This is a genomic window from Acinetobacter sp. AOR12_HL (genome assembly GCF_027855275.1).
GTDB lineage: Bacteria > Pseudomonadota > Gammaproteobacteria > Pseudomonadales > Moraxellaceae > Acinetobacter > Acinetobacter baumannii.
In genome coordinates, this window is sequence record NZ_JAKTIJ010000016.1 from 1 (window position 1) to 57,671 (window position 57,671).

Sequence of the window (57,671 nt, forward strand, 5' to 3'; positions counted from 1 at the left end):
AGAGGTGGATCAGGAAATTTGAACAACACTTATAAGTGATATTTTGCTCCCCAAATGATGTTATAAACATCAATATATGGAGTATTTTATGGCACGTAGACCAAGAAGAAATCATTCAAATGATTTTAAAGCTAAGGTAGCACTTGCTGCGATTAAAGCAGAAAAAACACTTGCTGAATTGAGTGCTGAATTTGATGTTCATCAAAACCAAATTATCGACTGGAAAAATCAACTGATTTCAGCTTCCTCGCAAGCTTTCGATCAATCAAAAGCTCCAACAGAACCACCCATCGATCTAAAAAAACTACATGCAAAAATCGGTGAGCAGGCATTAGAAATTGATTTTTTAGAAGGTGTGTTGAAGAAACTGGGCCGCTTCAACCACAAAAGTTAATCGATGACTCACTTCAGATTTCAGTATCTAAGCAAGCTCAGCTGCTGAAAGTCTCCCGTGGTTGTTATTACTATCGCCCAAAACCTGTGAGTGCATCAGATCTGAAGCTGATGCGGTGTATGGATGAGTTACATATGCAATACCCTTTTGCAGGTAGCCGTATGATGCGTGATTTGTTGAATCGTCAAGGACATCATATAGGACGACGTCATACACGTACTTTAATGAAGAAAATGGGCATTAATGCGTTATATTGCAAACCAAATTTAAGCCAGGCTAATCAAGCTCACCGCAAATATCCATATCTGCTCAAAGGATTGGCTATTCAGCGCAGTAATCAAGTGTGGTCTACGGATATAACGTATATCCCTATGGCAAAAGGCTTTGTTTATTTATGTGCTGTGATTGATTGGCATAGCCGCAAGGTACTTGCGCATAGAGTATCGATTAGTATGGAGGTTACATTTTGCATAGAAACATTAAATGAAGCTATTGAAAAATATGGTCGACCTGAAATATTTAATACAGACCAAGGCAGTCAGTTTACCAGTGATGCATTTATTGATGTATTGAAATCAAATGACATCCAAATCAGCATGGATGGTAAAGGTCGATGGGTTGATAATGTGATGGTTGAACGATTATGGCGGAGCGTTAAATATGAAGAGGTGTATCTCAAAGCCTACAGCAATGTTTTGGATGCGAAGAAGCAATTAAACGCATATTTTGAATTTTATAATTTGAAACGACCTCATTCGAGTCTGGACAAAATGACTCCAGATGAGTTTTACTATGACCAGCTACCACAACAAAATAAGGTAGCTTAACTAGAGCAGAGTATCACTTATAAATAAGCTTTTAGTTGTTCAAACATGTGGGACCACCTCTTATAAACATAATAATTTTCTATATTCCGAACTACGATCATCTGGGAAAGTATCAATATGTTTTTTTAAATCATCTAAAGAAATAGTATCATTTAATACAAAGTAGAATATAGCTTCTAATTTATAAGTCTTTCTAATCTCATCGGTTTGTAGAACACTATCAATAGTAGTTGCATTGAAATTTTCATAACGTTCTTTTTTAGATTTTTCACAATAGTCTTTAATTTTATCTGCTTGCGATTTCTTTAATTCCTCAGCGCATTTTAATTCAGGACATATAGAACTAAAACCATATGCAGGAAACCATTGATTACTTGGAACGCCCATCTCATCAATTAATATAATGACATCATCCTTTTTGTTTGCAATAAGATCAAAATACTCACTAACAAGCTGAGCAGTATTATTATACTTATAAAGGTATTCAACTTTTTCTTTCGAATCAATTGCAAGAACTTTATCTGAGTTCTTTAACGTATCTAACCCATCTGCCACACTAACTTTAACAGTACCACCTGCAACAATTTCTCTAACAACTTCTAATACTTTCCTAACTTCAAGTGCAGATACTGGTAATGAAAGCTCTTCTATCGCTTTAAAAAGGCTTATATAGTCATCCGTTTTAACTTTATTGATTCTAATCATTGAACCATTAATAGAAATATCATGGTCTTGAATTTCTAGTGAGTCAGAACCAGGCTCGTATTCAACAAGTAAAAAGTTCTTTCTAATTTCTTCAGCTTGTGGTGAGTTAATTTCAACATATTTATAAATTGTGCTTAATATTTCTTTAATATTATCATCGCCAACACTATAACCTAAAAAAATAATTGGATTGTGAACAAATAAAGAAATTAGCTGGGCTCTAATTAACTCATATCTTTCAGCAAAGTTCTTATAATCATTCTCCGTTAAAATGATTTTTTCAGGGTAATTTACGCATCCATGAATTTTATAAATAGAACCATACGGATTACTTAATAAAATTTCATTACCAATCAAAGGCTGAAATTGAATTAAATCCTCAATCATACGGTCATAATTTGTCGTTACAACAGAAGAAATATTCTTTGAAATTCTCTTAAAACATTCAATCTCAGGAAGCATACTATCTTTGTAATCTAAAGTAGATAGTAGGTTTTTTACATAAATTTTAAAACGACTCAACGACTTATTTTCACGACTAGCTTCATAAAATAGATCATTAATATCTTTAAACTTACCATCTCTATCTTTAGCAACCAGTTCGTTAAATTCTAGCTCAAGTAACTGAGCTAATTGCATAAGATCATATGATCCATCCTGGGTCTTATGCACCTTGTTCTTCATATCATAAAATTTTTCATCGGTGCCATAGAGATCAATAGCTACATACTTCAAAAGCCCTTCCCAATTAAAAGAGTTATTTAAATATCGAAGACTTAGACCAGTACCCACAAATAAAACTGGGTGATTCTTGTAACTACTAACAAACTCAAAAATGTCCATAACTTAACTTCTAAATTGTTGTTCTGAAGATAAGCACATCTTATATATTAGAAACAATTCAAGCAATTTGATAATTAGTATTTCAAAATTAAATATTTTTTGCTTACTACAGGCTTACGTTGCATAAACCCCAAAAACAACAAAGCCCCGATTATCGGGGCTAAGTCATTGATATTTGGCGGAAGCGGTGAGATTCGAACTCACGGAGGACTCACACCCTCGTCGGTTTTCAAGACCGGTGCATTAAACCGCTCTGCCACGCTTCCATGTGCGTAAGAATACAAAGCTTATTCATTTTATTCAAGAAAAAAATCATTGCTTTGTGTTCAAGTGCATATTGTTTCATCAATTTTACAGTTGGGCAGCCAATTCTGCTCCTTCTTTAATCGCACGCTTCGCATCTAGCTCTGCTGCGAGCTTTGCACCACCAATAATATGGTAGTTCGCTATAGTCGACTCCCCTTCTTTTGGCATCAAGTCTTTTACCGACTCTTGCCCCGCACACACCACAACGGTATCTACACGTAAAAGCTGGTCCTGACCATTATGCTCAATCCAAAGCCCTTCATCGGTAACTGCTTTATATTGCACGCCACGAAGCATGCGTACACCGTGCTTTTTAAGCTGGGCACGATGTACCCACCCCGAAGTCTTGCCAAGACCAATACCAAGAGGGGTTGTTTTACGTTGCAGCAAATAAATTTCTCGTATCGCTGGCTCAACTACTGGTGGTTGCATACCACCTTCAGAAACATAATTTGGATCTGGGTCTACACCCCACTCACGTTGCCACTCGGCTAAAGGTTGAGGCTGTGGTTGATGTGGAGGTTTAAGTAAAAATTCTGAGACATCGAAACCAATACCACCTGCCCCAATCACTGCAACTTTTCGTCCAACTTCAGCGCCCTGTAAAACTTGAGCATAAGAAAGAACTTGAGGTGAATTACTTCCTTCAATCTTTAATGCACGCGGCACGACTCCAGTTGCCACAATCACCTCATCAAAACCTTCGCGTTCAAGTTGTTCACGATTAACACGAGTATTTAAACGAACATCTACGCCAGTTTTTTGAAGTTGTACTTTAAAGTAGCGAATCGTTTCGTGGAATTCCTCTTTACCCGGCACAACCTTTGCAAAGTTAAACTGACCACCTACATCTGCATTGGCTTCAAACAAAGTCACTGCATGACCGCGACTTGCAGCAACAGTTGCAGCAGACATACCGGCTACACCACCACCTACAACGGCGATACGCTTTGGTTGTTTGGTTTTTAAATAAACCAATTCAGTTTCATGACCTGCACGTGGGTTTACTAAACAAGACACACGCGTATTTTTAAATGCATGATCTAAACATGCTTGGTTACAGGCAATACACGTATTGATTTCATCTACACGATTGGTCGCAGTTTTATTTACCCAAAAAGCATCGGCCAATAAAGGGCGTGCCATTTGGATCATATCTGCTTTGCCGGTTGCCAAAATCTCTTCAGCAGTTTCAGGCATATTAATACGGTTAGACGCAATGACTGGAATTGAAATATGTTGTTTTACATGAGCCGTATAATCGACAAACGCTGCACGAGGGACCGAGGTGACAATAGTCGGCACACGTGCTTCATGCCAGCCAATACCCGTATTTAATAAAGTGACACCCGCTTTTTCTAAAGCTTTCGCAACCGTAACCACTTCTTGCATGGTGTTACCGTCATGCACAAGGTCGAGCAACGATAAACGGAAACAGATAATAAATTTTTCGCCAACTTTTGCGCGGATCGCTTTGACAATTTCAACTGGGAAACGCATACGGTTTTCAATTTCACCACCCCAACGGTCTGTACGCTGGTTTACATGGCGACTTAAAAACTGGTTAATCAGATATCCTTCCGACCCCATAATTTCAACGCCGTCGTAGCCTGCCTTTTTGGCAATGTCGGCACACTGTGCATAATCTTCAATGGTACTGAGAATATTTTTTTCAGAAAGTTGACGTGGCTTAAATGGTGAAATCGGTGATTTTATTGGACTCGAAGACACTACAAATGGTTGGTAACCATAGCGTCCTGCATGCAAAATTTGCATCAAAATTTTTGAACCATGTTTATGGACGGCATGAGTCACCAAACGGTGCTGCGGAATATCAAATAAGCTATTCATGGTTCCGCCAGCCGGAGCCAACCATCCTTGACGGTTCGGAGAAATACCGCCAGTCACAATCAAACCAACTCCACCTTTGGCACGCTCTTCAAAATAAGCTGCCAGTTTTGGGTAGTTAAAAAAGCGGTCTTCTAATCCCGTATGCATAGATCCCATGACCACACGGTTTTTAATGGTAGTGAAGCCCAAATGTAATGGTTTTAATAAATTGGCGTAACTTGTCATGCTGCGTCCCAATATTTTTTTGCAACTTGTTGCATAGTACTTTAATACTTTTTTGATAATTTTGGATGACCAAGAATTATTTTTTATTTGAGATTATGGTCAATCTATAAATGAAGCAGATAATCCCATATTTTTCTTTAAATAATAAATAGCCATCAGAACAAGTGAATTAATGCTTTTTTTGCCAAAAAAAGCACCATGAATAGTGCTACAATAGCCGCCATTCAGAATTCTCGAGACCGCCTCAACGGGGTCTTTTTCATAAATGTTAGGATTAGCAATGACTGATAATGCAACTATCTTGCAGCATGTACCAGTAGGCAAAAAAGTTGGGATTGCCTTCTCCGGTGGTCTAGACACTTCAGCTGCTTTATTGTGGATGAAACAAAAAGGCGCTGAGCCTTATGCATATACTGCAAACTTAGGCCAGCCAGATGAAGATGACTACGATGCAATTCCAAAGAAAGCAGAACAATACGGCGCTGTAAAAGCTCGCTTGATTGACTGCCGCTTACAATTGGCGCTTGAAGGTATTGCTGCAATTCAGTGTGGTGCATTCCATATCAGTACAGGTGGTGTTCCTTATTTCAATACGACTCCACTCGGTCGTGCAGTAACAGGTACTATGCTCGTTACTGCCATGAAAGAAGATGACGTAAACATCTGGGGTGATGGTTCAACTTATAAAGGTAACGATATTGAACGTTTCTATCGTTATGGTTTGTTGACCAACCCAAATCTTAAAATTTACAAGCCGTGGTTAGATCAAAACTTTATTGATGAGCTTGGTGGCCGTGCAGAAATGTCACAGTTCCTCATCGACAACGGTTTTGACTACAAAATGTCAAAAGAAAAAGCGTACTCAACTGACTCAAACATGTTGGGCGCAACTCACGAAGCAAAAGATCTTGAATACCTAAATGCAGGTATCAAAATCGTTGACCCAATCATGGGCGTTGCTTTCTGGAAAGAAGAAGTTGAAATCAAACCAGAAGAAGTGACTGTACGTTTTGAAGAAGGTGTACCTGTTGCATTAAATGGTCAGCGTTTTGACAATCCGGTTGAGCTTATTCTTGAAGCAAACCGTATCGGTGGCCGTCATGGTTTAGGTATGTCTGACCAAATCGAAAACCGTATTATCGAAGCGAAATCTCGTGGTATTTATGAAGCACCGGGTATGGCCCTTCTTCATATTGCTTACGAGCGTTTGGTTACTGGTATTCACAACGAAGATACGATCGAACAATACCGCATTAACGGTTTACGTCTAGGCCGTTTACTTTACCAAGGCCGTTGGTTCGACTCACAAGCGCTTATGTTGCGTGAAACTGCACAGCGTTGGGTAGCTAAAGCGATTACTGGTGAAGTAACACTTGAACTTCGTCGTGGTAATGACTACACCATCATGAACACTGAATCTCCAAACTTAACGTACGAAGCTGAACGTTTAACAATGGAAAAAGGTGATTCAATGTTTACGCCAATGGACCGTATTGGTCAGTTGACTATGCGTAACCTCGACATTACCGATACACGTGCAAAACTAGGTATCTATACAGATGCTGGCTTGCTTTCAATCGGTCAAGGTTCTGCTGTACCTCAATTAGACAATAAGAAAAAATAATTTCTTATAAGGTCAAAAGAGCCACCTCAATAGGTGGCTTTTTTATACTTAAAGTTAAGTTAGGCAATTTCGGCGACTTGTAATGGTTGATAATAAATTTGATTACGACCAAGCTGTTTTGCCCGATATAAAGCCTGATCTGCCGCATGAATAAGCCTATCTTGTCCCATCTTTAGCCCACCCGTATATACGGTAAACCCTAAACTGATAGTGACATACTTCGACACTAAAGAAGCTGCGTGAGGAATCGCTTGCCGCTCAATGGCTTTATAGATATTTGCAGCCACTGAATAAGCACCCTGTGCAGGTGTTTCAGGTAAAAGTACAACGAACTCCTCGCCCCCATAACGCGCAACAAAGTCGACATGACGAATCGAGTTTTTAATTGCAGAAGCAATAGATGAGATGACTTTATCTCCCATCTGGTGCCCGTAAAAATCGTTATAGTTTTTAAAAAAATCAATATCAATAAATAAAACAGCTAAAGGACGCTTCTCTTGATTTGCTCGGTAGTAGAAAAAATCAAACATCTCATCAAATGTACGTCGATTCGAAATTTGAGTCAGGGCATCCTGCTGGCTTAAATGCAATAACTCCGACGCTTCAATCCGTAAGATCTGCTCATTAATTTCAGCAAGCTGGTTATTTAAAAAAAGGCTTCTTTCTCTTGAGATGAGCATACTACTAATCGAGAAACCTAAAATACAACTACCGAACAAAGCACGACCCAGTGCAATATAGTCACAATTTACGTCTAACAAAATAAGAAAAGCAAAAACTAAAAATGCTGCCAATAAACCAACACAAAGCATATGCAAAGGTTTAATACCGCTTAATATGAACCCGAGCATATATAAAAATGAAAGAAGCAACATAGACTGGTTCTTCAGCGCCATATTTCCGACACTAAGCAATAACATCGCATTAATAATAATGGTTAAAAATACAATGCCACATGCAGCTAAATAAAAGTGCTCGGAGAGTTTTGTAAATTTGGCAAAAAACCAGAACAATAACAGGGCAAGTGCAATATTCATTGCGCTAAGTAAGCAATGAATAAAGTCCAAAGTAATATAAGGTACCCCAATCACTAAATAGTCGGTCGGCAGGGCCAATAAAATAAAAATTAAATAAGTGAGTACACCACTTGCTAGAAACTTTGAGATGTTCTGTCTAGTTCGATCAAGATTTAAACACCAGAATTTTTTTTCCAGTTGTTTGGGCAAAGGCATATTGGCATAACGATGGGTATGTAGAGTGACCAAATACTCGATTTCTTCTTTAGATTTGAGTAATTGATGTACATTTCCCCTATTCGCCACTAGTCGATTCCTACATATTCTGCATTAACAAAATATAACATTATTTTTTAAAGCTCCCTGCGCTTTATTTTGCAATTTGTCCGTAATTCTCGTTACCATTTTCACACTTTATCGATTATCATTTGTTTTATTTCGAAGTTTGAACTGCCTTGAACTCTATTACCCTGCTCCAGCCAGATGATTGGCATGCACATTTACGTGATGGTTTAGCATTAAAACGTACTGTTCCAGATTTGGCTAAACAATTCGCCCGCGCGATTTGTATGCCTAACCTTGTACCGCCTGTAAAAACAGTAGAAGAAGCTTTAGCTTATCGCGAACGCATTCTTGCTCATGTTCCGGAAGGCAATAATTTTGACCCTCGTATGGTGCTTTATTTTACTGACCACACTTCACCTGATGAAGTTCGTAAAATTAAAGAATCAGAACATGTAAATGCGATTAAGCTTTATCCTGCTGGTGCGACCACAAACTCCGATAATGGTGTGAGTGATATTCGTAAAGTTTATGCAGTCATTGAGCAATTAGAGGAACATCAAGTTCCGTTATTGCTTCATGGTGAAGTAACTCACAATCATGTAGATATTTTTGATCGTGAAAAACGCTTCCTAGATGAGGTATTATCACCTCTATTGAAACAGTTCCCGAAACTTAAAATTGTGCTTGAGCACATCACTACTAGTGATGCAGCACACTTTGTTTTAGAACAAGACCGTAATGTGGCGGCAACAATCACTCCACAACATTTATTATTTAACCGTAATGATATGTTGGTTGGTGGTATTAAACCGCACTTCTACTGTTTACCAATTTTAAAACGTCAAACGCATCAAACGACTTTACTTGAAGTGGCGACAAGCGGTAATCCTAAGTTTTTCTTAGGTACAGATAGCGCTCCTCATGCACAAAATGCAAAAGAGAATGCTTGTGGATGTGCAGGCTGCTATAGTGCACCAAATGCAATTGAGCTTTATGCACAAGCATTTGACCAAGTCGGTAAATTAGAGCGTCTAGAAGGTTTTGCTAGCCATTTTGGTGCAGACTTCTACGGTCTACCACGTAATACTTCTACCATTACTTTGGTTAAAGAAGATAACCTCGTTCCAGAATCTTTTGATTATTTAGATAATCAAAAAATCATCCCGCTGCATGCCGGGAAAACGCTGCAATGGAGAAAAGTGTGACACAAGAAAACTCTGTCCCGGTCATTGGCCAACGTTTTCGTGGCTTCTTACCTGTTGTTGTCGATGTTGAAACGGCAGGTTTTAATGCCCAGACAGATGCATTGCTAGAAATCGCATGCATTCCGATTGTGTATAATGCTCAGGGACAATTTGTCCCTGGTCCTGCATTTCATGCACATATTAACCCTTTTGAAGGGTCTAACCTCGACCGCCGTTCGCTAGACTTCATTGGTATTGATCCATTCAACCCAATGCGTATTGCAATGGCTGAAGATGAAAGAACTGCTTTACGTCGCATTTTTAAATCGGTCAATGAAGTTCGTAAACAGCAACATTGTACTCATGCAGTACTCGTAGGCCACAACGCACATTTTGACCTTGGTTTTTTACAAGCGGCCATTGCTCGCTCAGGTACAAAAAACCAAAACCCGTTCCATAGTTTTTCAGTGATGGATACGGTCACTTTAAGTGCAGTAATGTTTGGACAAACTGTACTTGCAAAAGCATGTATTCAAGCTGGAATTGAGTTTGATGGTAAAGAAGCACACTCTGCTTTATACGATACTCAAAAGACTGCTGAACTGTTTTGCTATATTTTGAACAAACTGTCTCCTTACCTCCTTGACAGTTTGGTGGCGGCTTCTTAAGATACCGCCATCCTCAACGTCCCTATCGTCTAGAGGCCTAGGACATCGCCCTTTCACGGCGGTAACCGGGGTTCGAATCCCCGTAGGGACGCCATATTCTCTTCATATAAAATTTTTCTCTCTAAGTTCTGTCTTCTTATTCTTTTTATATTTTTCTTTATTTCTAAATAAAATACACTTGTGCAAATATATCACTGATCCAGTATTTCCTTTACATAGATTTACAATATAATAATTCTTATTTTTATACTGATATTTATTATCAAAAAGGTTTTAAATGGATCTTAAGCTTCGCCTTCTCTCCCTGAGTATTGCACAACTATGCTGTATTCCGGCTGCTTTTGCAGACACGAACAACTCTTCAACTACTCTTGCAACTATCAAAATTAAAGCCCAACAGGCATCTGACCAGACTTATAAAGTGGATAGTTCCAGTAGTGCTACGCGTAGTGAAATTGCATTACAAGATACCCCGCAATCTGTGAGCGTAGTAACCCAAAAAGTAATTGAAGATATTGGTGCAACTCGCTTAGTTGAAGCACTTGATTTAGCTGGTGGCGTGACTCGTGCTAATAACTTTGGTGGTCAAGGTTTAACTGGTTTTAACGTGCGTGGGTTTACCAGTGGTGAGTTTTATCGAAATGGGTTTCCAATTAACCGTGGCTATCCAAATGCGCCGGATAGCAACACAATTGAACGTGTAGACGTTTTACGTGGCCCCTCTTCTAGCTTATATGGACGTGGTGACCCAGGTGGTACGTTTAACTTAATTTCTAAAACACCAAAGTCTGAGCAACAAACCACTTTAGGTGCACAGCTCAACAGTGAAGGTTTATATCGCACTACTGTCGATACAACAGGTACTATCCCAAATGCAGAAAATATTGGTTATCGCCTAAATGTAATTGCAGAAGGTGGGGATAGTTACCGTGACCATGTCGAATCTAAACGTTATGGAATTGCTCCCGTCATTCAATGGCAAGCTACTGATGCCACCAAGGTTACTTTTGAAGCCGATATTTTAAGAAACCAACATCCACTCGACCGTGGTCATACACGTTATCCAACACAGAAATCTTTTAATAGCTCACCAGAAACCTATTTATGGGAAACGGGTAAATACTACAATCGACTCTACAATGATAACAATATGACTCAATTACGAGTTGAACATGACCTTGGGAATGACTGGAAGCTAAATGCTGGCGTGCAATATTTAAATGGCAAATTGCATGGCTATGCAGTAGAAGCAAATGGCATTCAGGCTGATGGAGAAACATTAGGGCGAAATTACAATTATCGCGAATTAAAATGGCAAGATACCGATGCCCAAATTAATCTCACAGGTAATTTTCAGCTTTTAGGTTTAGCCCATACTTTAGTGACTGGGCTTGAATATGAAAATTATGATTATAAGTCATACATTATTCGCTCAAGCGGAGATATCGGTAGCTACCCTATTAATATTTATAATCCGGTTTTAGGGCAACCTTTACCTGAGCTCAATCGTGTAACCACACATGACCGTGAAAACTTAAAAACAACGGCCCTTTTTGTACAAGACCAAATCGACTTAAATGAGCGTTTAAGTGCACTCTTAGGCTTACGATTTGAACATTACGAGCACGATTACAAAAACCTATTACCAAATACTACCAACTGGAATACCAGTCATGATGCATTTATTCCACGTTTAGGCTTAGTTTATAAAGCAAGTGATGACCTTTCACTCTATGGCAATGCTGCAAAATCTTTTAAACCAAATACTGGCGCCAGCCGTAACGGAGAAGGTTTTGATCCTGAAGAAGGTACGGCTTACGAGTTAGGTTTTAAATGGCAAGCACTTGATAATATGTTATCGATTGATTCCGCTATTTTTTATGCTAATAAAGAAAATGTCTTAACATTAGACCCTGTTGATTCAGCTTATAAAGTCGCTGCTGGCGAAGTTCGTAGCCGTGGCATTGAGTTAAATATTGCTGGTCAAATTACACCTGCCTGGAAAATTATTGGTGGATATGCTTATACAGATGCGGAAGTAACTAAAGACAATACTTTGCAAAAAGGAACAGCTCTAGCCAATATTCCAAAGAATAGTTTTAATCTTTTAAATATCTATGAATTTCAGGATGGTCCTTTACAAGGCTTAGGTCTGGGCATCAATCAAAAATATATTGATAAACGTGCAGGTCAGACAGCTAATAGTACCTATACCATGAAAGGTTATGCAGTTACAGATTTGGTTTCTTATTATCAGGCGACACCAAAACTTCGTCTTAACTTAGATGTGAAGAACATTTTTGATAAAGTTTATGATGAAAGTGCTTTCAATTTATATGCTTATCCGGGTGAATCACGTACCGTTCAATTAGGTATGAGCTATACGTTCTAAATTGAGCATAAAGGTACTATTTCATCCTTAGAAATAGTACCTTTACTTTAAGAAATTTTTACGCTGACTTACGTGAATTCACGCGTCCTTGAACAACAGCCTTAATATTACCCTTGGCATAATTTAAAAACACGATTAAAGGTGACAGTTTAGGATTTGGCTTTTTACCCTGCCCAATGGCTTTAAATTGTGCCGCGTACCAAATAATTTCCATAATTGCCATTTTATCGACAAAAGGTAAACCTGTTTTAATTGGTTTTACGGCGTAGCGAACGTCTTGGCCTGCGATTAAACGGTCAGTTAAATCTGTTTCAACAGCAAGTGGACGAGCAATACCAATAAAGTCGCATGCCCCACTTGCTAGAGCAGCATTCATGCCTTCTACTGTACGGAAGCCACCTGTCACCATAAGTTTACATTTTACATGCTGACGGATTTTTTCAGCGAAGTCTAAGAAATACGCTTCACGTGCAATAGTACTTGCCTTACGTTTATCCGCTTTGGCACCAGCCATTGCAGGTGCTTCGTAAGTTCCACCTGAAATTTCAATTAAATCAATCCCAGCTTCATCAACTGCTTTAAATACCGAAATCACATCTTGTTCGCTAATACCACCGCGCTGGAAGTCGGCAGAGTTGAGCTTAACGGAAATAATAAAATTATCAGAAGTTGCTTCACGTACTGCTTTATAAACTTCTAGTAAAAAGCGAGTACGGTTTTCGATTGAACCACCCCACTGGTCTGTACGTTTATTGGTTAATGGTGATAAAAACTGGCTAATTAAATAGCCATGTGCACCATGTAACTGTACCCCTTCAAAACCCGCCTTTTCACAAATACGAGCAGCGTTCGCAAAACGTTTAATAATATCCAAAATTTCTTCATGCGTAAGAGCACGTGGAGTACCAAACATAGTCGCTAAAGCTGGGCTAAAAGGAACTGCCGAAGGTGCAACTGTTTCTTTATTTAGGCCCTTTGGACACTGACGACCAGGGTGAGACAATTGGATAAGTTGTACCATCCCATATTGTTTACCGACTGCTGCCCATTCTTTTAAACGCTCTAGGTCACGCTCGGTTTCAATCACCACTACCCCAGGTTCGTTTTTGGCCTCTACATTGACCATAACATTTCCAGTAATCGCACAGCCCAAACCACCTTTGGCCCATGCACTATACAAACCTAAATGTAATTCATTCGGCTGGCCTTCATAGTTTGCAAGTGCCTCACTCATTGCACCTTTAATAATCCGGTTTTTAAATGTGGTATTTCGAATTGTGATTGGTTGTGCAATCTGGCTCATGGTTAACCTCTTTTAATATTTTAGAGCAATTACTCTAATTTAGATGAGTTATAGGTCATGTCAAGGGGAAATCGATAACTGACAATAGCACATGTCAAATTTAAAAAATATAAAAAAATGCAACTTTTTGCATTAAAAATTTAAATAAAATTTATTATTATAAAACAGAATCTTATTAAATATATTTAACAACTTGCTGCAATTAATTGCTTGGTATATTCAGTTTTTGGGGTATTAAATAACTGCTCAGTTGGCTGATATTCCACAACTTTTGCATGTCGTAATACCATCACTTTATGACACAGTGCTTTGACCACATTTAAATCATGACTAATAAAAATATAGCTCAAGTGCTCTGTTTGTTGTAAACGTCGTAATAATTGAATCATCGCTTTTTGCGTGGTTCGGTCTAAGGCAGACGTTGGTTCATCTAAAATTAAAAGTTTAGGTTGAACTACTAAAGCTCTCGCTAAAGCAACACGTTGTCGTTGCCCACCAGAAAGTTCATGTGGATAGCGATGTTGAAAGCCCTCAGCCAACTCAACTTTTATTAAAGCTGATTCAACTTGCTGTTTAATTTCTTTATCAGCTATCGCTTTGACTTTTAACCCTTCAGCAATAATCTGCCCTACCGTCATACGTGGGTTTAGACTACCAAATGGATCTTGGAAAACAATCTGTAAGTCTGACCTGATCTTGCGTAAAGCTTTTTGTTCTAAGTGGTTTATATCTTGCCCTAGAAAGTTAATCTGTCCCTCACTTTTAATTAATCGAACCAGAGCCAAAGCCAATGAAGATTTTCCGGATCCACTTTCACCCACAATGCCTAATGCTTCGCCTTGAGCAAGCTCAAAATTTACATTTTCAACCGCATTGGTATAACCCTGAATTCGGTTAAAGAAACCACGTCGTATTGGATATTTAACATTGAGTTGTTGAACAGATAAAATCTTATGACTGGTTGAACGTTGCTCAGCGAAACCAAGATCATGATCTAACAATTGCTGGGTATAAATTGACGCAGGATTTTTAAAGATCTGCTGAAGCTGACCTTGCTCTACAACTTGTCCTTTGTGTAATACAATCAGCTTATCAGCATAACGGCGTACCAAATTTAAATCATGGCTAATCAAAATCAGTGCCATACCATATTTGCTTTGCAAAGATTTTAATAATACTAAAATTTGCGTCTGTAAAATCACATCAAGCGCGGTAGTTGGTTCATCTGCAATTAAAATTTTAGGTTGAAGAGCTAGCGCAGCCGCAATCATCACCCGCTGTTTTTGACCACCTGAAAGCTCATGCGGATAACGTTTTAAAATGTACTCTGGATTAGCAATTCCTACATCTTTTAATAATTGAATTACCTGCTGCTGAGCTTTCGATTTTGATCTACCTTGTAAAATAAAATTTTCACCGACAATTTTTTCAACCCGATGTAATGGGTTTAAAGCTGTAGAAGGCTCCTGAAAAATCATGGCAATATGATGGCCACGTAAATAAGTTCTAGTCTTTTCGTCTATTTCTAAAATATTTTTTGAATCAATAATAATACGACCAGATGTTTTTAATTTTTCTGGTAATAATCCCATCATCGCCAAGCAGCTTATTGTTTTACCTGAACCACTCTCACCTACAATTGCAAGCGTATCACCAGTTTGTAAGTGTAAATTGAGACCTTCTAATAAAGTCTGATCTTGCGTAGAGATTGAAAGGTTTTCTATGTTTAGCAAGCTAGCATCTTCACTTAAGTTATTTTCTTGGGTCAAATGCATCACGTGCCGCCTCCCCAATATAAATTAATAATGACAATACAAAAGCTAAGCTAAAAAACCCAGATAAAGCCAACCACGGTGCGTCTAAGTTATTTTTACCTTGCAACAACAACTCACCTAAAGAGGCTGCATCTGGCGGCAAGCCATAGCCCAAGAAATCAAGTGCGGTTAAAGCAATAATATTAGTCGTCAAAATAAAAGGTAACTGCGATAGACTAGAACTTATGGCATTTGGCAAAATGTGCTTAAAGATAATTGTTCTATCATTTACACCTAAAACCTGAGCCGCACGCACATAGTCAAGTTGACGCGCTTTTAAAAATTCGGCACGGACAATTCCCACAAGTACAGTCCAGCTAAAGAACAGCATAATAAAAAATAGCCAATATACATTTGGGGTAAACATGCTGACCAAAATCATGACCATAAAGAGCATGGGTAAACCATTCCAAACTTCTACCAACCGTTGCCCTAACAAATCGACCCAGCCACCATAGTAGCCTTGTATAGCACCCACAAAAATACCAAGTAGTGCTGCACAACCTGTTAAAGCCAAGCCGAAAAGTAATGAGACTCTAAGCCCATAGAGAATACGTGCAAGCACGTCTCGCCCTTGGTCATCTGTCCCTAACCAGTTCTGCTTAGAAGGTGGTGATGGCACAGGTACAGCTAAATCTAAATTAGGAGTCTGGTAAGAAAATCTTATAAGCGGCCAAATAGCCCATCCTTTATGGTTGATAAGCTTTTGTACAGCGGGATCTTTATAATCTGCTTCTGTTTCAAACACGCCACCAAAAGTGGTTTCGGGATATGTTTTAAAGACAGGCAAATAATAAGCGTCCTCATATTTCACCAACAATGGTTTGTCGTTAGCAATGAGCTCAGCAGCTAAGGACATCATCAAAATGAGACTAAATAAAACAAAGCTTGCCCACCCTAATTTATGTTGCCTAAACTTTTGCAGTCGTGATCGCACAATAAAAGACATTATTTGCCTCCTTGTGCGTCAAAGTGAATACGCGGATCAATCCATTGATACAGTACATCGCAAATAAGTCGTAAAAGCAGACTAAACAGCGTGAAGAAAAATAATACGCCAAAAATAACCGGATAGTCTCGCTGAACAATTGCTTCAAAGCCCAACAACCCCACACCATCTAGGTGAAAAATAATTTCAATAAAAAGATTTCCCACAAAGAAAATGCCTGCTAAAGCTTCCGGCAATCCAGCAATAACCACTAAAATGGCATTACGGAATACATGTTTATATAAGACTTGTTGACTATTTAAACCTTTTGCATAAGCTGCCAAGACATAAGGTTTATTAAGCTCTTCTAAAAATGAATATTTGGTTAGATAAGTTAGGCTGGCAAAACCACCCAACACCATGGTAATAAGCGGCAACGTCATGTGCCATAAATAGTCCGTAATTTTTCCGAACCAACTCAATTGATAAAAATTATCTGACACTAGGTTTTGTAATGGAAACCACTGAAAATATGAACCGCCAGCAAAAAAGACAATAAGCAGTATACCAAAGACAAAGCTGGGTACTGCATAACCCACCACTAGCAATAAAGAAGTGGAACGATCAAACCATGTCCCTTGTTGCTTCGCTTTTTTAATTCCAAGTGGAATTGAAATAAGATAAATCAGCAAAGTGCTCCATAGCCCAAGTGAAATTGACACAGGCATTTTTTCCCAGAGCAGCTCAACCACTGATTTATCTTTAAAAAAGCTTTGTCCAAAGTCTAAAGTCAAATAGCCTTTTAACATCAGTAAAAAACGTTCTACTGGAGGATGGTCAAACCCGTATTGGGCTTTAATTTGCTCAACCATTTCGGGGCTTAAACCTTTAGCACCTTGATAGTACATTTCAGTGCCTAATATACGCCCTGCTCCTAAGCCACTTTCTACTTCATGAATTGCCTGTTCAACTGGTCCACCCGGTGCAATTTGCACGACCACAAAGTTGATCAATAAAATAATGAACAACGTTGGAATCATTAAAAGAAGTCGCTTTAGAATATATGAACCCATATAACAGGATTTCCTTTAGGTACGTGCTTTTATTGTTGATGTAAATATTGAGCAACTTTCTTAGCTTGGTTTGCATTACTCCACCAATACTCTATACCGGCAGAGAGCACAGGTTTCACTTTAGGCTGCTGATACATATTCCAGTACGCATACCAATAATCCCCTTTTCCATAAGTCGGGATCTGGTAATATCCTGCACGAAGCAATCGGTCAAGAACATGAGTATAAGTGATTTGCTGTTCACGGTCTTTGGCAGTGACCAGTTTTGAAATCACCTCATCAATTACCGGATTACGAATACCAGCGTAGTTATAGTTGCCATTTTGAACTGCTGCTGCACTTCCCCAGAACTGAGCCTGCTCATTGCCCGGGTTTAAAGATTGCGGCAAATTCATCGTAGTCATGTCAAAGTCATAACGGCGTGTACGCTCTAAATATTGCGGCGCATCAACCTGCCGTAAATTAATATTAATTCCTAATTTTTTTAAATTTCTTACAAATGGCATCAGTGTTCTTTGTTTGCCATCTTGCTGAATGAGAAACTCAATTTTTACAGGTTTGCCTTCGGGTGTATATAATTGCCCTTCTTTAATTTTATAACCCGCTTGAATCAACAACTGTCTAGCAATTAATAAATTTTGCCGGTTAAAACCACTGGCATCTGAGGCTGGATATTTCCAATCAGCCAAAACAGCTTTTTGCATGACTGGAGAGAGCTTTGGTAACAGAGGCTTTAATATGGCCATTTCATTGTTTGAAGGACGACCTGTCGCTGCCAAATCACTATTTTCAAAATAACTTTGTAGTCTTTGATATTGTCCGTAAAACAAAGCTTTATTTTGCCATTCAAAATCATAGGCATAAGTCAAGGCTTGTCTAAAGCGGATGTCATTGAAAGGTTTGCGCCGTGTGTTAAAAACATAACTCTCGGTTGCAATGGGGTTATGATGTCTAAATTTATATTGCGTTACCAAACCTGCTTTTACAGCCGGAAAATGATAGTCAGTGACCCATTTTTTTGGATTAGTTTCTTCATGCAAAGTATATTGCCCAGATTTAAAACCTTCGAATGCAATGTCCCAATTTCGGTAATAAACATACTTTAAATGATCGAAGTTATAGCGTCCTTTATTAATAGGTAAGTCTTTTGCCCAATAATTTGGATTACGTTTATAACTAATACTCCGACCTGCATCAATTTTCTCAACAACGTAAGGCCCTGAACCTATAATCGGTTGCAAGCTAATACGGGTAAAATCACGTTTCTGCCAATCTGCTTTTGAGTAAATCGGTAAACTCGCCACAACAAATGGCATTTTAGGATTATGGCTGGACTTAAAAGTGAATTTAACTTGATGTGGGTTTATCACTTCTGTTTTCGATAAGTCTGCAAGATACATTTGTAGACCAAAATTAGATTTGGTTTGATAGGTATCAAAGCTAAATTTCACATCTTCAGCTGTTACGGGCAGTCCATTACTAAATCGAGCTTTTGGGTTTAAATAAAAAGTAACTGACTGGGTTTTTATAGGATCATACGAAACTTTTTCTGCCAAGAGTGGATATAACACGCCCACTTCATCAAGTGACTGGGTCATTAAAGTATCAAAAAGATAATTTACCCCTTCTGTCGCATTTCCCTTACCGTTCATACTGTTTAAGTTATCAAATGTCCCTTGCGCAGCCTGACTCAATACTCCGCCTTTAGGTGCATTCGGGTTGGCATAAGGCATAGAAGCCATTGCCAGATATTTAGGCTTAGAATGAATTGCGATATACGGCGTGGTTTGCTGAGCAGAGAATATAACTTGCGAAAAAACACTGAGCCCGACTAGCAGGCTCAGTTGAGAATATAACTTTTGCATAAAGTACTAATTATTCTATAAATTAGGCACTTTAATGATATCGCCAATACGCAATTGAGTCGACGGTGTTAGGTTGTTGAGTTCCGCCAATAAAGTGGTTTCTAAACCATATTTACTCGCAAGACCAATTAAGGTATCACCACGTTTGACTTTGTATTCCACTACAGTTTTTGGAATCACAATATTTTGTCCACGCTGTAAATTGGCATTTGCTTTTAATGCATTCATTTCAGCAAGTTCACGAACTGAAATACCCGCACGACTCGCAATAGCATTTAACGACTCACCAGCTTTAACCGTGTACTTTTCAGTATTTTTTCCTGCAACTACAGCTTTTGGAGACGATTTCGCCGTATCCGTTTTAGCTGTTTCTACTGTTGGTAAATCACCTGTTAATTTTAAGCGTTGACCAACACGAACATTACTGTTGCGAGACAAACCGTTCAATGCAGCGAGGTAATCTAACTGTAAATGATAGCGGTTAGCGATATTTCCTAGGCTATCACCAGATTTAACTGTGTAGGTTTCTGGTGTTTCTTCTTTGGTATTTTTAGCCGAAACTTTGCTAGTTGTTTCAACTTCACCAGTTAATTTTAAACGCTGACCAGCACGAAGGCCTGCAGTACGTGACAAACCATTCAAATCAGCCAAATAACTGGTTTGTAAGTTATATTTAGCTGCAATTGCATTTAAGCTATCGCCTGACTGCACAACATATTGGTCAGGAACTGATGCACCAGCCGGAACTTTTAGAGTTTGTCCCAGTTGGACATGACTGTTCGCTTTTAAGTTGTTCAGTTCAGCAAGCTCAGCTAGGCTAATTTTAGACTTGGTCGCAATGCTTGATAATGTATCACCACGCTGCACTTTATAACTTTCAGTTTTATATGATGGACCTGCTGCAAGCTTTTCATATTTACCAGAAGCCTTGCTGTCGTCAACTTCATCAACAGTGATTTCTTTTGCAGGTACATTAATTTTTTGGCCTACAATTAAATTACTACCAGCTGATAATCCTGGTGTTAGGTCTGCCAACTCTTGATTAGATAATGCATAACGGTCTGCAATTAATTTCAAATATTCGCCACGTTTAACCGTATAACTCTTCGTTGCAATGCGACGTGTACTTGCTTGAATTACCTTTGGTTCTACTTTAGCAGCACGATTACCTTTAGGCTCTTTTAACTGTAATTTTTGCCCTACAAACAAGCCATCTGTTACAGACAAATCGTTATATTCAGCTAGCTGTTTCACTGACAAATTAAATTGATTTGCCACTCCTGTTAAACTGTCATTTGCTTGAACAACATAGACATCAGGTTTAGCTGCCGATTTTGCCGTAGTTTCCACCTCTTGAGGCTTAGCATCATAGAGATATAGACTGGTTCCTACAAATAAAGTCTTTTCAGGGTCAATCTGGTTCCATTTAGCTACATCACGCCAGTTCACACCATTCTTCATGGCAATAACTGCTAAAGTATCGCCAGGCTGTACTGTATAAGTACTACGCTTACCTTTAGGTTGTACAACCACAACATCTGTATCAGTCTTAATATAAGGCTTATCTTTATTGCGCTGAGCATCTTCAGAGTTTGCAAGAGTTGCATCTTCAGCTAAAGTTTTTGGATAAGCAAAACCTTTACTTACTTCTTTACCTTGCTGCTCAGCAACAGATTGGCTGGTCTGAATTGCGGTTAACTTAATTTTGCCATCATACGGATCGACAATTTCTGTACCCTGAGGTGCAAGTGCTTTTAACTCGGCAACAACTTGGTCTTTTTCAGCTTGAGTAGCTTGAGGCTCTAAAGCTTGATCAACTGTTTCCTTTTCTCCTTCAGCACGCACTGCCGCTAAAATTTTCTCGCGTTCAGTTGCTGAAATTGGTGGTTCCGTTCTCACAGGTTTGATATTTGCAGCCGGAGTGACCGCAACAGGAATACGCGGTGCACTTGGTACATCAGCTGACGCTGCAAAAGCAGCTAGCGCATCAGAACCACGAGGTGTTGCAGTTTTTACCGTTACCGAGCTGCTACTTGTTTTAGCAGGCGTCGATGGTCTTACTGGCTGAGCTGGAGTTGATGGAGTAGTTCTAACTGTGACTGAAGTTGAAGTCGTTGTGGTCGGTTTAGACGGCGAAGTAACACTTGCCCACCAGCCTGAACTTCCACCTGCTTTCATCCCTTTTAACTTGTTATCCACTGAAGGACTTATATCAGCTGGAATCAAAATACGCATTGGACTTGCAGGGTCTACTGTTTCACCACGATAGCCTGGGTTTAATGCATATAACTCAGCACGGCTAAGGCCCGTTACCGATGCGATTTCATTTAAAGATAATGGTGCAGATAAGGTAACTTCACGGAAATGGGGCCTGTTTGCAATCGGAGGTAACGAAACCCCATAAGCGCGTGGGTTTTTAATAATTTGTGCAACAGCCAAGAAACGCGGAACATAGTTCATGGTTTCTTGCGGTAATTTTAGTGACCAATAGTCTGTTGGCAAACCAGCAGCCTGATTTCGGTTAATCGCCTGTTGAATACGACCCGGACCAGCATTATAAGCAGCCAAAGCTAATTCCCATGAACCGAACTGGTTATATAAGCTTCCTAAAAACTCATAGGCAGCACGAGTAGATTCCACAACATCACGGCGTCCGTCGTACATACCCGTTTGTTGTAAACCATAAATACGACCAGTACTTGGAATAAATTGCCATAAACCCGCCGCCGCCGCACTACTTGTTGCAGCTGGGTCATATGAACTTTCAATCACTGGTAATAACGCAAGTTCGGTTGGAAGACCACGGCGTTCTGCTTCTTTAACAGTATGATATAAATAACGACTTGCGCGAGCACTTAAGCGGTCAAGGTAGGGCTGACGTGAGATAAACCAACTACGCTGTGCTTCAATACGTGGATCCCAATGATTGAGGTCCATTTTGAAGCCTACGGCCATACGCTTCCAGACATCACCGTGTTTTAAAATAAGTAAACGGTCGCCCTCTACAGCACGCATATCTGTTGCTGAAAGTAAGTCTTCTAAAGAGTCCAGACTGCTTGCATCAAGATAGCCTGCTCCACTCACCTGTTTTGTTTTCGAGGTTTTTGCAGATTGCGGAGTCGAAGAACAGCCTGTTGTAATACCCAACGCAGCTAAAGCAGAGCTAAGGACTGTAATTTTGAATAATGATGCTGCAGATGGCTGCCACACAAATGTGGTTGGTTTATACATAAAAACTTCCAAACAACTCGCGTAATATTTCTTGGGGTCTGCCCACAAACCCTAGGTCTTCGATGCCATTGTAGTAAAGCATGCAAGATAGACAAGGCAATAATTTAATGTCATTTGCATGGAAATGTTACAAGAAATTAAAAAAAGCTTGCTTTGTAACGATGGAACCGAACTTTTTGCGTATACAATACACCAAATTCAGCTCTTTTTCTTTCAGTTTAGGTTTCGATTTATGTCTCAAACAATCACACTGTATGTTGATGGTGCATGTCGTGGCAATCCGGGTTTAGGCGGTTGGGGTGCATATGTCATTACCGAGCAGGGTGAACATAAATTATTTGGCGGTGAACCCGACACAACAAATAACCGTATGGAACTTACTGCGGCTATTGAAGGAATTTCTTTTTGCCCTCCTGATGCTCAATTAATTGTCTGGACAGACTCAAATTATGTGAAGCAAGGTATTACAGAATGGATTCATGGTTGGAAAAAGAAAAACTGGAAAGATGTTAAAAATCCTGACCTATGGCAAAAACTCGATGCCGTTTGTGCGGGTAGAAATATTGAATGGAACTGGATTAAAGGCCATGCAGGACATGCAGGTAATGAAATGGCTGACCAACTTGCGAATTTAGGTGCAGACAAAACTGCTCAAGAACTTAAGCAACCACAGTCAGCCACTGTATCGCAAGATATAAAAAAGCCTGAACAAGACTGGTTACTAGACGATCCTTTCGGATTCGATCTGGTTGAAACAACCGAAGATGAAACGGTCACTTTAGAGCAGACACAAGAAGTTGAGATGATTGTTGTGGATGAAGAAATGAAAGTAGTTGAGGCTGTAGAACAAGAAGAACAACAGCAAAATACCAATATTCATTCACAAATTGTGATGACTGAAGCCAAGCTTAAATTACAAGGCCCAAGACAACTCATACTCGATACGGAAACAACTGGTTTCTATTTCCAAGATGGTGACCGCATTATTGAAGTCGGTGCCATCGAAATGATTAACCGTAAGCTTACGGGTAGTTCGATTCACATTTATATTAATCCTGAAAAACCAGTGGGTGACTCTGTTCAAGTCCACGGTATTACAGATGAGTTTTTGGTCGACAAACCAAAATATGCAGAAATTGCAGATACCTTATTTGAATACCTAAAAGGCGCAGAAATTATTGCCCATAACGCAACCTTCGATATGAACTTCTTAGATATGGAGTTTAAACGTGTTGGGTTACCTGCTCTTTCAGAAGTTTGTGAAGTTACCGATACTTTAGCTTTAGCGAAAAATAAGCATCCTGGGCAGAAAAACTCACTTGATGCCTTAGTTAGACGTTATGAAATTCCAGCGCGTGACCGTACTTTCCACGGCGCATTACTCGATGCTGAAATTCTTTCTGATGTTTACTTGGCAATGACAGGTGGTCAAGTTTCCTTTGATATGGATGCCCTATCGCAAAGTGAAAGTGACCAGCAAAAAACGACCAAAGCTAGAGTTCAAATTGAATTACCTGTTATTTACCCTTCAGATGAAGAGCTAAACATACATGAGACTTGGGTCAAAGAATTTGAGAAAAAACATGGAGAACCTTGCCTTTTTGCAAAATAAATTTTTGATTCTCTAATGTTTTTTTAGTTTCCCCTTTTGCAAGTTAAGTTATATTAGTCGTATAGATTTTTAGCTCAAACTATTGAGCCATGACGAATATAACAATTGATTTTTTTGCAAAGGGGAATTTTTTATGTCTGAGCATAATTCGATTCAATTTGATCCAACAGCGTTACTCATCATTAAAAATGAAATTGATAATTCAATAAAACTGGTTGAAGGCGCTGTAAGCACCTTAATTGAAGAACAGGCTCTCCCTTTTGGTATTGATGATGCATTAGAACAATTTAAACAATGTACTCAAGTCTTACGTCTCATTGATATTCCATATTTGGCAAAAATCACTCAATATTCAACCGAGTTGATGCAAAAGATTATGGCGAATCCAGAGCGCATCAATACCGATGACGTTGTTGCTTTAAGTGAAGGCACAACCATGGTTAAACGTTATATTGAATTCATCTGTTTACGTGAAGTCGAAGTACCTCAGTTTCTTTTAGACACCTTAAATAATTTAGAAAAAGCTTTAAATAAGCCACTAACCTCTTCTGGACAACAGATTGCGTCAAAGCTTTCAACAATTTCACTTGAGTTACCGTTACCCGAAGTGCTTATTAATGAAAGAACTCAGTTTATCCATCAGCTTTATAAATTATCACTACATCAATTTTTAAATAAAACTGAAAGTGCTCGAGACTTTCAAGCATTTAAACTGATTGGCAGTTATTTAGTGAGCATGGCTCAAGGTCAACCAAGCCAGCAATACTGGCAATTGGTGAACTCTGCCTTTAGTCATATTGATGAACTTGTTTTAAATGATGCTCGCCTACGTGTGTTCATTAACCTTGAAAATGCCATAAGTTTATTTTTAGCCTCACCTGAAGGCTTTGAAGCAAACTTAACTACTCTAGCAGATATCATGAGTATCGTGATTGGACAAGAAGACCAACTTGCGCAGCAAATCCGTAGTCAGTTAAACATTGGTCATGAGTTTCTCACCGACACTCAACTTAAAGCACTGAGCCAACACTTGTATGGTCCAGACTTTGATACCATGCAAACGGTAAGTCAATTAATCTTAAGCGAAATGAATAAAGTTCGTAATGATATTGAATATAACTACCAAAACATGTCACCAGAAAAAGCTCAGCGACTACAAAGCAATCTTATGCAGCTTGCTCATACTTTTAAATTACTCAACTTAAATGAAGCTGCTTCAGAGCTTTCTCAACAAGCCAGCAGTTTAAGCCAAATCAATATCTTGAGTAATGAAAACTATGCTCAGCAGTTGATGAAAAGCATTTTATCTGCCATGAATGCCATTGGTATTTTGGTGCGCCATTATTCATCTAACCGTCTACAAATTCGTGTGAACAATACCAATATCTCTCTAGATCGTTTAGATGAAGCACATCAGACATTATTGAATGAGACCAAAAATTTAACCGATTTTGTATGCCAAAGTTTGACTCTCTATGCCAACGATCAAACTCAAAATATTGAAGCAATTGCAGGCTCTTTAAAAGAGTTGGCTGGCGCGGCTGAATTTTTAGGAAGCACAGTTCAACAAAATGCTTTGCTTGAAACTGCCAAGTTTGTCCAAAAGCAAATCGATCAAAATCAGCCTTTCAATCATGATCAGATTCACTGTATTTTTAACGTTTTAGCTGGGCTAGATATGTTAGTTGACAATTTAAAAAATAAACAGCCTGTTCTACAATCCATGTTTGATGTAGCATTGCTAAGTAGTCAACAACTTCAAAAAAAGGCAGCTTAATGTCTGAGTTATCACTTGCTTATATTTTTCATCATCAACAATTATTGGTTGACCAAAACCTTCAATTACCTAAAGTCGAAAAGTTAGCAAGTGATCTGCTTTTCACTCATGATGAACAGGTCATTGCACGTGACCTGTTGAGTGAAGAAGCCATTCCGGAAGGACTGCAACTCGTTCCAATTCGTCAACTTATTTCCAACTGGTCAAAAGAACAATTTTTACAGGCAAGTCGTGCTGTACAGTTGCTCGAATGGCGACGTAATCACAAGTTTTGTAGCCACTGCGGGCATGCTACCGAAGTACACCCTACAGAATATGCTATGGTGTGCCCTTCTTGTCGCTACCACCAATATCCGCGTGTAAACCCATGTATTATCACCATCATTACTAAAGGCGATGATGAAATTTTATTGGCGAAATCTATTCACAATAAAACCAATATGTATGGCTTGATCGCAGGATTTGTAGAAGTTGGGGAAACGCTTGAAGAAGCTGTTCAGCGCGAAGCTTTAGAAGAAGTGGGACTTAAACTCAAAAATATCCAATATATGTCAAGCCAACCTTGGCCTTTTCCAAGCAATCTCATGATTGCATTTAGAGCTGAATATGAGTCAGGTGAAATTTCTTTGCAAGAAGATGAAATTGCCGATGCACAATTCTTTAAATTTGATCAGTTACCTGAAATTCCATTTAAAGGCAGTATTGCACACGCAATGATTACGCAGATTACTCAAGCGAAGTAATCTGCGCTCTCGAACTGATGTTTTAAAATACTTCATCCAGAAAGTGCAAAATGGTCCGTTTAGTTCGGAAGTAATGACTTACAAAACTCGATAAACTCGCCAAAATTGTAATATGACCTGTTTTAGGAATCACAGCGATATGACTGTGATTTCCGCTTTGTCTAAGTGCCTGATCAAGATCAAAGGTATTTTCTTTTTTTACAAGCTGATCATTTTCAGCCATGAGCAGATAATGCTTAATATGATTTTGATTTACAAAATAATATGGCATCACTTCTTTATAAGAAATGCTTTGATCAAAAGCATCTTCGGCAAGCGGATCACCTTTATAATCAAAATGATAAGGACCTGCCAAACCAAAAATTGCTTTAATATTACCTAAACACTGAATTGTATTTGGTTTTGGGTGATAAACAGCAGACATCACATTAAATGCACCTGCCGAATGCCCCATAAGCACAATATTCTCTGTCGAGATTTCCAGTTTTTCTTGGTTCTGGTGTAAATAGTTTAACGCTTGCGTTAAGTCATCTACATAACTTGGAAAAATATTCTTTGGTGCGAGCTGATAGTTAATGACAGCAACGTCATAACCTTCTTTCGTAAACGCTTCACCTATAAATAAATAGTCTCGTTTATTACCATGTTGCCAAGCACCACCATGTACAAAAACAATGAGTGGTCGATGAGCTAATCGCTTAGTAGAACGATAAATATCTAGACGATGGCGAGGCTTTAAGCCATAACGCACATTTAAAACCTGCTCAAAACCATCTTTTGGTGTAAAACGGTTTAAAGCAAAGCTCCCCAAATCATACAGACGGAACTCTTTATAAAGAGTTCTCGCCTGCTCAATTTTGCTTTGTAATTGTTCAATCAGGTTCATATTTTATTGTGCAGAAGATGCTGGATCTGTTTGGTCCGGATCAATTGCAACAGGAGTTTGAACTGTTGGTTGAGCAAGAACATTATTAATTACTGGTGTAGTTGTTGCGCTGGCAGTACTCGCTGCTGGAGCAGGCGCTAAATCAATATTATCAATGAGCGTTACAATCTTAGTCACGTTACCGACATTTTGAAGCACATTGTTTAAATCATTAATTTCAGCTGTGTTTAAACGGCCCATCACATATAAAACACCATCTTCGGTATGGACCAGTACTTTACTGTCCGATACTACTGGCGCTTTCATTAATAAAGCACGTGTATTTGCAGTTACCCCAGCATCTTGCATGATCGTGTTATAACTTACTTTGTTACCCACAGTAATGTAGTTATGTACAGCTTTCACATCACTCATGGCTTTAACGTTGTCTTCTGCCAACTGTTTTAAGTATGGGTCTGGCACCTGTCCAGTTAACAATACTGTGCTATGGAAGCTTTCGATGTTAATACGAGATTGTTTAAAACGCTGATCAAGCTTATAGAGGTTAATATTCGCTGTACGCTTAATTGAAGAATCAATAAATACTTGGCCTAAGCTACGTACACCACTATCTGTTCCAACTGGAGCTGTACCTGTTCCACCAGAAATAAAACTTGCGCAACCTGACAAACTTGCGACACAAAGCGCTGTTACAGCAATACGTTTCAACACTCCACCAGACTCCTATCAATCTCTTCTTGGCTTGATCATAAAACATCGGTCTTTAATTTGCTCAAAAGAGTAATGAACTCTTAATCCAAAGTAAATGCATTTTCGATCCATTGCAGATCATAATGGAATTTCGAAAAGTCTTGCTGTACTGTTTTTGCAATTTTCTGTGGAAAATCAAAACAAATCACATCAAAACGACAATAAAAATCCTGATAAGATGGGTAGCGCTGTAAAAACCTCATCGCCGTCTTAATTATTTTTTTCTGTTTGCTCAAGGTCACCATTTCACAAGCTTGACCATAATTTCCCTGCCCTCGCGCTTTTACCTCAACAAAAATCAATTCGTTACCGCGTTTTACAATCAGATCGACCTCTCCACGGCGTGAATGATAATTACTGGCGACCCATTCATAATTTTGTTCTTTTAAAAGTTTTAGTGCTGTTTGTTCCGCCCATTGGCCCAACTGCTGTGCAACTAACATAATTTTTTTGTTTCCCCAATTAAAAATGTAAATGCTGTTAATGCTGGTTCTATACCTTTTTATTTTTGAATTGAACAAATCAAAAGCAGATGTTTCGAAAAATAAAAAGCCTACTGACATTGTTCACGCCGAAAACATAATTTCGGGTACACTAACCCATTAAAATTGTTTATCTGTACGGAGTAAAAACCAAATGAGTGCTCAGTTATTTGTTGTAGCCACCCCAATCGGGCACTTAGATGATATGACTTTCCGTGCAATTGATATCTTAAAATCAGTTTCTATTGTGGCTGCCGAAGATACACGCCAATCAGCTCAATTATTCAAACACTATAATATATCTACTCCACTTACCGCATGCCACGACCATAATGAAAGCAACAAAATTGAGCAGTTAGTTCAAAAGCTACTTGCTGGTGAAAATATTGCTTTGATTAGTGATGCAGGCACACCACTTATTAGTGACCCTGGGTTTAAACTGGTCCGTGCTGCTCAGGAACATGGTATTAGGGTTGTACCTGTACCGGGTGCATGTGCTGCAATTGCTGCTTTAAGTGCTGTAGGCCTACCAAGTGACCGTTTTAGTTTTGAAGGCTTTTTACCATCAAAGGCTTCTCAACGTATTTCGCAACTCGAAAAGCTTAAAAATGAAACTCAAACCTTAATTTTCTATGAAGCGCCACATCGTATTTTAGAATGCGTAAAAAATATGGCTGAAGTATTTGGTGAAAACCGCCCTGTAGGTTTCGCGCGTGAAATTACCAAAACATTTGAAACGATCAAAAAAATGACCTTAAAAGATTTGGTTAGTTTTATTGAAAATGACCATAACCAAGAAAAAGGTGAAATTGTCCTTGTGGTTGGTGGTGCAGCAGAAAAAACCGATCTGGAACAAGAAAAACTAGATGAGCTTTTAAAGCGCTTACTTCAAGATTTATCAGTTAAAGCAGCATCTCAACTGGCTGCTGATTTAACGGGTATTAAGAAAAAAGTCGCTTATCAACGTGCGCTTGAGTTAACACAATCTTAATTTATTAACTAAACGGTGATGACCAAAGCCTATGTCATCACCGCGCATAAATTTTGCATAACAATATTAAAGATAAAAAAAATAAGAGTATTGATATGACTGAATCACTTGGAAAACTTGGCCCGCATGAAGGACAAGAACTAGAATTATTACTTTCAGGCAAAAAACCTATCGCTTATTTTTATGAGTTATTACCCATTGAATTTATAAAGCATCTTGAACAAGGGTCTTTATCTATGATCAGTAAAGACATTGAAACTTCTCTGTCTCTCCCCTTTTCAATTATGTTGATCTATAAAGATGCGTCTTTAGCAGATTTGAATGAACTCATGTTATGTATTGAAAGGTCATTAAAAGCAACTCAACTTGAAGAGCGCCTAGAACTCGACCGCAGAATCGGACAACTTTTAGGTTACTCAGTACAAGATATAGAATTTTATATTCAACACATTTCAAATCGCCATTTAAAAACCAAGATCTAAAATTATCTCAATATCTGTTTTGCTGATTCAACAATGGTCTCGGTCAGTACATCAAGTTGTTTCGACTGTCTTTTCCAGTGATGCCAATATAAAGGAACATCAAGTTGAGCCTCAGGCATAATATCAACAAGTGTTCCATTTTCGAGTAATGGTTGAACCTGAAGTTCAGGCACCATGCCATAGCCTAAACCTAGTTGAATTGCTTTAACAAAAGCATCTGTCGCCGGAATAAAACTATAAGGATAACTCTGCATTGGTAAACCATATCCTTTTAATAAAACCTCTGAATGCATTAAATCTTTATGGTTAAAAATAACTGCCGGTGTTTTTCTTAAAACTTCTCGGTTAACTCCACCACTAAACCACCGATTTACAAACTCGGCCGATGCCAGCATTTTATAGCGCATTTTACCAAGAGGCTGAGCTAAGCAACCCGCCATCACTTGCTCTTCTGCTGTAATACATGCATTGACCTGACCTGTTTCTAGCAAAGTATGCGTGTGAGATTGATCGTCAATTTTTAGCTCTAATACTATTTTTTCTTTAAAAAGTGTTTGCTGAATACTGGGTAAAAGCCAAGTTGCTAATGAATCCGCATTTGAAGCCAACGCAATTTTATAAAATTCTGATTCAGAAGATTTGCCCATTAAACCTTGTAAAAGATTTTGCTCCATTAACCTTGTATGACGTAAATGCTGGAGTAAGGTTTGCCCTGCTTGTGTAAGCACACATGGACGGCCACGTATTATTAAAATCTGCCCTAAATATTTTTCTAGGGCTTGTACACGTAGTGATACAGCAGAGGGAGTTATACATAAATGCTCTCCTGCTGCATCAAAACTTCCGACTTCTGCAACCGCCAGAAAAGCTTCACACTGCTTACTATCCAACATACAAAACCTAAATTATTTTTAGCCAAACCTAAATATTCTTAATTTTACTTATTTCTTAATAAAAAGTCAGATAATTCCCCCATCTGATTTGTTTCTGCTTAATGGTTATGCTTTCTCTGAGTGTGTTTTTTAAAGGTTTAGGTATTGGTAGCGGCCTAATTGTAGCAATTGGTGCCCAAAATGCTTTTGTTCTAAAGCAAGGGCTTAAACAGCAATATGTATTTTGGCTATGTTTAATTTGTGCCCTGTCCGATTCAATTTTAATCGCCTGTGGTGTATTAGGTTTTGCCGAAATTATGACAGCATCACCCATCTTAATCACAGTCGCTAAATATTTAGGGGCAACGTTCTTATTCGTCTACGGTGCAAAAGCCTTCTATGCCGCGTTTAAAACTAACCAAGGCATGGAGCTTGATAGCAGCCAAAAGCAGACTTTAACCCAAGCACTTATAACCTGTCTTGCCTTTACTTGGCTGAATCCACATGTCTATTTAGATACCATTGTACTGATTGGTTCGGTTGCGACACAGCTAGAAGATAAAATCAGTTTTGCCTTAGGTAGCATTCTTGCCTCTTGGATCTTCTTTTTCAGTCTAGGCTATGGTGCAAGATTTCTAAAACCATTATTTATCAATCCAAAAGCTTGGAAAATTTTAGATTTCATGATTGGTTGCGTTATGTGGAGTATCGCAATATCACTTCTCATCTAATGCATTCAAAAACAAAAAAGTACCATGTAAGCATGGTACTTTTTTATGCAATCAAGATTAAGCTTCTGAACCCAACATTAACTTTGATTGTTTTCTTTCTTGTAATGATTGCTTAATCACAGCGTAACCCGAAGATACACCTAAATATGCAATAACAAAGGCTACGAATAAATCCGGAAATATAGTGCCTGTTCCAAACACGCCTACAGCAGCCAAAACAACAGCAATGTTAGCGATAGAGTCATTACGACTACACAACCAGACAGAGCGCATATTGGCATCGCCATCGCGGTATGCATAAAGCATTAAAGCAACAGAAACGTTAGCAATTAAAGCGATTACCCCAATTGTCCCCATGACCATCGGTTCAGGTGAAACGCCATGAAAAAATGACCAAACGACTTTTGCAATAACGAAGAACCCAAAAGCGGCCATCGTTATACCCTTAACAAGTGCTGCGGTTGCACGCCAGTAAAGGCTCATCGAAAGCACGACTAAAGACAGAGCATAATTTGCAGCATCTCCCGCAAAATCTAATGCATCTGCCCATAATGAAACAGATTGGGCTTTATAACCACCGACTATTTCAACGACAAACATGAGTGCATTAATTACAAGAGCAATCCATAACGCTTTTCTAAAGCGCGGGCTTGCTTTCTTTGTAGGAGAGCAGGTTGAAGCACATCCACATCCAGCCATTTTATTTCCTCAAAAACTCTTTTATAGTGATTAAAAACCCTTGAGTAGCTCCAGAGTCAAGTCTTATGAGTCTTTCTATTGGTCAATTATCAAAAAAAGCAGATGTCCCGATCGATACTATTCGTTATTACGAAAAAGTAGGTGTGCTGGACCGCATTCAGCGCTCAGAAAATAATTATCGTGTTTACACAGATCAAACACTTGCAGACCTATTATTTATTAAACATTGCCGTGAATTAGATATTTCTCTCAGTGATATTAAAACGCTAAAAGAAATGAAAGCTCAGCCGAAACGGGCTTGTACGGAAGTTGATAATTTGGTGAATAAATACTTGATAGAAGTATCGGAAAAGATTGAGCGTCTATTGCTTTTAAAAGAAACCCTAATCGATTTAAAACAACACTGCTCTACCGACCGTACAGTAGATGAATGCGGCATTTTAAAAGAACTACAAAACCATCCTTAAATCATCATAAAACGGGCAATAAAAAAGCATCACTCAAGTGATGCTTTTCTAATATTAACGATCGCTATGTTCATCTGGTGGAACTTCTGTGATTCTTCCGCCACGAGCTAAAAACGCAGCGACTTCATCTTCCAACGCTTGGCGTTGTTTTTGTTTCGCGGTTACGGTAAGCGTTTCTGCTTCTGCAAGATCGGCATCAGTTAAGTTGCCTGCTTCTTCATCAGCTGCGCCACTTTCAGCCGCTTTGGCTTCATCTTCATCTACAGCAGAATCTTCTGCATCTTCATAATCATTGATATCTGTCATTTTTACACTCCCCACAATGATTTGTATTGCATCATCGCTATGGTCTTCAAGACCTCAGAAATTTAGCAATCTCTTTGCATTTAGCAAAGAGCCAAATTGGTCAAATCCGTATCTTTTCTGACCGAATTGGTAATGATATATAAATGATTGTTTAAAAAATATCTACTGATATTTATTTAGATCAGTAGAGCATAAACTTCGTAATTATTTTAACGACTATACTGGGTGTTTTGTAAAGCCCCTAAACCATTTGCTTGTTGCATAAAACGCTCTTTTAAGAACGAAATTTGTTCAACTTGTTTGAGTCCCACATTTCGGGCCCAAATCAATGGAAATAGCTCACTACTTTCTAGCCAACCAATTGCCGACATACTATGCATCATCGCATCATTCTGTCCTTTACGGCGGTGTTCATAACGCATTAAGGTTTGTTCATGCGCCCATACACCACGACCTAAATCATGCAATAGTGCATCACAGAGTACAGCTGCATCTAAACAACCAATATTCACCCCTTGTCCAGCAAGTGGATGAATCACATGAGCTGCATCGCCAATGAGGGCTAGGCCATCTTTAACGTATTGTTTTGCGGCACGCGCTTTCAATGGAAATTGGGCTCTTGAACGAACATCGAGCACTTCACCCAACATATGTTGGCTTTCACGAGTTAGAAGTTGCATAAACTCAGCATCACTTAAAGCTGAATATTCATCGGCATAATCATCTGGTAGTGTCCAGACAATGGACTGCCAGTAGCCATTTTCACTTTCTTCAAGACTCGCCATTGGCAAATATGCTAAAGGCCCTGTAGGTAAGAAGATTTGACGGGCAACATAGTGATGAGGTTTGGAAGTCTTTATTGCACAGCTAATGGCTGCTTGCTTGTAATCTAGTACGTCGAGGTCAATAAAAGCTTGCTCACGTACAAATGAATTTGCACCATCTGCACCAATAAGTAGTTTAGTTTTAAGCGTAGAACCATCTGCAAGTTGAATATGCCAGCACCCAACACCTTGCTCAATACGGGTAACGCGAACTTGAGTACGATAATCTGTTAACTGCTCAATCATTTTTTGTTGAATAGCAACATTCAATACACTTGGCTCAACCATAGAACCCAAGGCTTGCTCTGGCATTGGTCTTTGCACAGACTCATGGCCAAAATTAATTTCACCATAGCCATTTAAGTTCCACACTTGCATGCCTGTATAAGGCATTTGACGTGCCAGATCATCCCAAACATTGACTGTTTTAAGTAAATGGATGGTCGCTTGGCTAAGTGCTAAAACACGCGGGTTCATCACGCTTAATGTTTTTTCAACATCAAGTACAGGGGCAGCATCAAGCACGGTAGGCTGTACACCACCTTGTGCAAGTAATAAAGCAGTTAAGCCACCAACTAGTCCACCACCAACAATGACGACATCTAACACTTCACTCATGCTTTTAACCCCATTGCATAGTTTGCTACCAGTGGCTTCACACCCGGAATGACATCAAATGCAATTAATCCCGTATTACGGATTAATTTTAATAATGGGTTTTGGTTACTAAAGCCCCGAACTACGGTATCGCAGAATTTAATTACTCGCTGCTGGTCAGATAAACGGGCTTGTTCATAGGCAAGTAAATTATCTGGGTTACCAATATCATCAGATGCGCTTAACTGGTTCACTAAATAACGTAGCAACACATCTGCATCACGTAGGCATAAATTAAAACCTTGCCCAGCAACAGGATGGATTGTATGCGCTGCATTACCCATTAAAATAACGCGTCCGACAGCTTGTTTATGCGCAAGCACTTGTGAAAGCGGATAACTAAAGCGTTTACCCGTTTTTTCAAATTTACCCGCTCTGTCACCATAAGTTTTTTGCAAAGCATCTAAAAAGTGTTGGTCATTTTCTTCGCCCAACCACTCACCTTCAGTGCCTTTTTTAACAGGCCATACCACTGAGCGACGGTATTCACCCGGTAATGGCAACAAAGCTAAAGGCCCTAATGCACTAAAACGCTCAAATCCTACATGCTCATGCGGTTTTGAAGTCTGAACAGTCGTAACGATCGCAACCTGATCATAGTCGTGGACATCGACACCAACACCAATTGCTTGACGACAGAAAGAATCGCGTCCATCTGCTGCAATTAATAATTTTGACTCAAGCTTTAAAAGTTCATCACCACGCTGAGCTTCGATATGTACCTGTTCAGCGTCTTGAGTTAGAGCAGTGACTTGTACGCCATCAATTAGCTCAATCAAAGGTTGTTGGCGTACTTGAGTCAATAAAACACGACCGAGCCATGCATTTTCAATGACTTGTCCAAAGCTTTCGACTTTTTCTTGTTCTGCAACTAAACGTGCTTTACCAAAACTGCCTTGCTCAGTAATGTGAACTTGCAAAATTGGAGTGGCATGTTGTTGTAATGCATCCCATAACCCTAGCTTCTGATAAATCTGTACGCTACGACGCGATAAAGCCGTATTACGTGCATCGAAACTGGAATGGTAAGGGGCAACATTTTGATCATCATAGTTTGGGTATTTCACAGCTTCTAATAGCTTTACCGTGATATTAGCCTTCGCCAGCATGAGGGAAAGGCTTAAACCCACCATACCCCCACCTACAATAATCACTTGTTGTTGCATCGAGTTTTGCTCCTTTGGCGAATACGTTTAATTATGCTTTAGCTTGCGCCATTAAATGTTCAATATCTGCAATATCTTTAACTACATCGGCAGTTAAAACTCGTGGGCCTTTTGACGTTGCGACCACATCATCTTCAATACGAATGCCAATACCACGCCATTTTTTATCTACAGTTTCATCATCTGGCGCAATGTATAAACCGGGTTCAACAGTAACAACTATGCCCTCTTCATATTGGCGCCAGTCGTCATCTTTTTTATAAGAACCGACATCATGTACATCCATACCTAACCAGTGGCCTGTACCATGCATATAAAATTGACGATAGGCTTCTGTTTCAATCAGCTCACTCACATCACCTTTGAGCAAACCTAAATCAACTAAGCCTTCCGTTAAAATTTTGACTGCAACCTCATGAGGCTCACGGTATGAGTTACCTATACGTACTGCATCAATCGCCGCATATTGAGAGGCCAATACCACTTCATACAATGCTTTTTGTTCGGGGCTAAATTTCCCGTTTACGGGAAAAGTACGGGTAATATCCGATGCATAGAACTCATATTCACATGCAGCATCAATTAAAACCAAATCACCGTCTTTAAGAGCTTGGTTATTTTCAACATAGTGCAAAATACAAGCATTGGCACCGCCACCAACAATACTGTTATATGAAGGCACACAGCCGTTTTGCCCAAAGATATAATTAAGCTCAGCTTCTAGTGCATATTCCATCATGCCAGGGCGAACAGTTTGCATTGCACGAGTATGTGCCTTAGCACTAATTGTTGAAGCGATTTGCATCAGCTCAATTTCTTGCGGTGATTTAATTAACCGCATTTCATCAATAATGCGATCAAGTTGAACTAACTGGGCTGGAGCGGCTTCATGACGATGCTCGGCATTCGCTTTTTTGATCCATTGGCTTACTCTGGCATCAAATGCAGCATTGTGTCCGATTCGATAATAAAGACGCTCTTTATTTAATAATTTTTCAATAATTTCTTCATCAAGCAGATCAATTGCATAAGCTTCATCTGCTTCGTACTCTTCAATTGCGCCGTCAATTCCCGCACGATAACCATTCCAGATTTCCATCTCACGATTACGTTCACGGCAAAAAAGACTATAGCTATAGTCAGTAACGTCATCAAAGGTTTCAATGACAGCAACTGCCTCAGGCTCTGCAAAACCCGTCAAATAGAAAAAACTACTATCGGCACGGAATTTATAATCCGCATCACGATTACGGTACATTTCCTCACGCGTTGCAATAATCGCAATGCTGTTTGGACCCATTTTTTCTGCTAGACGGTTTCTGCGATGTTGAAAATCAGCTTGAGGCAATTTCATAATGATCTACTTGATTTAGAATTTTAAAGTCAAAAAATTAAACACAGCCAATAACACATCGCCTCAATTAACTTGGGCGATGTGGTGTAAACATTTCTACAATATTTTGATCTGCGGTGCCTACAGTAGAAGTTTTACTTTTTGCATAAAAGTTTTTCAACAATGAACTTTCAGCCACTGTTACTTTCTTTCTACCAATAGATAAGCTCACTGGAATAAGGCGTACAAATTCATACAATTCTTCGTAACTGCTTTCGCCTTCTTCGTCGTTATCAGAGTCTTCAAATTCTACTGCTGCAACATCTTGCAAATGTTCGATCAATTCACGCTCATCTGTACGAACATGTCCCGATGCCAAACCAAAACCGAGCACAACGCCAGCACACCAATCTGACAACGCTTGTACACGGTCTTGAAGAAGATGTTCATCATCTGGAAGCATTGGTAAATAGTCCAATTCATCTTCCGATAATGCATGTGCTACATCTTCTGCTTCATCTGTTAAAAGCGCTAAAGCTTCTTCATTTAACTCAGGCACATTAAGAGTTGTTAAGATTTGTGTCCATTCTTCACGCGTAGGCGCTTCTGTCACACAAACAATACCTGTTAATAAACCATGTAACTCACTAGGACTTGAAATTTCTTCAATTCCTTTAAAATGAGCGTTCCATTCTGTCCAGCCTGAAATATCGTCTTGCATTCGTTTATCCAATCTCTATACTTCGTATATATTACCTTTGATTGCAATTCTGTGCGACCTCGTTATGTTAGAACAATTACAGCGTCTACAAGCGCATATTGGCGTTTTAAAAACACGCTTACATCATCTAGAGAGTGAAAATTCTGCTCTCTCGGAAGCTAAAGAACTGGCTGAAACAGAGCATCACGCACAAGTTGTGCAAAAAAATAGCATCATCACTAAAAAACAAGAGGAAATTGAGACATTAACTGAGCAACTCACTCAGTTAAAAGGCCAATTTCAACAATTGAATCAAGATGCTAACACACTTGCAGAGCGTTACAGCCGCCTAGAAAAAAGTACGACCGATTTAAAAAATCGTTTTCAGGAAATTTTGGCAGAGCGTAATGAATTACGCGTTACCAAAGAAAAACTTCAGTCACAGCAACGTCAAACTCAACAAGAGTTACACGACTTGCAGCAAGATCGTGACCGTTTGTTACAAAAAAATGAACTTGCCAAAGCAAAAGTTGAAGCCATCATTCAACGTTTAGCAATTTTAGGTACTGCTCAAGATCAACATGCGCAAGAAATTCAGCAACTTGCTCATCCAAATGCTGAAGCTGGTGAGGAGACACAATCATGAGTGAACAAGTCATGGTAGAGCTTCGGCTGATTGAACAAACTTTTAGGCTTGCAACGACTTCTGATAAAAGAGAAGAGCTTGAACGTGCAGCTGAGCTTCTCAATGAAAAATTCAATGATATGCGTCGTAGTGCCCCTCGTGTTGAGCATAATAAACTTGTCATCATGGTAGCTCTACAGCTTACTCAAGAAGTGTTAAGTTTAAATAAATCTTTGCAAGAATATGCACATTGTGAACGTTTACTCCAGACTATTTTGGAAGATGTTGAACAAATAGTGTAAACAATTCGCATAAAGCTTCATCAAACGCAAAGTAAGTTTACAGTTCGATAGGCTCAGATGATTGCCAACGAAGTCAGATCAGTTATACTAAAGCTGTCTCTGGGATGTTCGCCAGCCGGTCTGATTCCCCTGAGCCGATATCATCTCTTTAGGATGGTGTTCTGCATATTTAGAGCGTATGCCTACCCCGAGTAGGAAACCCAGCAAGTATGCGTCACCTCCACCTTGAACTTTAGGGTTCAAGGGTAACGACATGCAGCGGCATCTTCGGAGCATTTATTTTTAAATAAATACCTATAAATTCGAATTCTTTTTTCAAATTAAAATACCTAGACAGACCTGTCAGTCTATTTTTTTATTCTCTTAACTAATTAGTTGTTCTTAAAATTAAATACTCATTATTTTTTAATTATTATTCATTTCTACGTAAACATTCCTCATACCATCCTGCTTGAAAATCTTCAATTGCTTGGCGTTTAAAGAAACTTGTCTTAAATACTTTGGCAGCATAAGCTGAGCTAATTAAGTCTTGATAAAGCTGCTTGGCTTTTTCATCTGCTAGCCCATCGGCAATTTGTTGTAAATCTTGTGCTGGTACTTTTTGCTGTCGTGCTTCCATCACGTTATAAGCGACCTTTTTTACGATATTACAAATATCCGGATCAGCTGTACTTTCATTAGCATAGCAACCGGTGGCAATAAAACTTAATAATAATATTTTAAATTTCATATCCCTATCCTATTATTCATCTTCCGTTCTTAAAAAAGTAATAGATGAGAAGACCTATTTCTTTCAAAATGTTCATGCAGGATTAATTACATAAAAATAAATGATCATGACCACAAGCAAGATGGAAGCAAGTGTTAAATAGGTGCCGACTGTATTAAAACTCTGTAAAAATTTTAAGATCTGCATTTCAAATCCAGAGAAAAGTTGAAGTAATTAACAGAAGAAATTTAGCACAACTAAATAATGCCAATCAATTCACACTTTTAAATTTTTATCGTGATTTAATTCAAATATTATTCATTACATTTTATCCCCAAAGTCCCTTTATAGTAGTCAGTTGCACTTTTCAAATCTGACAATAATTTTTCTTCAGTGTACGGTTTTGGTGAAACTTCTATCAGTGCAGGCATGTATTGTTTTTTATACACCTCAGGATAGTCATGACATAAAATTTTAACTTTAACTTCTTGAGGGGTATTTGGATTATCTAACTGATCTAAAAATTCACCAATTTTTCGGTCCGACTCTTCAAATTGAGCTTTATAATCAATTTGAGGTGCCTCAGATTCTGCCTGTTTCGTACATCCGCTGAGCAATGCCACACATAACATCATTGTTAAAATTTTTAACTTCATAGGTTTCACATTTTCATATTCATCCTTAAATATACTTATCCTGATTAAATGTAAATAAATACTGTAAATACGTAAAAAAGAAAAAATTATATGTAGACAGTTTCTCCTAACAACAAAACTATTTTTACTTGGTCTAATACATTAGAAGACTACTTTTTAATAATTTTTAAATTTCGGTGAAGCCATAGAAAAACAGGTATAATTTTACTCGACTGACCTCAAATCTTTGTTAGATTTCTCCATGAATGAATTAAGTTTTATTAGAAAAAATTTAAGATCTAGAAGACGAGCTTTAACCCAATTTGAGCAAAAACAGGCTCAGCTTAATGTTTTACATTGCCTAAATCACCTTCCTATTTTTCATTCATCAAAAAAAATCGGTTTATATCTGCATGCTTTTGGTGAAATCCATACCGATCTTCTTATCAAATTATGTTTTAAAAAGAACAAACAAGTTTATTTACCCATGATTTGTTCGATGAACCAACGTTTAGTATGGGTAAAAATAAATAAAAACCAATATTTAAGTCGTCGTTTTTCTCATCACCCATTGGGAATGAAAGAACCTATGGCGACTCGCGGAAAACATGTAGCACAGCTTGATTTGCTACTTATGCCACTTTTAGCTTGCGATCACTATGGGACACGTATTGGTATGGGTGGTGGTTATTATGATCGTACATTAGCTAGTGCTAAACATAAGCCCTACCGTTTAGGATTGGCACATCAATTTCAATTTATTGAACACACTTTAGAACGTCAAAGTTGGGATCAACCATTAGATGGTTTACTGACTCCACAGCACTTTTATTATTTTAAAAGATGATTTTTATATAAAATTTATAAAATCTCCAATATATCCTTTTACTTTTTTAGCTCCTTAAAAAACGAAAAAGTAACCACCCTAAGGATGGTTACTTTGCCGTGACAGACCGTTTTACCAACTTATATTAACACGTCTATTTGGCGCTAAACATTGAATAAGTTGTGAACTATTGTTATCACTACACTGCCAATAAAAATATTTATTGCTAAATTTTTTAAGTATTCTTCCAAAGTTAGATGAAATAACTCTTCCAACATTAAAGAAAAGTTTTAAATATTTATTAATTATTAAGTAAAAATGAGTAGCCGCTCTACAAAATTTTATTCTTCTTAAGAATTAATCTATTGATTCATAACATTTTTAAAAAAAAGTTGACTAAATTAGTCCTTTTTTCAACATTTTCTATTGTCATGCCCTTGTAATTTTTAAAATACACATCACTATAAAAAACATGGCAACCTCGTTGTCACTCATTAGGAGTGCCCATGTCTGAACTTATTATGAATGAAAAAACTGACTTAGAGCCTCAGGTTCCAAGTGTATTACCACTATTAGCCTTACGTGATGTGGTGGTTTATCCACACATGCAGATTGCGCTATTTGTGGGTCGTGAAAAATCGATCAATGCAGTTGATGTGGCTCGTAACAGTGACAATTTAGTATTTGTAGTTGCGCAAAAAGATTCGCTTACAGAAGAAATTGATCACGACAATTTATACCAGTACGGTACAGTCGCTAAGATTGTACAAGTAGTTAATCATGAAAATGATGAAAACTGCATTAAAGTACTTATTGAAGGCTTACATCGTTCTAAGTTGAAAAAAATTATCGATGAAGATAGTTATTTGACTGCCGAACATGAATTAAGTCCAATGACGATTAATGTAGATAAGGCAACGCAAGAAACTCGTTTACAAGAGTTACGTAACTTATTTGCTCAATATGCAGAAGCAAAATTACGTAATGCACGTGAACTGGTTGCTGCTGCCAACAAAATCGAAGACTTATTGCAATTGATGTTCTTCGTAGCAACTCGTGTGCCTCTAAATATTGAAATTAAGCAGAAATTTTTAGAGTACGATGAGTTTGAAGCTCATTTGCAAGAGTTGATGAACTACTTGATGAATCAGTCTGCTGAACAGCAAATTGAGCAAACTTTACATGACAGCGTAAAACGCCAAATGGAAAAGAACCAACGTGAATACTTTCTAAATGAAAAAATGAAAGTCATTCAACGTGAACTTTCCGACATGAATGGCGGTGCTGAAGATGACGTTGCTGAAATTGAGAAACGTCTTGCTGAAGCTGATTTACCTGAACACGTACGTAAAAAAGCCGAAGCTGAGTTCCGTAAACTTAAAGCAATGCAGCCTGCATCTAGTGAAGCTGCTGTGGTACGTAACTATCTAGAAGTGATTCTAGATACGCCATGGAACAAAGCGAGCAAAGTCAGTATTAACCTGAACAAAGCGCAAGAGATTCTTGATGCCGATCATTATGGTCTTGATGACGTTAAAGATCGTATTGTTGAATACCTAGCTGTTCAATCACGTGTGAAAAAACTCAAAGGCCCTATCCTTTGCTTGGTTGGACCTCCAGGGGTTGGTAAAACTTCACTCGGTGAATCAGTAGCGAAAGCAACAGGTCGTGAATTTGTTCGCATGGCGCTTGGTGGCGTACGTGATGAAGCAGAAATTCGTGGACACCGTCGTACTTATATTGGTGCGATGCCAGGTAAAATCGTGCAGTCTTTAACAAAAGTTGGTGTGAAGAACCCATTGTTCTTACTCGACGAAATTGACAAGATGGCTCAAGACTACCGTGGTGATCCTGCTTCTGCTTTGCTTGAAGTGCTTGATCCATCACAAAACAGTAAGTTCAACGATCACTATTTAGATCTTGATCTTGACCTTTCTGAAGTGATGTTCATCTGTACTGCAAACAGCATGAATATTCCAGAAGCCTTGTTGGACCGTATGGAAGTTATTCGTCTACCGGGTTATACCGAAGATGAAAAAGTTAACATTGCTGAGCGTTACCTTGTTCCTAAAGCAATTAAGAACAATGGCCTACGTCCAAAAGAGTTAACTATTCATGAAGAAGCGATTCGTGACATTGTTCAACGCTATACACGTGAAGCTGGCGTACGTAATTTAGAACGTGAAGTTTCTAAAATTGCACGTAAAGTCGTAAAAGAAGCGGTAAGTAAAAAATCTAAAAACTTACAGCTTGACGTTACCTCTGCCAATCTTCCTGAATACCTAGGTCCACATAAATTTGACTTTGGTATGGCCGAAGATGAAGCACAAGTAGGCCGTGTAAATGGCTTGGCATGGACTTCTGTAGGTGGTGAATTGCTTACTATTGAAGTTGCAGCTGTTAAAGGTAAAGGTAAATTCATTACAACCGGTTCACTCGGTGATGTAATGAAAGAATCAATTACCACAGCAATGACAGTAGTACGCACACGTGCCGATGAACTTGGAATTGAAGCATCTCGCTTTGAAGAAACTGATGTACACGTTCACTTACCTGAAGGTGCAACTCCAAAAGATGGTCCATCTGCTGGTTTAGCGTTAACAACTGCACTTGTATCAGCATTTACTGGAATTGCGATTCGACCAGATATTGCAATGACAGGTGAAACAAGTCTAGGTGGTCGTGCGATGCGTATCGGTGGCTTGAAAGAGAAACTTCTTGCTGCACATCGTGGTGGAATCAAGCTCGTCTTTATTCCTCAAGATAACGTTCGTGATTTGGCAGAAATTCCAGACAATGTGAAAGAAGGATTAGAAATCAAAGCTGTGAAAAGCATTGATGAAATCTTACCTTTAGCATTAACTTCGATGCCAAAGCCTTTACCTAAAACACCGATTGTAAAACCGGTGGAAGGCTCAAAAGCAGCGCGTCACTAATTCACATATAAAAAAGAGGGCTTCGGCTCTCTTTTTTTTGTTACACAATTTGATTGAAAAATATCCAACCATCCTCATAATAAGAAGTAAGAGTAATTAATTCTATTATTTGCTCTTGTCTATCTTATGTCACAGATAGCCTTGTTTTTATTCTCTATGATCATCTGAACTCCAGACAGATGATCATTTGATCGCAGTCCAACACCGTTTTTTGGACTGCGTTTTTTATGCCCACTTACTCCCCCGCAGTTAACCTCTCCTCAGGTATAATGTGACAGCTGTTTTGACTGAATAGACACCATGAAAATTCGTATTCTGACCATTGGTCAAAAAATGCCTGCTTGGGTACTTACTGGTTTTGAAGATTATTTCAAACGCATCCAGCCTTTTGTTCAAACTCAGGTTATTGAACTCCCAATGGCAAAACGCGGTAAAAATGATTCAGAAGCAGATATTTTAAAATACTGCCAAATCGAGGGTGAAAGTATTTTAAATGCTTTAAAACCTAATGAGACCCTCATTGCTTTAGAAGTTGGCGGTCGCGAGCTCAGCACAGAAAAACTAGCAGACACCATGAAACAATGGATGCTTGAAGGTAATGATGTGGCACTCGCTATTGGTGGCCCAGATGGCTTGTCAGATCAAGTACGCAAAGCCGCTGCTTGGCACTGGTCACTTTCAAAACTTACCATGCCGCACCCTTTAGTACGTATTTTATTAATCGAACAACTTTACCGAGCAATGAGCATTAATCATAATCATCCTTACCACCGTGCATAAAAAGAACAAACGTTTCATTTTAAGAACAATACGTTGAAATCAGGATACTTTTAACATGTCCTGATTTTGGCATAATGACTATTATTCTGCTTTTCAACTCAGGTGTAATGAAATGGAACTACAAACCCTTCCCGGACTGTTTATTTCACATGGTTCACCCATGCTTGCACTTGATCCAGAACAAGTGGGTCCTGCCTTACATCGTCTTAGTGTAAATCTGCCTACTCCAAAGGCAATCATAGTGATGTCTGCTCACTGGGAAAGTAAAGCACTCGAAGTAAGTAGTTCGACTCGTCCGGAAACATGGCATGACTTCCGTGGTTTCCCGCCAGAGTTGTATGAAATTCGCTATACTGCCCCCGGTCAACCCGAGCTTGCAGAAGAAATTTTGAAGTTGTTAGCAGATGCTCATTTTGTCGCACATGCCAATAGCACTCGTCCTCGTGACCACGGCGTATGGATGCCTCTTTTACATATGTATCCAGAAGCAGACATTCCTGTCGTTGAAATTTCTTTACCTATGGGCCTAACTGCACAGGAAATTTATCGGATTGGCCAAACGCTGGCACCTTTACGTGAAAAACAAATTTTACTGATCGGTTCTGGAAGTATTACCCATAATCTTGCTGAACTGTCTTGGCAAGGTGACAATTCGAAAGTACCTGAATGGGCTTCAACTTTTAGAAATACAGTAGTCAGTAAGCTGAGTCATCAAGACTATGATGGTGTACTAGAGTGGCAAACCCTGCCTTTTGTGAAACGTAATCATCCTTCACTTGAGCATTTTGCACCTTTGTTTTTTGCTATGGGTACGGGACATCGTTTTACGATTGTTCATAGTAGCTTCACAATGGGCTCATTAGGTATGGATATATACCGCTTTGATTAATTTTTGGAAAATACCCCGTTTTGCGGGGTATACCACTATTTTTGTTGAAAAATAGAATAATTTACAAACTTATACATTTTAAAAACCGAAACAATCAAATGTTTACATTTTCTTTTTTTAAGAATGTTTTAAGCTTAGTGCTGTTGTTTTTTTACTTGAAGTTTTTTTAAATGAAAATTAAATATTTAATTCTTGCGTTATTACCTTTTTCTTTGATGGCGTGTCAAACAGTTTCAAACACTCAAGCTCCAATTGTATCTGAGCAACAACAAAATCTTGCTACTACTTTAAGTGAATATACTTGGACTTATCAAAATGTAAAAGCATCTAAGCCACTTATTCTTAACTTTAATGCAGACGGTAAATTAGCAATTAACACTGGCTGTAATGGCCAAGGCGGGACTTGGAAAGTTGAAGGCAACCAACTTGTAACTTCTCCACTTGCATCAACAATGATGGCTTGCCAAGACGATTTAATGAAACAAGAACAATTGTCTAATAGCATCTTTAGTGAAGCGAAATTGCCAATCGAAATTAGTAATAACAATGGTCAGGTAATCTTAAGCGTGACAGATAAAGCAGGTCAAAAGCATATTTTCCAAGGCGAAAAAGCAACTAATACTCAAGCTTTAACTGATTATTCATGGTCATACCAACCTGAAAATACTAAAAAGCCGATCGTTCTTAACTTTACAAACGACCGTTTATCGATTGATACAGGTTGTAACCGCCAAGGCACCACTTGGAAAGTTGAAAACAATACGATTGTAACGACTGATGTCATGTCAACTATGATGGCTTGTGAACCTGCTTTAATGAAACAGGAACAATTCTCTAGCAGCCTCTTCCAAAAACGTGCAATTCCATTTGAACTTAATACAACAAATGTTGATCAACCAACATTAACAGTAACTGACGCTCAAGGCCAGAAATATACTTTCACAGGTAAAATGACACCTGAAGCAAAATATCAATCTGAAGGTAAAACTGTTTTCCTTGAAGTAGCGCCAGAAACTAAATCTTGCACAGGTGTTGCACCACAAACTTGCTTGCAAGTTCGTGAAGTTAAATATGATGACAAAGGCGTAAAAACTTATGCTGACAAAAATTGGTCATTATATTACGGTCAAATCGAAGGTTTTGAACACAATCCAAACCAACGCGTAATCTTACGTGTAAAACGTTTTGAAGTGAAAAATCCTGCAGCAGATCAATCTAGCCAAGCAGATGTGTTAGATATGGTTGTAGAGCAAGAACTCGTTAAAAAGCCTAAAAAATAAGTTTTAGACTAAAAAAATCCGATGCTTTTGCATCGGATTTTTTTATTTCTATATTTTAATAGATACCTTGTGCAAGCATCGCATCAGCAACTTTTACAAAGCCAGCAATATTGGCACCATCTACATAATTCACAGTACCATCTTCTTTAGTACCGTATCTAACACAGTTGGCATGAATATCTTTCATAATTGCATGTAAGCGTTCATCGACTTCAGCATGTGTCCAGCCTAAACGAATCGCATTTTGAGACATTTCCAAACCAGACGTTGCCACCCCACCCGCATTAGAAGCTTTACCAGGCGCATACAAAATCTTAGCTTCAATAAAATGCTCAACAGCTTCAAGTGTAGATGGCATATTAGCACCTTCAGCCACACAAATTACCCCATTAGCGATGAGCGTTTTGGCATCTTCGCCAGTTAATTCATTTTGTGTTGCACATGGTAAGGCAATATCTACAGGAATATGCCAAGGTGTCTTCCCTTCAAAATATTCAAAGCCATGCTTAGAAGCAAATTCTGAAATACGGCCACGCTTGATATTTTTGAGTTCCATAACTTCAGCAAGCAACTCATCTGTAAAACCATTTTTTAAATAAACGGTACCATTTGAGTCCGATAGCGTAACCACTTTTGCACCTAAGAACATTGCTTTTTCAGCAGCATACTGCGCAACGTTACCAGAACCAGATATCGAAACGGTTTTACCAGCAAAAGACTGCCCACGTGTTTTTAGCATTTCTTCTGCAAAATAAACCGTACCGTAGCCTGTTGCTTCAGGACGCATTAAGCTACCGCCAAATGAAATTCCTTTACCGGTAAACACACATGCCGTGTCATTACTGAGCTTTTTCATCATGCCAGCCATATAACCTACTTCACGTGCACCCACACCAATATCTCCAGCAGGGATATCAGTATTTGGACCTAAATGACGGTAAAGCTCAATCATAAGTGCCTGACAGAATCGCATAATTTCAGCATCAGATTTACCTTTAGGGTTAAAATCTGAACCACCTTTTCCTCCACCCATTGGCAAAGTTGTAAGCGAGTTTTTAAAAGTTTGCTCAAACCCTAAAAATTTTAAAATAGATAGGTTGACCGACGGATGGAAACGCATACCACCCTTGAATGGACCAATTGCTGAATTGTATTGAACACGGAAAGCACGGTTAACTTGAGTCTGCCCTTGATCATCCATCCACGAAACGCGAAATTGGATCACACGTTCTGGTTCCACCAAACGTTCTAGCAATCCCTGCTCGGCATATTCTGGATTTTTTTCAATAAATGGCCACAAGCTTGTCATGACCTCTTCGACAGCTTGTAAAAACTCAGGTTGATGCGGATCACGCGCTTGCACGTAATTCAGGAATTCATTCAGGTTGTTATATTTCAATGCACGGTCCTCAGCATAGTAATGAATTAAATTGGTGCAATACATTTTAAAATGCATCATTTAGCAGCAAAATATTAAATCCCTTTCCATCAATTTTAACAATAGTTATTTTAAATTATTTTATTCTTCTTAATTATCATAAACTTATTTTTAGAAAAACTGTCTAACAATCAATAATAGTCATTTATCTTTTCACTTTTATTGATCTATTATTGTGCAATATTGGCGACATTTTAGGTCAATCAAAAAGCCAATAAATTCGTTAAAATCCATTGACCTTACTTAGGTTTTTCTTCATTATCGCATCGTTTTAAGCAAGCTATTTTCCTCTATGAATCCATCTATTTCTCTCATACGCGAGATTGATGCGTTACTACCACAAACACAATGTGGTCTGTGTGGGCACCGTGACGGCTGTCTACCTTACGCAAAGTCCATTGCTGAAGGTGAAGAAGCAAATAAATGTGTTCCTGGTGGACAGCCAGTGGCCGATGCACTGGCACAATTATTAAATCGCCCATTATTACCTGCTGAAACGAGTGTCTGGCCTGTACAAGCGGATGGACGCCCACAACGCATGAAGGCAATTATTCGCGAAGATGAATGCATCGGATGTACAAAATGTATTAATGCCTGCCCAGTAGATGCCATTATTGGTAGTGGTAAGCTCATGCATACAATTTTGACTGATCTATGCACAGGTTGTGAGTTATGTATTCCACCCTGCCCAGTTGACTGTATTGATCTGGTCGAAGACACTCAAGCATTGCCAAGCGAACAGCAACGCATTGCAGAACAAAATGATTTACGTCAACGTTATTACGCGCATATTCAACGTGAAGAAAAACGCCGTATTCACCGCAAAGGCCCTGTTGTACGTGCTGAAATAGATACTCAGCTGTTTGCACAGTTCTCTCAAGCACTTGATGATTTACCTTCAATTCAGCTCATCGAGAAGCCAAAAGAAGCGATTGTAAGCGATGCAAAAACCACAATTGAATTAGCGAAAATTCGTACTCAAATTAAAAAGTTGGAAAAGCAGCTCAGTGTTCGAGAAGATGCCAAAAAGCGTCTTCAACTTGATGAACTACAACAGCAACTCATTCAATTACAGGAGGTCTGAATGGCCGTCAAAAATATGACGAAAAAGCAGATTCAAATTTTCTTTGAACGCCTTCGTGAACAAAGACCTTCTCCACAAACCGAATTAAAATATTCATCACCATTTGAATTGCTCATTGCCGTTATGTTATCGGCACAAGCAACCGACGTTAGCGTGAACAAAGCAACTGATAAGCTCTATCCTGTTGCGAACACCGCTGAAAAAATCTATAACTTAGGCGTAGACGGGTTAAAAGAGTACATTAAAACGATTGGTCTTTATAACGCAAAAGCCGAAAATGTTATCAAGACCTGTAAGATTTTAATGGAGCAGTTTAACGGTGAAGTTCCAAGTAACCGAAAAGATTTGGAAGCTTTGCCAGGCGTAGGCCGTAAAACAGCCAATGTGGTTTTAAATACTGCATTCGGTCAGCCGACTATGGCTGTCGATACCCATATTTTCCGTGTTGGAAATCGGACGGGCTTAGCAATAGGTAAAAATGTTCTTGAAGTTGAACACCGCTTAGTAAAAGTCATTCCTAAAGAATTTATTTTAGATGCACATCACTGGCTGATATTACATGGTCGTTACTGCTGTATTGCCCGTAAACCAAAATGTTCAGAGTGCGTGGTTGCCGATGTATGTAACTGGCCGGACCGTTTTGAGTTTGGTGCTCAAAAACAAATTGCGGTTAAAAACATTGAGGCAGAATAAAAGTTGGGTATAGCTTATACCCAATTTAGTTACTTTAAACGCTTTTGCTGTTTTCTTTCTTCTTTCGCTTGTTTTTGTACTTTTCTCAGCATTTTGTAGCTTTGATACAGTAAAAACAACAATAGTGCCAGACTTAGCAATACCACCAAAATCAAAATGATTTTCAAATCATTCTCCTGCACTTAATGAAAGACAAGAGCCCTCACAAAGAGGGCTCGGTATTACAAATAATATTAAATTATTTGTCTAAGATGTTGAACAAATCTTTTTGTACATCTTCAATTGTACGTAAGCCATCAAGCTTGTCATAAGTTGGCGCATTTTCACCAGAAGCAGCACGACCTTGGTAGAAACCAACCAATTGTTCTGTTTCAGTGTGATAAGACGCTAAACGCTTACGGATTGTTTCTTCTTGGTCATCTGGACGTTGAACAAGATCTTCACCAGTTTCATCATCTTTACCTTCCACTTTAGGTGGATTGTATACAACGTGATAAACACGACCAGAAGCTGGATGCTGACGACGACCAGAAAGACGTTTTACGATTTCTTCATCAGGTACATCAATTTCGATTACATGATCAATGCTGATCCCTTCTTTTTCCAAAGCTTCTGCTTGAGGAATAGTGCGTGGGAAACCGTCGAAAATACAACCATTCACGCAGTCAGGTTGAGCAATACGTTCTTTTACTAAACCGATAATGAGTTCATCTGAAACTAAACCGCCAGATTCCATCACACTTTTAGCTTTTAAACCTAATTCAGTACCTTCACGAATTGCAGCACGGAGCATATCACCGGTTGAAATTTGTGGGATATTGTAGCGCTTACAGATCAACTGAGCCTGAGTACCTTTGCCTGCCCCAGGTGGTCCGAGTAAGATAATGCGCATAAAAAACATCCTCATTTAAAACAATGAATGTGAGGTCCGGCAGATTTAGTTTCATTGATCTTCAATAGATCCTGCCCGACTTCGAATTATAAGAAAGCCACAAACAAATGTATTGTACCAGCAATAAATCCGGTTACCCCACCTAGTACAATAAGAATCCACTCGTCCTCTTGAAATGCTGGACGTAACAAATTCTGAAACTCTTTTGGTGTTAGTTCACGAATACGCTCTTTAAACATTTGAAAAATCTTCTGTGCCCGGCTTGCATTTAGTGCAGGGTCACATACCGGTCCCATCGTAATTTCAATTGAACGATCAATCAAGTCCGTCTTTAACCTTGCATACTCTCTTGGGCCTAAAGAAAGCTGTAAAGATGTTCGAACAAGTGGAGTTTCCATGATTTCGTTAATATGACGTTTAACAATACGACGCGTTTTGTCCTTGCGTGAACCATACATCATTTCTGTCATAATTGATTTTAACGTAATCAGATCTTCTGTCACTACGCTTGAGAAGACTTCTGAAACTTCTTCTTGACGCTTCATGAAAGCCCCTTGAACATTATAAGTACCAATTCGTAAAACAGGTACAATCCAAGGGAACTTACGATCTTTTGTTAATCTAAATATTTGCGGATAACGAATGTAATGCGGTTCAATCGGGTTAAATACCATCCAGATTGCAATCCAGTTAGTTAAAAAGCCCCAAATAGACGCCCAAAATGGTACTGTCCAATGCCAAGGCACCACAAACCAGACCACCATTTGGAAAACACCAAAGAACATCCCGATTAAAGCACTAATATGCCAAATAAAGTTGATTTCTTTTTGTCCAACTTTTAAAAACATACGTACCATTAAACGGCGATCACCTTCCATTTGGCTCACCACCATTTCACGCATATCAACCAGTGACTCAACGTTCATAGTCAGCTCAGTCACTAATTCTCTGAGTACACCTGGTAATTGTTTATGCGCTTGAGCATAAATACGGCGTTTAATCGAATAAGGTAAATTTTCCCAAAGCACTGCATTACGATCGATCATCACTTCATCAATCAAATGCTCAAGTTCAAATCCGACTTGCTCACCAATAATACGTGCCATGTCTTCAGGGTCCATTGCCTCTAAAAACTCACGCAAAGAACCTAACTTGGATAAAGTATTATCGGTAATAATTCCAGAGATACGTCCTGCTTTACGTGGCACGATACCTTGCCAGCCGACTGGTAAAGGACCTAAATGAAATCCCCAAAACTTGATTGGGTAAAACACCATTTTTAAAGCCATCCACACATGTGCCCATGTGACAAAGGCAGTGACCGGAATGATACTCAAAACGGCCCAAAAATCAGGTCTGTGTAAAAAGGTCTGCCACAATCCGCTGACGTACTCTAACATGTAAGACTCTCGTATTTATTTGTGCTCTGCTTATGGCGAGTTAACGATAAACTGCTTTGTTTTATAAACCAAAACTTAGAGAATAAGAAAATTGAATTTGTGGTTTAGTATCTGCAGCAACATCACCATTCTGGTCCGTTAATTTTTCCGCTGCGCCGATACCCACACTAAACGTACTAATTCTTTCTGAATTCAACAATACATATGCCAAATCAACACCAGCACCTAAACGAGATTTATAATCTCCATCAACCGATTTGCTATCAAGATGTCCAGCGTAAAAGCCAATATAGTAACCATTTTTATCTGTTCCAGTAAGGTAGTACGGATAGCGGAATCCGACTTGTCCTCCAGCAGTTTTATCGCCATTTAAAAATGCACCAACTTTTGCGTAAGCAATTCCATAAGGATTTACCCACTCACCATTGAGATGTAACAATTTTTGTGTAAAACCGGCGCCTACATTCCAGGTAGATGCTTTATGATCTGCTAATTTTGCTTCTGGAAGAAATGAGTAATCTTGAGCATGTGCCCAACTGCTTACTGTCAAAACTGCAAGTAAGGGATAAATTTTTCTCATTATTTTCTCCATTTTCCCTAATCGTATGGTGAGAACAACCCTATTCTATTGAATGAGAGACTTTAACAGAATTATTTTGCTTCTTATATACAAGACTCTACAATTTTGTTGTCTACAAAGTCAAAAAAGCCAATTTGCCTCTTCACTGAAACTTTGAAAAATATGCGATATTTTAAGTGCGCTTGCGTTAGAATAAGCAGCTATTTTTCTCACCCTATGTCATTAAGTCGATCCGTATGAAACAGCACTTTCCTTTAAAAGATATCCAGCAAGAAAAGCGCATTTATCGAGGTCGTATATTTTTTGCCGTAGGGCTTGTGATTATCTGTTTATTGGTACTAGCCAGCCGATACGCTTATCTACAAATTTTTCATTATGATGAGTTCTCGACGGCATCGGATAAAAACCGTATTCGCCTACAACCCCTTCCACCTGCTCGTGGTTATATTTATGACCGCAATGGGGTTTTACTGGCAGATAACTACCCTGTTTTTACCGCAACATTAAGTAAAGCAGATGTTGAGAACGTTGATACCGTTATTGAACAATTACAGCCTATTTTAGAACTCACTCAAGAAGATGTAGATCGTTTTAAAAGCCGCATTAAAACAGCACGTAAAACTGAACGTGTGGCCATTAAACTGAATTTGACCGAGACAAATATTGCCAAGTTTAGTGAAGTTAAATACAAGTTCCCCGGGGTTAGAATTGAAACCCAAATGACGCGCTATTATCCACATGGTGATTTATTTGCTCACGTGATTGGATATGTTGGCCGTATTAACGATAAAGAATTAAAAAGTATTGATAAAGATTTATATGCTGGAACAAACCTGATTGGTAAAATTGGTGTAGAAAAAAGCTATGAAGATTTACTTCATGGAACACCTGGTTATGAGTCTGTAGAAGCAGATGCTCATAGTAATATTTTGCGTCACCTAGGTCGTAAAGACCCAACCCGTGGTAACGATCTCTACTTATCATTAGATTATGGTTTGCAAGTTGTCGCGTCGCAACAACTCGCTGGTCGACGTGGTGCAATTGTTGCGATAGACCCACGCACTGGTGAAATTCTTGCGTTGGTTTCAAGTCCAAGCTTTAACCCTAATTTATTTGTGACGGGTATTAATCATAAAGATTATAGTTCTCTACGTGACAATATAGATCAGCCTCTTTATAACCGTGCAGTACAAGGTGTATACCCTCCTGGTTCAACCATTAAGCCAATGGAAGCGATGGGCGGTTTACATTATGGAATTGTCGATTGGGCTACCGCTATTTCCGACCCTGGCTATTTCCATTTACCGGGTGACTCACACAAATTCCGTGACTGGAAAAAAACCGGTCATGGCATTGTGAACATGCACAAAGCCATTATCATGTCTTGTGATACCTATTTTTATATTTTGGCTAATCAAATGGGCATCGATCAGATGAACCAATGGATGCGCCAATTTGGCTTTGGCCAAAAAACAGGTGTCGATTTACCAAGTGAAAGTGAAGGCTTATATCCAAATCCTGAATGGAAAATGCGTACACGCAAATCCAAATGGATGAAAGGTGAAACGATTTCAGTCAGTATTGGTCAGGGTGCATTTACCGCAACCCCTTTACAACTTGCCATGGCAACGGCCATTACGGCGAACCATGGCTCGCATGTAGTTCCACATGTTTTACGTGCAACCCATGGTGCAAAACCTTTTACCGTACGTAATGCACCTGATGGAAAAATTAATTTCAATGGTACAGATGAAGATTGGGTAAAAATGCGAGAAGCCATGATTGACGTAATTCAATCAGGTACTGGGCGTGGCATCCGTACACCGCTATATCAAATTGCCGGAAAAACAGGTACAGCACAGGTTAAAAGTATTGCTCAAGGCAAACGTTATAACGAAGCTGCGCTTAGTGAACGCCAACTTGACCATGGTCTTTTTGTTGGCTTTGCTCCGGCTGATAAACCAGAAATCGCTATTGCAGTTATTTGGGAAAATGGCCGTCATGGTGGTTCAGCAGCCCAACTTGCTAAACCCGTGTTTGATTACTGGTTATTAACCCGTAAGAAAAATCCGATTCGACCAGCCAACCATCAAGTCAATGGTGGCCTGATGACTGCTGGGATTAAACCGGGTGAACTTCCAAGTGGTAATGAAAGTGCCAGCTCAACTCCTGCGACCTCTGCTCCGACTTCCGCAGCAGCCTCTACTCCACAGGCAACACCAACTCGTCCTGCTACAAATGAGGTCGATGAATAATGAAAAATCAATTACGCATTATTGGGGGCGAATGGAAAAGACGAGTTTTACCATTCGCCAGTATTGAAGGATTAAGACCAACTCCCGATCGTGTCCGCGAAACTTTATTTAACTGGCTCATGTGGGACATTCAAAACGCTCAGGTTCTCGATATCTGCACAGGTTCTGGGGCATTAGGCTTTGAAGCATTATCGCGCGGTGCTGCATCTATTTATATGATTGAGCCAGATAAGACTCAGGCACGATTTTTAAAAGATAATATTCAATTGCTCAAAGCGCAGAATTGCCATTTAATTAATGCAACTGCTCAACAAGCCTTACCACGCCTAAAAGAACAGTTTGATGTCGTTTTTTTAGACCCTCCTTATAGTCTTAATTTATGGCAAGAGCTTGCTCACTTGGCAGACTCACATATTAAAAATAATGGGTACATTTACGTTGAAGCTGACCGAGATTTATCTCAGCTTCACCTTCCTGCAACATGGCAGCAAATTAAATCAACCAAAGCTGGTACAGTCCATGCAGGGCTTTACCAAAAAGTAAGCGAATAAAAAGGTAGCCTTAAGCTACCTTTTTCGCTACAAAGTTTTAATTAACCCAAACCAATCACTGCAACAAGCGCTGCACAGGCACCTACAATTTTTTTGCCATATGGCACATAACGTGTAAATACTGCACCTAGTGCAAGCCCACCACAATAGATAAGTGCCATACCAGTAACCATACCGGTTACTAACGCTACGATATGCCCTGCATGTGCTAACTCAACACCATGAGCTATCCCATGAAAGCTTGCGAGTAAAGCGGCAGCGATAGGTAAAATACGATTTGATTTTGTCCATAGCGAAATCGCTGTAATAATTAAAGAAGCAACAATACCGTATTCAGCAACATTGGCGGGCACCAAACCTTGAGCACCTACCAAAAAGCCGATCACTAAGGTGATACTTAAAGTGATGACGCCAGTGATTTTCCACTGTTTGGCTGCCGACCATAGCAAGACACCAAAGCCTAAAGCCATTATTAAATGATCCAGCCCTGTAAACGGATGAATAAAGCCTGCCATAAAACCTGAATGTACATGATCATGCCCCGGATGAGCCATAGCTAACACAGGTAACATGCTAAGGAGCCCAACGCTCCATTTTTTAATGAAGTTCATAGTTACTCCTTAAGCCTTAAACAGCCCTTGCTTCTCAATAAATTGAATAATTTCTTCAAGCCCATCTTGTGTTTTCATGTTTGAAAATAAAAATGGCTTTTCACCACGCATGCGTTTTGCATCTTGGTCCATCACATCAAGGTTTGCTCCCACCATAGGTGCGAGGTCAGTTTTATTAATAATCAGTAAATCTGACTTGGTAATACCCGGTCCTCCTTTACGAGGGATCTTTTCGCCACCTGCTACATCAATGACATATAAAGTTAAATCAGAAAGCTCTGGACTAAATGTTGCCGCTAAATTATCACCACCGCTTTCAATAATAATGAGTTCTAAGCCATCAAATTTTTCGCACAGATCATCAATCGCAGCTAAATTAATTGAAGCATCTTCACGAATTGCTGTATGCGGGCAACCACCTGTCTCGACACCCACAATACGATCTGGTGACATCGCTTCATTACGGGTTAAAAAGTTTGAGTCTTCTTTGGTATAAATATCATTTGTCACCACTGCCATATTATATTTATCACGCAAGGCACGGCATAAGTTAAGTGTAAGTGCTGTTTTACCTGAACCGACTGGTCCGCCAATTCCGACTCGTAATGGACTACGTTCTGTCATGATTTTTATCCTTTTTCCTAAACTTAAGATCTGAATAATCGTGAATATTGAGTTTCGTGTTTCATGCTCAGCATGGCATAGCGCGGCAAAGCACTACTCAATTGCTCATCTTTAAGTTTTAAAGCCTTCTCTACAGCTTGTGGTACTCGCCCATGCAAATGCCATAAAATTCTTTGTCCTGCCATTTGGCCCAATGGGACAGTTTTTACCGCGGCTAAAACCTGATTTTCTAAAACGGTAAAGGTATACGCCGTAAGTACATCAACATCTTTAAGTTCTAAACGACCGCAAAGCTGTGCATAGACAGGCACAAAACCAAACTGCTTTTTAACCTCAACTGTTTTCTTTAAAACATCTTTAATCCATGCATTTAAAGAAAATGCGAGTTGCTGAGATTCGGCCAAAAGCTCTCTACTTTCTCGGCTTGCCTTATACAAATGTGCCCAAATTAGAAACTGATCTGGGTCATCATAATGTTGCATAAGACGTTTAAGTACAGGCAACTCAAAGCGTACTAGCAGCATTTCAAGCACTTCTTCAAAGTAAGCA

At 39.0% G+C, this 57,671-nt stretch carries 53 protein-coding genes, 2 tRNA genes, 1 other RNA gene and 1 pseudogene (1 of these 57 running past the window's edge); 25 read left to right on the plus strand and 32 right to left on the minus strand.

The window, feature by feature from the left end; genetic code table 11:
* Positions 1 to 76 precede the first annotated feature (76 nt).
* Positions 77 to 1,221, plus strand: a protein-coding gene (locus MKL36_RS06465; RefSeq protein ID WP_085944219.1) for an IS3 family transposase whose coding sequence is annotated in 2 segments (ribosomal slippage) — positions 77 to 341 and positions 341 to 1,221 — 1,146 coding nt in all. Because the reading frame shifts where the segments join, the coding sequence is not laid out codon by codon here.
* A 60-nt stretch (positions 1,222 to 1,281) separates the two neighbouring features.
* Here MKL36_RS06465 and MKL36_RS06470 read toward each other — a convergent pair.
* From MKL36_RS06470 to MKL36_RS06480, 3 genes are all read right to left on the minus strand, one after another.
* The gene (locus MKL36_RS06470; RefSeq protein WP_147506167.1) at positions 1,282 to 2,769 is read right to left on the minus strand and encodes an SIR2 family protein; all 1,488 of its coding nucleotides are present in this window, start codon (positions 2,767 to 2,769) and stop codon (positions 1,282 to 1,284) included.
* Positions 2,770 to 2,945: 176 nt separating this feature from the next.
* Positions 2,946 to 3,035: transfer RNA gene (locus tag MKL36_RS06475), tRNA-Ser, on the minus strand.
* A gap of 85 nt (positions 3,036 to 3,120) precedes the next feature.
* Positions 3,121 to 5,151 carry an NADPH-dependent 2,4-dienoyl-CoA reductase gene (locus tag MKL36_RS06480; RefSeq protein ID WP_021511468.1) on the minus strand — a complete coding sequence of 677 codons (2,031 nt, stop codon included), beginning with the start codon at positions 5,149 to 5,151 and terminating at the stop codon, positions 3,121 to 3,123.
* A gap of 265 nt (positions 5,152 to 5,416) precedes the next feature.
* On the opposite strand from MKL36_RS06480, the gene argG reads away from it, so the two are divergent.
* Positions 5,417 to 6,775, plus strand: a complete 1,359-nt coding sequence (gene argG, locus MKL36_RS06485) for an argininosuccinate synthase (protein ID WP_001986427.1) — start codon at positions 5,417 to 5,419, stop codon at positions 6,773 to 6,775.
* A gap of 59 nt (positions 6,776 to 6,834) precedes the next feature.
* Here argG and MKL36_RS06490 read toward each other — a convergent pair whose 3' ends face one another.
* The gene (locus MKL36_RS06490) at positions 6,835 to 8,097 is read right to left on the minus strand and encodes a GGDEF domain-containing protein (protein ID WP_021511467.1); all 1,263 of its coding nucleotides are present in this window, start codon (positions 8,095 to 8,097) and stop codon (positions 6,835 to 6,837) included.
* Between the two features lie 149 nt (positions 8,098 to 8,246).
* Between MKL36_RS06490 and pyrC the strand changes: the two genes are divergently transcribed.
* From pyrC to MKL36_RS06510, 4 genes are all read left to right on the plus strand, one after another.
* Positions 8,247 to 9,281, plus strand: a complete 1,035-nt coding sequence (gene pyrC / locus MKL36_RS06495) for a dihydroorotase (protein WP_021511466.1) — start codon at positions 8,247 to 8,249, stop codon at positions 9,279 to 9,281.
* A complete protein-coding gene (rnt, locus tag MKL36_RS06500) occupies positions 9,266 to 9,928 on the plus strand; it encodes a ribonuclease T (RefSeq protein ID WP_021511465.1) in 663 nt (220 codons plus the stop codon). Before pyrC ends, rnt begins: the two co-directional genes overlap by 16 nt.
* An 18-nt stretch (positions 9,929 to 9,946) precedes the next feature.
* Positions 9,947 to 10,022 (plus strand) — tRNA-Glu (locus tag MKL36_RS06505).
* Between the two features lie 183 nt (positions 10,023 to 10,205).
* Positions 10,206 to 12,320 (plus strand): TonB-dependent siderophore receptor, encoded by a 2,115-nt coding sequence (locus MKL36_RS06510; protein ID WP_000364469.1) that lies wholly within the window; start codon positions 10,206 to 10,208, stop codon positions 12,318 to 12,320.
* A 58-nt stretch (positions 12,321 to 12,378) separates the two neighbouring features.
* Here MKL36_RS06510 and MKL36_RS06515 read toward each other — a convergent pair whose 3' ends face one another.
* The 6 genes from MKL36_RS06515 to MKL36_RS06540 all read right to left on the minus strand — a co-directional run bounded on the left by MKL36_RS06515 (position 12,379) and on the right by MKL36_RS06540 (position 22,534).
* On the minus strand, positions 12,379 to 13,623 hold the full coding sequence (locus MKL36_RS06515; protein ID WP_000077972.1) for an NADH:flavin oxidoreductase/NADH oxidase family protein: 1,245 nt from the start codon (positions 13,621 to 13,623) through the stop codon (positions 12,379 to 12,381).
* A gap of 185 nt (positions 13,624 to 13,808) precedes the next feature.
* Complete coding sequence (locus MKL36_RS06520) at positions 13,809 to 15,398, minus strand: ABC transporter ATP-binding protein (protein WP_021511463.1); 1,590 nt, start codon at positions 15,396 to 15,398, stop codon at positions 13,809 to 13,811.
* Positions 15,376 to 16,386 (minus strand): ABC transporter permease, encoded by a 1,011-nt coding sequence (locus MKL36_RS06525; RefSeq protein ID WP_021511462.1) that lies wholly within the window; start codon positions 16,384 to 16,386, stop codon positions 15,376 to 15,378. Before MKL36_RS06525 ends, MKL36_RS06520 begins: the two co-directional genes overlap by 23 nt.
* Positions 16,386 to 17,438 carry a microcin C ABC transporter permease YejB gene (locus tag MKL36_RS06530; RefSeq protein ID WP_021511461.1) on the minus strand — a complete coding sequence of 351 codons (1,053 nt, stop codon included), beginning with the start codon at positions 17,436 to 17,438 and terminating at the stop codon, positions 16,386 to 16,388. Before MKL36_RS06530 ends, MKL36_RS06525 begins: the two co-directional genes overlap by 1 nt.
* A gap of 29 nt (positions 17,439 to 17,467) precedes the next feature.
* On the minus strand, positions 17,468 to 19,303 hold the full coding sequence (locus MKL36_RS06535) for an extracellular solute-binding protein (RefSeq protein WP_021511460.1): 1,836 nt from the start codon (positions 19,301 to 19,303) through the stop codon (positions 17,468 to 17,470).
* Between the two features lie 15 nt (positions 19,304 to 19,318).
* Positions 19,319 to 22,534, minus strand: a complete 3,216-nt coding sequence (locus MKL36_RS06540; RefSeq protein WP_021511459.1) for a lytic transglycosylase — start codon at positions 22,532 to 22,534, stop codon at positions 19,319 to 19,321.
* A 232-nt stretch (positions 22,535 to 22,766) separates the two neighbouring features.
* Between MKL36_RS06540 and dnaQ the strand changes: the two genes are divergently transcribed.
* From dnaQ to nudC, 3 genes are all read left to right on the plus strand, one after another.
* Positions 22,767 to 24,146: a DNA polymerase III subunit epsilon gene (gene dnaQ / locus MKL36_RS06545; RefSeq protein WP_005129285.1), complete on the plus strand. Its 1,380-nt coding sequence runs from the start codon at positions 22,767 to 22,769 to the stop codon at positions 24,144 to 24,146.
* Positions 24,147 to 24,279: 133 nt separating this feature from the next.
* A complete protein-coding gene (locus MKL36_RS06550) occupies positions 24,280 to 25,923 on the plus strand; it encodes a hypothetical protein (protein ID WP_021511457.1) in 1,644 nt (547 codons plus the stop codon).
* The gene (nudC, locus tag MKL36_RS06555; protein WP_001292948.1) at positions 25,923 to 26,666 is read left to right on the plus strand and encodes an NAD(+) diphosphatase; all 744 of its coding nucleotides are present in this window, start codon (positions 25,923 to 25,925) and stop codon (positions 26,664 to 26,666) included. The genes MKL36_RS06550 and nudC overlap by 1 nt, the downstream gene beginning before the upstream one ends.
* 22 nt (positions 26,667 to 26,688) lie before the next feature.
* On the opposite strand, the gene MKL36_RS06560 is transcribed toward nudC, so the two are convergent.
* From MKL36_RS06560 to MKL36_RS06570, 3 genes are all read right to left on the minus strand, one after another.
* Positions 26,689 to 27,552 carry an alpha/beta hydrolase gene (locus MKL36_RS06560; protein WP_001048902.1) on the minus strand — a complete coding sequence of 288 codons (864 nt, stop codon included), beginning with the start codon at positions 27,550 to 27,552 and terminating at the stop codon, positions 26,689 to 26,691.
* Between the two features lie 3 nt (positions 27,553 to 27,555).
* A complete protein-coding gene (locus MKL36_RS06565) occupies positions 27,556 to 28,263 on the minus strand; it encodes a BON domain-containing protein (protein ID WP_000919363.1) in 708 nt (235 codons plus the stop codon).
* A gap of 80 nt (positions 28,264 to 28,343) precedes the next feature.
* The gene (locus tag MKL36_RS06570) at positions 28,344 to 28,745 is read right to left on the minus strand and encodes a YraN family protein (RefSeq protein ID WP_000959396.1); all 402 of its coding nucleotides are present in this window, start codon (positions 28,743 to 28,745) and stop codon (positions 28,344 to 28,346) included.
* 193 nt (positions 28,746 to 28,938) lie between these two features.
* Between MKL36_RS06570 and rsmI the strand changes: the two genes are divergently transcribed.
* Together rsmI and MKL36_RS06580 are read left to right on the plus strand one after the other, a co-directional pair.
* Positions 28,939 to 29,775: a 16S rRNA (cytidine(1402)-2'-O)-methyltransferase gene (gene rsmI / locus MKL36_RS06575; protein ID WP_021511456.1), complete on the plus strand. Its 837-nt coding sequence runs from the start codon at positions 28,939 to 28,941 to the stop codon at positions 29,773 to 29,775.
* Positions 29,776 to 29,870: 95 nt separating this feature from the next.
* On the plus strand, positions 29,871 to 30,257 hold the full coding sequence (locus MKL36_RS06580) for a hypothetical protein (RefSeq protein ID WP_000140378.1): 387 nt from the start codon (positions 29,871 to 29,873) through the stop codon (positions 30,255 to 30,257).
* 2 nt (positions 30,258 to 30,259) lie between these two features.
* On the opposite strand, the gene MKL36_RS06585 is transcribed toward MKL36_RS06580, so the two are convergent.
* Positions 30,260 to 31,150 carry a LysR family transcriptional regulator ArgP gene (locus tag MKL36_RS06585; protein ID WP_000887367.1) on the minus strand — a complete coding sequence of 297 codons (891 nt, stop codon included), beginning with the start codon at positions 31,148 to 31,150 and terminating at the stop codon, positions 30,260 to 30,262.
* Positions 31,151 to 31,257: 107 nt separating this feature from the next.
* Between MKL36_RS06585 and MKL36_RS06590 the strand changes: the two genes are divergently transcribed.
* On the plus strand, positions 31,258 to 31,860 hold the full coding sequence (locus MKL36_RS06590; protein WP_000950251.1) for a LysE/ArgO family amino acid transporter: 603 nt from the start codon (positions 31,258 to 31,260) through the stop codon (positions 31,858 to 31,860).
* A gap of 57 nt (positions 31,861 to 31,917) precedes the next feature.
* Here MKL36_RS06590 and MKL36_RS06595 read toward each other — a convergent pair whose 3' ends face one another.
* A complete protein-coding gene (locus MKL36_RS06595; protein WP_000896581.1) occupies positions 31,918 to 32,559 on the minus strand; it encodes a cation transporter in 642 nt (213 codons plus the stop codon).
* A gap of 65 nt (positions 32,560 to 32,624) precedes the next feature.
* Here MKL36_RS06595 and MKL36_RS06600 point away from each other — a divergent pair, with 65 nt between their 5' ends.
* Positions 32,625 to 33,026 carry a MerR family transcriptional regulator gene (locus MKL36_RS06600; RefSeq protein WP_000058923.1) on the plus strand — a complete coding sequence of 134 codons (402 nt, stop codon included), beginning with the start codon at positions 32,625 to 32,627 and terminating at the stop codon, positions 33,024 to 33,026.
* Between the two features lie 54 nt (positions 33,027 to 33,080).
* Here MKL36_RS06600 and MKL36_RS06605 read toward each other — a convergent pair whose 3' ends face one another.
* The 5 genes from MKL36_RS06605 to MKL36_RS06625 all read right to left on the minus strand — a co-directional run bounded on the left by MKL36_RS06605 (position 33,081) and on the right by MKL36_RS06625 (position 38,033).
* A complete protein-coding gene (locus MKL36_RS06605) occupies positions 33,081 to 33,332 on the minus strand; it encodes a hypothetical protein (RefSeq protein ID WP_000129799.1) in 252 nt (83 codons plus the stop codon).
* A gap of 209 nt (positions 33,333 to 33,541) precedes the next feature.
* A complete protein-coding gene (locus MKL36_RS06610) occupies positions 33,542 to 34,774 on the minus strand; it encodes an FAD-dependent monooxygenase (protein ID WP_021511454.1) in 1,233 nt (410 codons plus the stop codon).
* The gene (ubiH, locus tag MKL36_RS06615; protein WP_086374215.1) at positions 34,771 to 35,979 is read right to left on the minus strand and encodes a 2-octaprenyl-6-methoxyphenyl hydroxylase; all 1,209 of its coding nucleotides are present in this window, start codon (positions 35,977 to 35,979) and stop codon (positions 34,771 to 34,773) included. The genes MKL36_RS06610 and ubiH overlap by 4 nt, the downstream gene beginning before the upstream one ends.
* Before the next feature lie 31 nt (positions 35,980 to 36,010).
* Positions 36,011 to 37,333 (minus strand): Xaa-Pro aminopeptidase, encoded by a 1,323-nt coding sequence (gene pepP, locus MKL36_RS06620; protein WP_021511453.1) that lies wholly within the window; start codon positions 37,331 to 37,333, stop codon positions 36,011 to 36,013.
* A 67-nt stretch (positions 37,334 to 37,400) separates the two neighbouring features.
* Positions 37,401 to 38,033 (minus strand): UPF0149 family protein, encoded by a 633-nt coding sequence (locus tag MKL36_RS06625; protein WP_002057431.1) that lies wholly within the window; start codon positions 38,031 to 38,033, stop codon positions 37,401 to 37,403.
* 64 nt (positions 38,034 to 38,097) lie between these two features.
* Here MKL36_RS06625 and MKL36_RS06630 point away from each other — a divergent pair, with 64 nt between their 5' ends.
* The 3 genes from MKL36_RS06630 (at position 38,098) to ssrS (ending at position 39,217) form a co-directional block, all read left to right on the plus strand.
* Complete coding sequence (locus tag MKL36_RS06630; RefSeq protein ID WP_002057436.1) at positions 38,098 to 38,658, plus strand: hypothetical protein; 561 nt, start codon at positions 38,098 to 38,100, stop codon at positions 38,656 to 38,658.
* Positions 38,655 to 38,939 (plus strand): cell division protein ZapA, encoded by a 285-nt coding sequence (locus tag MKL36_RS06635; protein WP_000003719.1) that lies wholly within the window; start codon positions 38,655 to 38,657, stop codon positions 38,937 to 38,939. The genes MKL36_RS06630 and MKL36_RS06635 overlap by 4 nt, the downstream gene beginning before the upstream one ends.
* 93 nt (positions 38,940 to 39,032) lie before the next feature.
* Positions 39,033 to 39,217: non-coding RNA, 6S RNA (gene ssrS, locus MKL36_RS06640), on the plus strand.
* A gap of 134 nt (positions 39,218 to 39,351) precedes the next feature.
* Here ssrS and MKL36_RS06645 read toward each other — a convergent pair.
* The 3 genes from MKL36_RS06645 to MKL36_RS06655 all read right to left on the minus strand — a co-directional run bounded on the left by MKL36_RS06645 (position 39,352) and on the right by MKL36_RS06655 (position 40,304).
* Complete coding sequence (locus tag MKL36_RS06645; protein WP_000669361.1) at positions 39,352 to 39,669, minus strand: hypothetical protein; 318 nt, start codon at positions 39,667 to 39,669, stop codon at positions 39,352 to 39,354.
* 72 nt (positions 39,670 to 39,741) lie between these two features.
* On the minus strand, positions 39,742 to 39,855 hold the full coding sequence (locus MKL36_RS06650; RefSeq protein ID WP_001166305.1) for a hypothetical protein: 114 nt from the start codon (positions 39,853 to 39,855) through the stop codon (positions 39,742 to 39,744).
* 107 nt (positions 39,856 to 39,962) lie between these two features.
* Positions 39,963 to 40,304: a hypothetical protein gene (locus tag MKL36_RS06655; RefSeq protein ID WP_005111767.1), complete on the minus strand. Its 342-nt coding sequence runs from the start codon at positions 40,302 to 40,304 to the stop codon at positions 39,963 to 39,965.
* Between the two features lie 241 nt (positions 40,305 to 40,545).
* Between MKL36_RS06655 and MKL36_RS06660 the strand changes: the two genes are divergently transcribed.
* The gene (locus MKL36_RS06660; RefSeq protein WP_005111768.1) at positions 40,546 to 41,130 is read left to right on the plus strand and encodes a 5-formyltetrahydrofolate cyclo-ligase; all 585 of its coding nucleotides are present in this window, start codon (positions 40,546 to 40,548) and stop codon (positions 41,128 to 41,130) included.
* Positions 41,131 to 41,241: 111 nt separating this feature from the next.
* On the opposite strand, the pseudogene MKL36_RS06665 reads toward MKL36_RS06660, so the two are convergent.
* Positions 41,242 to 41,322, minus strand: a pseudogene (locus MKL36_RS06665) (trimeric autotransporter adhesin/peptidogylcan-associated protein TpgA); the annotation flags it as partial.
* Positions 41,323 to 41,615: 293 nt separating this feature from the next.
* Here MKL36_RS06665 and lon point away from each other — a divergent pair.
* The 4 genes from lon (at position 41,616) to MKL36_RS06685 (ending at position 46,994) form a co-directional block, all read left to right on the plus strand.
* Positions 41,616 to 44,045, plus strand: a complete 2,430-nt coding sequence (lon, locus tag MKL36_RS06670; RefSeq protein WP_001292274.1) for an endopeptidase La — start codon at positions 41,616 to 41,618, stop codon at positions 44,043 to 44,045.
* 300 nt (positions 44,046 to 44,345) lie between these two features.
* Complete coding sequence (gene rlmH, locus MKL36_RS06675) at positions 44,346 to 44,825, plus strand: 23S rRNA (pseudouridine(1915)-N(3))-methyltransferase RlmH (protein WP_000702193.1); 480 nt, start codon at positions 44,346 to 44,348, stop codon at positions 44,823 to 44,825.
* Positions 44,826 to 44,937: 112 nt separating this feature from the next.
* Positions 44,938 to 45,714: a dioxygenase family protein gene (locus tag MKL36_RS06680; protein WP_016685502.1), complete on the plus strand. Its 777-nt coding sequence runs from the start codon at positions 44,938 to 44,940 to the stop codon at positions 45,712 to 45,714.
* A 170-nt stretch (positions 45,715 to 45,884) separates the two neighbouring features.
* A complete protein-coding gene (locus MKL36_RS06685) occupies positions 45,885 to 46,994 on the plus strand; it encodes an META and DUF4377 domain-containing protein (protein WP_021511452.1) in 1,110 nt (369 codons plus the stop codon).
* 55 nt (positions 46,995 to 47,049) lie between these two features.
* On the opposite strand, the gene gdhA is transcribed toward MKL36_RS06685, so the two are convergent.
* The gene (gene gdhA, locus MKL36_RS06690) at positions 47,050 to 48,453 is read right to left on the minus strand and encodes an NADP-specific glutamate dehydrogenase (RefSeq protein WP_000972052.1); all 1,404 of its coding nucleotides are present in this window, start codon (positions 48,451 to 48,453) and stop codon (positions 47,050 to 47,052) included.
* Positions 48,454 to 48,724: 271 nt separating this feature from the next.
* Here gdhA and MKL36_RS06695 point away from each other — a divergent pair, with 271 nt between their 5' ends.
* Positions 48,725 to 49,516: an RnfABCDGE type electron transport complex subunit B gene (locus tag MKL36_RS06695; RefSeq protein WP_001069886.1), complete on the plus strand. Its 792-nt coding sequence runs from the start codon at positions 48,725 to 48,727 to the stop codon at positions 49,514 to 49,516.
* Positions 49,517 to 50,209, plus strand: coding sequence for an endonuclease III (gene nth / locus MKL36_RS06700; RefSeq protein ID WP_000279329.1), 693 nt, complete (start codon positions 49,517 to 49,519; stop codon positions 50,207 to 50,209).
* Between the two features lie 29 nt (positions 50,210 to 50,238).
* On the opposite strand, the gene MKL36_RS06705 is transcribed toward nth, so the two are convergent.
* The 4 genes from MKL36_RS06705 to MKL36_RS06720 form a co-directional block, all read right to left on the minus strand.
* Positions 50,239 to 50,376, minus strand: a complete 138-nt coding sequence (locus MKL36_RS06705; protein ID WP_000691574.1) for a hypothetical protein — start codon at positions 50,374 to 50,376, stop codon at positions 50,239 to 50,241.
* Between the two features lie 71 nt (positions 50,377 to 50,447).
* Positions 50,448 to 51,101: an adenylate kinase gene (adk, locus tag MKL36_RS06710; protein WP_001220244.1), complete on the minus strand. Its 654-nt coding sequence runs from the start codon at positions 51,099 to 51,101 to the stop codon at positions 50,448 to 50,450.
* Between the two features lie 86 nt (positions 51,102 to 51,187).
* Complete coding sequence (locus MKL36_RS06715; RefSeq protein ID WP_000895449.1) at positions 51,188 to 52,501, minus strand: membrane protein; 1,314 nt, start codon at positions 52,499 to 52,501, stop codon at positions 51,188 to 51,190.
* Positions 52,502 to 52,562: 61 nt separating this feature from the next.
* Positions 52,563 to 53,081, minus strand: a complete 519-nt coding sequence (locus MKL36_RS06720; protein WP_001227325.1) for a hypothetical protein — start codon at positions 53,079 to 53,081, stop codon at positions 52,563 to 52,565.
* A gap of 236 nt (positions 53,082 to 53,317) precedes the next feature.
* On the opposite strand from MKL36_RS06720, the gene mrdA reads away from it, so the two are divergent.
* Both mrdA and rsmD read left to right on the plus strand, forming a co-directional pair.
* On the plus strand, positions 53,318 to 55,336 hold the full coding sequence (gene mrdA / locus MKL36_RS06725) for a penicillin-binding protein 2 (protein WP_000809155.1): 2,019 nt from the start codon (positions 53,318 to 53,320) through the stop codon (positions 55,334 to 55,336).
* Positions 55,336 to 55,887 (plus strand): 16S rRNA (guanine(966)-N(2))-methyltransferase RsmD, encoded by a 552-nt coding sequence (rsmD, locus tag MKL36_RS06730; protein ID WP_000795851.1) that lies wholly within the window; start codon positions 55,336 to 55,338, stop codon positions 55,885 to 55,887. Before mrdA ends, rsmD begins: the two co-directional genes overlap by 1 nt.
* A 41-nt stretch (positions 55,888 to 55,928) precedes the next feature.
* On the opposite strand, the gene MKL36_RS06735 is transcribed toward rsmD, so the two are convergent.
* The 3 genes in view from MKL36_RS06735 to MKL36_RS06745 are tightly spaced (at most 23 nt apart) and all read right to left on the minus strand, a layout consistent with a single transcriptional unit that may run on beyond the window.
* The gene (locus MKL36_RS06735; protein ID WP_021511451.1) at positions 55,929 to 56,498 is read right to left on the minus strand and encodes a HupE/UreJ family protein; all 570 of its coding nucleotides are present in this window, start codon (positions 56,496 to 56,498) and stop codon (positions 55,929 to 55,931) included.
* Between the two features lie 9 nt (positions 56,499 to 56,507).
* Positions 56,508 to 57,122 (minus strand): urease accessory protein UreG, encoded by a 615-nt coding sequence (gene ureG, locus MKL36_RS06740; protein WP_000140200.1) that lies wholly within the window; start codon positions 57,120 to 57,122, stop codon positions 56,508 to 56,510.
* A gap of 23 nt (positions 57,123 to 57,145) precedes the next feature.
* On the minus strand, positions 57,146 to 57,671 hold the 3' portion of the coding sequence (locus MKL36_RS06745; protein WP_000103638.1) for an urease accessory protein UreF. 140 nt of this gene lie beyond the right edge of the window; the window shows 526 of its 666 coding nt (coding positions 141-666); its start codon lies off the right edge, out of view; its stop codon occupies positions 57,146 to 57,148.

Bases quoted from the DNA above. Each gene is read 5' to 3' on its own strand.
- MKL36_RS06470 (WP_147506167.1), bottom strand. From the start codon at position 2,769: ATGGACATTTTTGAGTTTGTTAGTAGTTACAAGAATCACCCAGTTTTA.
- MKL36_RS06480 (WP_021511468.1), bottom strand. From the start codon at position 5,151: ATGACAAGTTACGCCAATTTATTAAAACCATTACATTTGGGCTTCACT.
- argG (WP_001986427.1), top strand. From the start codon at position 5,417: ATGTTAGGATTAGCAATGACTGATAATGCAACTATCTTGCAGCATGTA.
- rnt (WP_021511465.1), top strand. From the start codon at position 9,266: ATGGAGAAAAGTGTGACACAAGAAAACTCTGTCCCGGTCATTGGCCAA.
- MKL36_RS06510 (WP_000364469.1), top strand. From the start codon at position 10,206: ATGGATCTTAAGCTTCGCCTTCTCTCCCTGAGTATTGCACAACTATGC.
- MKL36_RS06515 (WP_000077972.1), bottom strand. From the start codon at position 13,623: ATGAGCCAGATTGCACAACCAATCACAATTCGAAATACCACATTTAAA.
- MKL36_RS06520 (WP_021511463.1), bottom strand. From the start codon at position 15,398: ATGCATTTGACCCAAGAAAATAACTTAAGTGAAGATGCTAGCTTGCTA.
- MKL36_RS06525 (WP_021511462.1), bottom strand. From the start codon at position 16,386: ATGTCTTTTATTGTGCGATCACGACTGCAAAAGTTTAGGCAACATAAA.
- MKL36_RS06530 (WP_021511461.1), bottom strand. From the start codon at position 17,438: ATGGGTTCATATATTCTAAAGCGACTTCTTTTAATGATTCCAACGTTG.
- MKL36_RS06535 (WP_021511460.1), bottom strand. From the start codon at position 19,303: ATGCAAAAGTTATATTCTCAACTGAGCCTGCTAGTCGGGCTCAGTGTT.
- MKL36_RS06540 (WP_021511459.1), bottom strand. From the start codon at position 22,534: ATGTATAAACCAACCACATTTGTGTGGCAGCCATCTGCAGCATCATTA.
- dnaQ (WP_005129285.1), top strand. From the start codon at position 22,767: ATGTCTCAAACAATCACACTGTATGTTGATGGTGCATGTCGTGGCAAT.
- MKL36_RS06550 (WP_021511457.1), top strand. From the start codon at position 24,280: ATGTCTGAGCATAATTCGATTCAATTTGATCCAACAGCGTTACTCATC.
- nudC (WP_001292948.1), top strand. From the start codon at position 25,923: ATGTCTGAGTTATCACTTGCTTATATTTTTCATCATCAACAATTATTG.
- MKL36_RS06560 (WP_001048902.1), bottom strand. From the start codon at position 27,552: ATGAACCTGATTGAACAATTACAAAGCAAAATTGAGCAGGCGAGAACT.
- MKL36_RS06570 (WP_000959396.1), bottom strand. From the start codon at position 28,745: ATGTTAGTTGCACAGCAGTTGGGCCAATGGGCGGAACAAACAGCACTA.
- rsmI (WP_021511456.1), top strand. From the start codon at position 28,939: ATGAGTGCTCAGTTATTTGTTGTAGCCACCCCAATCGGGCACTTAGAT.
- MKL36_RS06580 (WP_000140378.1), top strand. From the start codon at position 29,871: ATGACTGAATCACTTGGAAAACTTGGCCCGCATGAAGGACAAGAACTA.
- MKL36_RS06585 (WP_000887367.1), bottom strand. From the start codon at position 31,150: ATGTTGGATAGTAAGCAGTGTGAAGCTTTTCTGGCGGTTGCAGAAGTC.
- MKL36_RS06590 (WP_000950251.1), top strand. From the start codon at position 31,258: ATGCTTTCTCTGAGTGTGTTTTTTAAAGGTTTAGGTATTGGTAGCGGC.
- MKL36_RS06595 (WP_000896581.1), bottom strand. From the start codon at position 32,559: ATGGCTGGATGTGGATGTGCTTCAACCTGCTCTCCTACAAAGAAAGCA.
- MKL36_RS06600 (WP_000058923.1), top strand. From the start codon at position 32,625: ATGAGTCTTTCTATTGGTCAATTATCAAAAAAAGCAGATGTCCCGATC.
- MKL36_RS06605 (WP_000129799.1), bottom strand. From the start codon at position 33,332: ATGACAGATATCAATGATTATGAAGATGCAGAAGATTCTGCTGTAGAT.
- MKL36_RS06610 (WP_021511454.1), bottom strand. From the start codon at position 34,774: ATGAGTGAAGTGTTAGATGTCGTCATTGTTGGTGGTGGACTAGTTGGT.
- ubiH (WP_086374215.1), bottom strand. From the start codon at position 35,979: ATGCAACAACAAGTGATTATTGTAGGTGGGGGTATGGTGGGTTTAAGC.
- pepP (WP_021511453.1), bottom strand. From the start codon at position 37,333: ATGAAATTGCCTCAAGCTGATTTTCAACATCGCAGAAACCGTCTAGCA.
- MKL36_RS06625 (WP_002057431.1), bottom strand. From the start codon at position 38,033: ATGCAAGACGATATTTCAGGCTGGACAGAATGGAACGCTCATTTTAAA.
- MKL36_RS06630 (WP_002057436.1), top strand. From the start codon at position 38,098: ATGTTAGAACAATTACAGCGTCTACAAGCGCATATTGGCGTTTTAAAA.
- MKL36_RS06635 (WP_000003719.1), top strand. From the start codon at position 38,655: ATGAGTGAACAAGTCATGGTAGAGCTTCGGCTGATTGAACAAACTTTT.
- MKL36_RS06645 (WP_000669361.1), bottom strand. From the start codon at position 39,669: ATGAAATTTAAAATATTATTATTAAGTTTTATTGCCACCGGTTGCTAT.
- MKL36_RS06650 (WP_001166305.1), bottom strand. From the start codon at position 39,855: ATGCAGATCTTAAAATTTTTACAGAGTTTTAATACAGTCGGCACCTAT.
- MKL36_RS06655 (WP_005111767.1), bottom strand. From the start codon at position 40,304: ATGAAGTTAAAAATTTTAACAATGATGTTATGTGTGGCATTGCTCAGC.
- MKL36_RS06660 (WP_005111768.1), top strand. From the start codon at position 40,546: ATGAATGAATTAAGTTTTATTAGAAAAAATTTAAGATCTAGAAGACGA.
- lon (WP_001292274.1), top strand. From the start codon at position 41,616: ATGTCTGAACTTATTATGAATGAAAAAACTGACTTAGAGCCTCAGGTT.
- rlmH (WP_000702193.1), top strand. From the start codon at position 44,346: ATGAAAATTCGTATTCTGACCATTGGTCAAAAAATGCCTGCTTGGGTA.
- MKL36_RS06680 (WP_016685502.1), top strand. From the start codon at position 44,938: ATGGAACTACAAACCCTTCCCGGACTGTTTATTTCACATGGTTCACCC.
- MKL36_RS06685 (WP_021511452.1), top strand. From the start codon at position 45,885: ATGAAAATTAAATATTTAATTCTTGCGTTATTACCTTTTTCTTTGATG.
- gdhA (WP_000972052.1), bottom strand. From the start codon at position 48,453: ATGATGCATTTTAAAATGTATTGCACCAATTTAATTCATTACTATGCT.
- MKL36_RS06695 (WP_001069886.1), top strand. From the start codon at position 48,725: ATGAATCCATCTATTTCTCTCATACGCGAGATTGATGCGTTACTACCA.
- nth (WP_000279329.1), top strand. From the start codon at position 49,517: ATGGCCGTCAAAAATATGACGAAAAAGCAGATTCAAATTTTCTTTGAA.
- adk (WP_001220244.1), bottom strand. From the start codon at position 51,101: ATGCGCATTATCTTACTCGGACCACCTGGGGCAGGCAAAGGTACTCAG.
- MKL36_RS06715 (WP_000895449.1), bottom strand. From the start codon at position 52,501: ATGTTAGAGTACGTCAGCGGATTGTGGCAGACCTTTTTACACAGACCT.
- MKL36_RS06720 (WP_001227325.1), bottom strand. From the start codon at position 53,081: ATGAGAAAAATTTATCCCTTACTTGCAGTTTTGACAGTAAGCAGTTGG.
- mrdA (WP_000809155.1), top strand. From the start codon at position 53,318: ATGAAACAGCACTTTCCTTTAAAAGATATCCAGCAAGAAAAGCGCATT.
- rsmD (WP_000795851.1), top strand. From the start codon at position 55,336: ATGAAAAATCAATTACGCATTATTGGGGGCGAATGGAAAAGACGAGTT.
- MKL36_RS06735 (WP_021511451.1), bottom strand. From the start codon at position 56,498: ATGAACTTCATTAAAAAATGGAGCGTTGGGCTCCTTAGCATGTTACCT.
- ureG (WP_000140200.1), bottom strand. From the start codon at position 57,122: ATGACAGAACGTAGTCCATTACGAGTCGGAATTGGCGGACCAGTCGGT.